General features: G+C 70.5%; 53 protein-coding genes, 1 tRNA gene and 1 other RNA gene. 19 read left to right on the forward strand and 36 right to left on the reverse strand.

Annotated features, from left to right (window positions below; genetic code table 11):
- Nucleotides 1-62: 62 nt before the first annotated feature.
- From VGO10_RS01955 to dnaX, 4 genes are read right to left on the reverse strand one after another with little or no spacing between them, the layout of a single operon-like run.
- Complete coding sequence (locus tag VGO10_RS01955) at nt 63-485, reverse strand: cupin domain-containing protein (protein ID WP_327464597.1); 423 nt, start codon at nt 483-485, stop codon at nt 63-65.
- Between the two features lie 28 nt (nt 486-513).
- Nucleotides 514-1,122, reverse strand: a complete 609-nt coding sequence (gene recR / locus VGO10_RS01960; protein WP_327464599.1) for a recombination mediator RecR — start codon at nt 1,120-1,122, stop codon at nt 514-516.
- Nucleotides 1,123-1,572, reverse strand: coding sequence for a YbaB/EbfC family nucleoid-associated protein (locus VGO10_RS21715; RefSeq protein ID WP_349258910.1), 450 nt, complete (start codon nt 1,570-1,572; stop codon nt 1,123-1,125).
- Nucleotides 1,572-3,458, reverse strand: a complete 1,887-nt coding sequence (dnaX, locus tag VGO10_RS01970) for a DNA polymerase III subunit gamma/tau (RefSeq protein ID WP_327464601.1) — start codon at nt 3,456-3,458, stop codon at nt 1,572-1,574. Before dnaX ends, VGO10_RS21715 begins: the two co-directional genes overlap by 1 nt.
- Before the next feature lie 51 nt (nt 3,459-3,509).
- On the opposite strand from dnaX, the gene VGO10_RS01975 reads away from it, so the two are divergent.
- From VGO10_RS01975 to VGO10_RS01990, 4 genes are all read left to right on the forward strand, one after another.
- A complete protein-coding gene (locus VGO10_RS01975) occupies nt 3,510-4,835 on the forward strand; it encodes a M20/M25/M40 family metallo-hydrolase (RefSeq protein WP_327464603.1) in 1,326 nt (441 codons plus the stop codon).
- Between the two features lie 47 nt (nt 4,836-4,882).
- Nucleotides 4,883-6,262, forward strand: a complete 1,380-nt coding sequence (locus tag VGO10_RS01980; RefSeq protein WP_327464605.1) for a hypothetical protein — start codon at nt 4,883-4,885, stop codon at nt 6,260-6,262.
- Nucleotides 6,263-6,311: 49 nt separating this feature from the next.
- Entirely contained in the window at nt 6,312-6,872 is a 561-nt protein-coding gene (locus VGO10_RS01985; RefSeq protein WP_327464607.1) for a TetR/AcrR family transcriptional regulator, read from the forward strand.
- Nucleotides 6,873-6,952: 80 nt separating this feature from the next.
- The gene (locus VGO10_RS01990) at nt 6,953-8,395 is read left to right on the forward strand and encodes a DHA2 family efflux MFS transporter permease subunit (RefSeq protein ID WP_327464609.1); all 1,443 of its coding nucleotides are present in this window, start codon (nt 6,953-6,955) and stop codon (nt 8,393-8,395) included.
- A 106-nt stretch (nt 8,396-8,501) separates the two neighbouring features.
- Here VGO10_RS01990 and ffs read toward each other — a convergent pair.
- An RNA gene (ffs, locus tag VGO10_RS01995) (signal recognition particle sRNA large type) lies at nt 8,502-8,771 on the reverse strand.
- A gap of 13 nt (nt 8,772-8,784) precedes the next feature.
- A complete protein-coding gene (locus tag VGO10_RS02000) occupies nt 8,785-8,910 on the reverse strand; it encodes a hypothetical protein (protein ID WP_327464611.1) in 126 nt (41 codons plus the stop codon).
- A 130-nt stretch (nt 8,911-9,040) separates the two neighbouring features.
- Here VGO10_RS02000 and VGO10_RS02005 point away from each other — a divergent pair, with 130 nt between their 5' ends.
- Nucleotides 9,041-9,337 (forward strand): hypothetical protein, encoded by a 297-nt coding sequence (locus VGO10_RS02005; RefSeq protein ID WP_327464613.1) that lies wholly within the window; start codon nt 9,041-9,043, stop codon nt 9,335-9,337.
- A gap of 532 nt (nt 9,338-9,869) precedes the next feature.
- A tRNA-Val gene (locus tag VGO10_RS02010) sits at nt 9,870-9,941 on the forward strand.
- 38 nt (nt 9,942-9,979) lie between these two features.
- On the opposite strand, the gene VGO10_RS02015 is transcribed toward VGO10_RS02010, so the two are convergent.
- The gene (locus VGO10_RS02015) at nt 9,980-11,248 is read right to left on the reverse strand and encodes a tyrosine-type recombinase/integrase (RefSeq protein WP_327464615.1); all 1,269 of its coding nucleotides are present in this window, start codon (nt 11,246-11,248) and stop codon (nt 9,980-9,982) included.
- Between the two features lie 231 nt (nt 11,249-11,479).
- Between VGO10_RS02015 and VGO10_RS02020 the strand changes: the two genes are divergently transcribed.
- On the forward strand, nt 11,480-11,680 hold the full coding sequence (locus VGO10_RS02020; RefSeq protein WP_327464617.1) for a hypothetical protein: 201 nt from the start codon (nt 11,480-11,482) through the stop codon (nt 11,678-11,680).
- 182 nt (nt 11,681-11,862) lie between these two features.
- Here the strand turns inward: VGO10_RS02020 and VGO10_RS02025 are convergent, their stop codons facing one another.
- From VGO10_RS02025 to VGO10_RS02080, 12 genes are all read right to left on the reverse strand, one after another.
- Complete coding sequence (locus tag VGO10_RS02025; RefSeq protein WP_327464619.1) at nt 11,863-12,054, reverse strand: hypothetical protein; 192 nt, start codon at nt 12,052-12,054, stop codon at nt 11,863-11,865.
- Nucleotides 12,054-12,323, reverse strand: a complete 270-nt coding sequence (locus VGO10_RS02030) for a hypothetical protein (protein WP_327464621.1) — start codon at nt 12,321-12,323, stop codon at nt 12,054-12,056. Before VGO10_RS02030 ends, VGO10_RS02025 begins: the two co-directional genes overlap by 1 nt.
- Nucleotides 12,323-12,709: a hypothetical protein gene (locus VGO10_RS02035; RefSeq protein WP_327464623.1), complete on the reverse strand. Its 387-nt coding sequence runs from the start codon at nt 12,707-12,709 to the stop codon at nt 12,323-12,325. The genes VGO10_RS02030 and VGO10_RS02035 overlap by 1 nt, the downstream gene beginning before the upstream one ends.
- Nucleotides 12,710-12,855: 146 nt before the next feature.
- Nucleotides 12,856-13,602: a hypothetical protein gene (locus tag VGO10_RS02040; protein ID WP_327464625.1), complete on the reverse strand. Its 747-nt coding sequence runs from the start codon at nt 13,600-13,602 to the stop codon at nt 12,856-12,858.
- Nucleotides 13,599-13,877 (reverse strand): hypothetical protein, encoded by a 279-nt coding sequence (locus tag VGO10_RS02045; protein WP_327464627.1) that lies wholly within the window; start codon nt 13,875-13,877, stop codon nt 13,599-13,601. The genes VGO10_RS02040 and VGO10_RS02045 overlap by 4 nt, the downstream gene beginning before the upstream one ends.
- A gap of 9 nt (nt 13,878-13,886) precedes the next feature.
- A complete protein-coding gene (locus VGO10_RS02050; protein ID WP_327464629.1) occupies nt 13,887-14,429 on the reverse strand; it encodes a hypothetical protein in 543 nt (180 codons plus the stop codon).
- 172 nt (nt 14,430-14,601) lie between these two features.
- Nucleotides 14,602-15,054, reverse strand: coding sequence for a hypothetical protein (locus VGO10_RS02055; protein WP_327464631.1), 453 nt, complete (start codon nt 15,052-15,054; stop codon nt 14,602-14,604).
- Entirely contained in the window at nt 15,051-15,719 is a 669-nt protein-coding gene (locus VGO10_RS02060) for a helix-turn-helix domain-containing protein (protein WP_327464633.1), read from the reverse strand. Before VGO10_RS02060 ends, VGO10_RS02055 begins: the two co-directional genes overlap by 4 nt.
- Before the next feature lie 280 nt (nt 15,720-15,999).
- Complete coding sequence (locus tag VGO10_RS02065; RefSeq protein ID WP_327464635.1) at nt 16,000-16,275, reverse strand: hypothetical protein; 276 nt, start codon at nt 16,273-16,275, stop codon at nt 16,000-16,002.
- On the reverse strand, nt 16,262-16,471 hold the full coding sequence (locus VGO10_RS02070; protein WP_327464637.1) for a ribbon-helix-helix protein, CopG family: 210 nt from the start codon (nt 16,469-16,471) through the stop codon (nt 16,262-16,264). The genes VGO10_RS02065 and VGO10_RS02070 overlap by 14 nt, the downstream gene beginning before the upstream one ends.
- Nucleotides 16,472-16,659: 188 nt before the next feature.
- The gene (locus VGO10_RS02075; protein ID WP_327464639.1) at nt 16,660-17,244 is read right to left on the reverse strand and encodes a hypothetical protein; all 585 of its coding nucleotides are present in this window, start codon (nt 17,242-17,244) and stop codon (nt 16,660-16,662) included.
- A 328-nt stretch (nt 17,245-17,572) separates the two neighbouring features.
- Nucleotides 17,573-17,989, reverse strand: coding sequence for a hypothetical protein (locus VGO10_RS02080; protein ID WP_327464641.1), 417 nt, complete (start codon nt 17,987-17,989; stop codon nt 17,573-17,575).
- A gap of 315 nt (nt 17,990-18,304) precedes the next feature.
- Here VGO10_RS02080 and VGO10_RS02085 point away from each other — a divergent pair, with 315 nt between their 5' ends.
- From VGO10_RS02085 to VGO10_RS02100, 4 genes are all read left to right on the forward strand, one after another.
- Entirely contained in the window at nt 18,305-18,775 is a 471-nt protein-coding gene (locus VGO10_RS02085) for a VOC family protein (RefSeq protein ID WP_327464643.1), read from the forward strand.
- A 90-nt stretch (nt 18,776-18,865) separates the two neighbouring features.
- On the forward strand, nt 18,866-19,663 hold the full coding sequence (locus VGO10_RS02090; RefSeq protein ID WP_327464645.1) for a hypothetical protein: 798 nt from the start codon (nt 18,866-18,868) through the stop codon (nt 19,661-19,663).
- An 89-nt stretch (nt 19,664-19,752) separates the two neighbouring features.
- The gene (locus tag VGO10_RS02095; RefSeq protein ID WP_327464647.1) at nt 19,753-20,151 is read left to right on the forward strand and encodes a DUF1801 domain-containing protein; all 399 of its coding nucleotides are present in this window, start codon (nt 19,753-19,755) and stop codon (nt 20,149-20,151) included.
- A 94-nt stretch (nt 20,152-20,245) separates the two neighbouring features.
- Nucleotides 20,246-20,833, forward strand: coding sequence for a hypothetical protein (locus tag VGO10_RS02100; protein ID WP_327464649.1), 588 nt, complete (start codon nt 20,246-20,248; stop codon nt 20,831-20,833).
- On the opposite strand, the gene VGO10_RS02105 is transcribed toward VGO10_RS02100, so the two are convergent.
- The 6 genes from VGO10_RS02105 to VGO10_RS02130 all read right to left on the reverse strand — a co-directional run bounded on the left by VGO10_RS02105 (nt 20,820) and on the right by VGO10_RS02130 (nt 28,369).
- Complete coding sequence (locus tag VGO10_RS02105; RefSeq protein ID WP_327464651.1) at nt 20,820-22,154, reverse strand: NAD(P)/FAD-dependent oxidoreductase; 1,335 nt, start codon at nt 22,152-22,154, stop codon at nt 20,820-20,822. The genes VGO10_RS02100 and VGO10_RS02105 overlap by 14 nt on opposite strands.
- Nucleotides 22,151-22,765, reverse strand: coding sequence for a VOC family protein (locus VGO10_RS02110; RefSeq protein ID WP_327464653.1), 615 nt, complete (start codon nt 22,763-22,765; stop codon nt 22,151-22,153). Before VGO10_RS02110 ends, VGO10_RS02105 begins: the two co-directional genes overlap by 4 nt.
- Nucleotides 22,766-22,852: 87 nt before the next feature.
- Nucleotides 22,853-24,382 carry a carboxyl transferase domain-containing protein gene (locus VGO10_RS02115; RefSeq protein ID WP_327464655.1) on the reverse strand — a complete coding sequence of 510 codons (1,530 nt, stop codon included), beginning with the start codon at nt 24,380-24,382 and terminating at the stop codon, nt 22,853-22,855.
- Nucleotides 24,379-26,310 (reverse strand): acetyl/propionyl/methylcrotonyl-CoA carboxylase subunit alpha, encoded by a 1,932-nt coding sequence (locus VGO10_RS02120; RefSeq protein WP_327464657.1) that lies wholly within the window; start codon nt 26,308-26,310, stop codon nt 24,379-24,381. The genes VGO10_RS02115 and VGO10_RS02120 overlap by 4 nt, the downstream gene beginning before the upstream one ends.
- Nucleotides 26,303-27,229, reverse strand: coding sequence for a hydroxymethylglutaryl-CoA lyase (locus tag VGO10_RS02125; RefSeq protein ID WP_327464658.1), 927 nt, complete (start codon nt 27,227-27,229; stop codon nt 26,303-26,305). Before VGO10_RS02125 ends, VGO10_RS02120 begins: the two co-directional genes overlap by 8 nt.
- A gap of 6 nt (nt 27,230-27,235) precedes the next feature.
- Entirely contained in the window at nt 27,236-28,369 is a 1,134-nt protein-coding gene (locus tag VGO10_RS02130; protein ID WP_327464660.1) for an acyl-CoA dehydrogenase family protein, read from the reverse strand.
- Nucleotides 28,370-28,441: 72 nt separating this feature from the next.
- Here VGO10_RS02130 and VGO10_RS02135 point away from each other — a divergent pair, with 72 nt between their 5' ends.
- Nucleotides 28,442-29,041 carry a TetR/AcrR family transcriptional regulator gene (locus tag VGO10_RS02135; protein WP_327464662.1) on the forward strand — a complete coding sequence of 200 codons (600 nt, stop codon included), beginning with the start codon at nt 28,442-28,444 and terminating at the stop codon, nt 29,039-29,041.
- Here the strand turns inward: VGO10_RS02135 and VGO10_RS02140 are convergent.
- Nucleotides 29,014-30,945, reverse strand: coding sequence for a Na+/H+ antiporter NhaA (locus VGO10_RS02140; RefSeq protein WP_327464664.1), 1,932 nt, complete (start codon nt 30,943-30,945; stop codon nt 29,014-29,016). The two genes, VGO10_RS02135 and VGO10_RS02140, sit on opposite strands and share 28 nt — an antisense overlap.
- Before the next feature lie 66 nt (nt 30,946-31,011).
- On the opposite strand from VGO10_RS02140, the gene VGO10_RS02145 reads away from it, so the two are divergent.
- The gene (locus tag VGO10_RS02145) at nt 31,012-33,282 is read left to right on the forward strand and encodes an FdhF/YdeP family oxidoreductase (protein ID WP_327464667.1); all 2,271 of its coding nucleotides are present in this window, start codon (nt 31,012-31,014) and stop codon (nt 33,280-33,282) included.
- A 1-nt stretch (nt 33,283) separates the two neighbouring features.
- Here the strand turns inward: VGO10_RS02145 and VGO10_RS02150 are convergent, their stop codons facing one another.
- The 5 genes from VGO10_RS02150 to VGO10_RS02175 are packed head-to-tail and all read right to left on the reverse strand — an operon-like array spanning nt 33,284 to nt 40,228.
- Nucleotides 33,284-33,790, reverse strand: coding sequence for an adenylate/guanylate cyclase domain-containing protein (locus VGO10_RS02150; RefSeq protein ID WP_327464669.1), 507 nt, complete (start codon nt 33,788-33,790; stop codon nt 33,284-33,286).
- 3 nt (nt 33,791-33,793) lie between these two features.
- The gene (gene lpdA / locus VGO10_RS02155; RefSeq protein ID WP_349258911.1) at nt 33,794-35,623 is read right to left on the reverse strand and encodes a dihydrolipoyl dehydrogenase; all 1,830 of its coding nucleotides are present in this window, start codon (nt 35,621-35,623) and stop codon (nt 33,794-33,796) included.
- A complete protein-coding gene (gene aceF, locus VGO10_RS02165) occupies nt 35,620-36,909 on the reverse strand; it encodes a dihydrolipoyllysine-residue acetyltransferase (protein ID WP_327464671.1) in 1,290 nt (429 codons plus the stop codon). Before aceF ends, lpdA begins: the two co-directional genes overlap by 4 nt.
- Nucleotides 36,897-39,536: a pyruvate dehydrogenase (acetyl-transferring), homodimeric type gene (gene aceE, locus VGO10_RS02170; protein WP_327464673.1), complete on the reverse strand. Its 2,640-nt coding sequence runs from the start codon at nt 39,534-39,536 to the stop codon at nt 36,897-36,899. The genes aceF and aceE overlap by 13 nt, the downstream gene beginning before the upstream one ends.
- Nucleotides 39,537-39,538: 2 nt before the next feature.
- On the reverse strand, nt 39,539-40,228 hold the full coding sequence (locus VGO10_RS02175) for a GntR family transcriptional regulator (protein WP_327464675.1): 690 nt from the start codon (nt 40,226-40,228) through the stop codon (nt 39,539-39,541).
- A gap of 73 nt (nt 40,229-40,301) precedes the next feature.
- Between VGO10_RS02175 and VGO10_RS02180 the strand changes: the two genes are divergently transcribed.
- Nucleotides 40,302-41,507 (forward strand): acyl-CoA dehydrogenase family protein, encoded by a 1,206-nt coding sequence (locus VGO10_RS02180; protein ID WP_327464677.1) that lies wholly within the window; start codon nt 40,302-40,304, stop codon nt 41,505-41,507.
- On the opposite strand, the gene VGO10_RS02185 is transcribed toward VGO10_RS02180, so the two are convergent.
- Nucleotides 41,504-42,457: a metal ABC transporter substrate-binding protein gene (locus VGO10_RS02185; protein WP_327464679.1), complete on the reverse strand. Its 954-nt coding sequence runs from the start codon at nt 42,455-42,457 to the stop codon at nt 41,504-41,506. The genes VGO10_RS02180 and VGO10_RS02185 overlap by 4 nt on opposite strands.
- Before the next feature lie 186 nt (nt 42,458-42,643).
- On the opposite strand from VGO10_RS02185, the gene VGO10_RS02190 reads away from it, so the two are divergent.
- On the forward strand, nt 42,644-43,810 hold the full coding sequence (locus VGO10_RS02190) for a patatin-like phospholipase family protein (protein WP_327464681.1): 1,167 nt from the start codon (nt 42,644-42,646) through the stop codon (nt 43,808-43,810).
- Here the strand turns inward: VGO10_RS02190 and VGO10_RS02195 are convergent.
- The 4 genes from VGO10_RS02195 to VGO10_RS02210 all read right to left on the reverse strand — a co-directional run bounded on the left by VGO10_RS02195 (nt 43,807) and on the right by VGO10_RS02210 (nt 48,479).
- Nucleotides 43,807-44,808 carry an acyl-CoA desaturase gene (locus VGO10_RS02195; protein WP_327464683.1) on the reverse strand — a complete coding sequence of 334 codons (1,002 nt, stop codon included), beginning with the start codon at nt 44,806-44,808 and terminating at the stop codon, nt 43,807-43,809. The genes VGO10_RS02190 and VGO10_RS02195 overlap by 4 nt on opposite strands.
- 88 nt (nt 44,809-44,896) lie before the next feature.
- Entirely contained in the window at nt 44,897-45,607 is a 711-nt protein-coding gene (locus tag VGO10_RS02200; RefSeq protein WP_327464685.1) for a hypothetical protein, read from the reverse strand.
- A 78-nt stretch (nt 45,608-45,685) separates the two neighbouring features.
- A complete protein-coding gene (locus tag VGO10_RS02205; protein ID WP_327464687.1) occupies nt 45,686-47,755 on the reverse strand; it encodes an MMPL family transporter in 2,070 nt (689 codons plus the stop codon).
- A 13-nt stretch (nt 47,756-47,768) separates the two neighbouring features.
- The gene (locus VGO10_RS02210) at nt 47,769-48,479 is read right to left on the reverse strand and encodes a hypothetical protein (RefSeq protein WP_327464689.1); all 711 of its coding nucleotides are present in this window, start codon (nt 48,477-48,479) and stop codon (nt 47,769-47,771) included.
- A 94-nt stretch (nt 48,480-48,573) separates the two neighbouring features.
- On the opposite strand from VGO10_RS02210, the gene VGO10_RS02215 reads away from it, so the two are divergent.
- From VGO10_RS02215 to VGO10_RS02230, 4 genes are all read left to right on the forward strand, one after another.
- Nucleotides 48,574-48,900, forward strand: coding sequence for a multidrug efflux SMR transporter (locus VGO10_RS02215; protein WP_327464691.1), 327 nt, complete (start codon nt 48,574-48,576; stop codon nt 48,898-48,900).
- Nucleotides 48,901-49,455 carry a TetR/AcrR family transcriptional regulator gene (locus VGO10_RS02220; protein WP_327464693.1) on the forward strand — a complete coding sequence of 185 codons (555 nt, stop codon included), beginning with the start codon at nt 48,901-48,903 and terminating at the stop codon, nt 49,453-49,455.
- 96 nt (nt 49,456-49,551) lie between these two features.
- Nucleotides 49,552-51,756, forward strand: a complete 2,205-nt coding sequence (locus VGO10_RS02225; protein ID WP_327464695.1) for an MMPL family transporter — start codon at nt 49,552-49,554, stop codon at nt 51,754-51,756.
- The coding region (locus VGO10_RS02230; RefSeq protein WP_327464697.1) for a hypothetical protein at nt 51,737-51,996 on the forward strand (260 nt) is incomplete at its 3' end. The genes VGO10_RS02225 and VGO10_RS02230, both read left to right, overlap by 20 nt.

Consider the following 51,996-nt stretch of genomic DNA (forward strand, 5'->3'; position numbering starts at 1 on the left):
CGCGCGCTCCCGCCGCCGACCGCGCCCGAGCGCCTCGGCGCCGGCGACGCGGTCGCGTCCGCCTAAACCGGCAGGTCCGCCGGCAGCGCGACGTCCTGCGGCGCGCGGCCGTCGCCATCCTCGTCCCAGGACTCCCACGCCTTCCCGTCGCGACCGACGTGCTCGCCGGCGCCGCCGAGGGCGAGCAGCTGGAGCGCCGTCGTCCCGCGGTTGACGAGCTGGCGGCGGACGCCCGGCGCCACGCGCACGAGCCCGCCGCGGGCGACCGTGTGCTCGACGCCCTCGACGCCGAGCGTCAGCTCGCCCTCGAGCACGAGGTAGACCTCCTCCTGGTGCTCGTGGGCGTGGATCCGCCCGCGCTGGCGCGGGGCGAGGATCGCGAGGTTCATCCCGAAGCTCGTGACGCCGAGCTCCCGGCGCAGCGACTGGAAGCGCTCGCTGCCGTTGGTGTTGAGGGTCGTGAACGCGATGTCGGGCTCAGCCATCGGCGGAGCCTACGAGGAGGTCGACCGCTCAGGCGATCTCACGACGGCCGGCGAACGCGCGGCCGAGCGTCACCTCGTCGGCGTACTCCAGGTCGCCGCCGACCGGCAGGCCGGAGGCCAGGCGCGTCACCGCGACGTCGGGCGTGCGCTCGTGCAGCGCCGCGGCGATGTGATGCGCGGTCGCCTCGCCGGTCGTCGTCGGGTTGGTGGCGATGACGACCTCGCGGACGGGCGGGTGGGATTCGCTCACCCGGCGGTAGAGCTCGGCGACCTTGAGGTCCTCCGGGTCGACGCCGTCGATCGGCGACAGGGCGCCGCCCAGCACGTGGTAGCGCCCGCGGAACTCGTGGGTGCGCTCGATCGGGACGATGTCCCCCGGGCCCTCGACGACGCAGATGATCGCGGGGTCGCGGCGCTCGTCCTGGCAGATCCGGCAGCGCGCCTCGTCGGCCAGGTTGAAGCAGACCTCGCACGGGCGGATCTTCTCCTTGACCTCGCGGATCGCCGCGGCCAGGGCGTTGGCGTCCTCGGGGTCGGTGCCGAGGATGTGGAACGCCAGCCGCTGCGCCGTGCGCTGGCCGATGCCGGGCAGCTTGCCCAGCTCGGTGACCAGGCGCTGGACGGGCGGGGCGAACACCTAGCGGTTCTTCTTCGCCGCGGCGCGGCGCGCCGCGCGGTTCATGCCCGGCGCGCCGGGGCCGGGCCCGATTCCGCCACCGCCACCGCCACCGAGGCCGCCGAGCGCGTCGCCCAGGCCGAGGCCCTCGAGCGCGGACATCGGGTCAAAGCCGCCGGCGCCCGACGCGCCCTGCATCGCCTTCTCCTGCAGCTCGACGGCTTGGCGCAGCGCCTCGTTGGTCGCGGCCAGGACGAGGTCCTGGAGCATCTCGACGTCTTCGGGATCGACCGCGTCGGGGTCGATCGTCAGCGACTCCAGGCGCAGATCACCGGACACGACGACCTTGACCATCCCGCCGCCGGCCGAGGCCTCGACCTTCTGCTCCTTGAGCGCCTCTTGGGCCTCCTGCTGGGCGGCCATGACCTCTTGGGCTTGCTTGAGCATGTTCTGGATGTTGGGCTGCGGCATCAGGCCTGCTCCTGGTCTTCCTGGTCGGGCTGGTGGTCGACAGCATCGAATTCTGCCCGCAACCGGGCGATGAAGTCATCCTCGCCGAGGACTTCGGGCTCGGCGCCGAGCTCCTCGGTGTCGCGGGTCTCGAGCAGCAGCCGCGGCGCGATGCCGGTGAGCTCCTTGAACGCGGCGGTCAGCAACTGGCGCTCGGCCGCGCCCTCGGCCTTCTTCTTCTGAAAGCCGCACTCGGGCGTGAACGCCAGGGTGATCTCGCGGCCCGAGACGGCCATCGGGCGCGCTTCCGCTAGGCAGCCGGCCAAGAGCTGATTGGACTCGGCGAGGTTCTGCAAGACCGCGGGCCAGAGCTCCTGGACCATCGCGAGGTCGAGCTCGCCGATCGGCGCCGGCGGCTCGGCGACCGCGACGGCGGTGGGCTCGCGGACGAGCTCAGGCACAGCGGCCTCCGCGACGGGCGCCCGTGCCGGCTCGGGTGGGCCCGTTGGGCGCGATGAGCTCACGGCGTCCGAGCGCGCCGGCGCCGACGGCTGCTCCTCAGCGAGCGGTGGGCCTGTCGGATCCGACAGATCCGCGCCCGACGGGCCCACCGGCGCGGGCGCCGGCGCGGCGGGCGGCGACGAAGACGGAGGCGCCGGGACTGCAGGCGCAGCAGCCACAGGCGCAGGCACCGACTGTGCGGCAGGCGCAGCCGGCGGCTGTGCGCCAGCGGGCGCAGCGGCCACCGGCGCCCCGCCGCGAAGCGCCGCCTCCATCCGCTCCATCCGCGCCAGCAAGGCGCGCGTCGACGGGTCGACCTCCGGCGCGGCCGCCTTCACCAACGCGACTTCCAGTTGCGTCTGCGCATCCGCCCCATCCTTGGCCAGCCGCATGCCCGCGGCCAGCAGGTCGAGCAGCCGAACCGAATCGGCACCCGACATTCGCGCGGCCTGATCGGCCAGCCGCGCATCGCGCTCGGCGGTGATCGCCAGCTGCGGCGGGACCTCGCCGAGCGTCTGCGTGACGAGCACGTCGCGCGCGTGCGTCTCCAAGTCCTTCAGGAACTGCGCGGGCTCGCGGCCGGAGTCGGCCAGGCGCGCTGCCACCTGCCACGCCGCGCGCGCATCGTGGGCGGCGATGGCGTCCAGCGCGCCGAAGAGCAGGTCGTCGTCGGCGACGCCGAGCACCGCCAGCACGTCCTCGGTCGCGATCGCCGCGCCCGAGTAGGTCACCAGCTGCTCGAGCGTGCCGAGCGCGTCGCGGTAGGAGCCCGTCGCGTTGCGGGCGACCAGCGCGACCGCCTCAGGCGCGATCTCGATCGACTCCTTGCCCGCCACCCGCTGCACCACCGTCGCGAGCTGCTCGACGGTCGGCCGGCGGAAGTCGAAGCGGTGGCAGCGGTCGACGACCGTGTCCATGATCTTGTGCGCCTCGGTCGTCGCCAGCACGAAGATCGTCGACGGCGGCGGCTCTTCCAAGGTCTTCAGGAACGCGTTCCACGCGGCCGAGGAAAGCATGTGGGCCTCGTCCAAGATGTACACCTTGTAGCGGCCGGTGACCGGGGCGTACTGGACCGAGTCGCGCAGCTCGCGGATGTCGTCGACCGAGTTGTTGGACGCGGCATCCATCTCGATGACGTCCATCGACGTGGCGCTCGCAATCGACACGCACGACTCGCAGACGCCGCACGGCTCGACCGTCGGACCGTCGACGCAGTTCAGGCACGCGGCGAGCATCTTGGCCATCGACGTCTTGCCCGTTCCGCGCGAGCCGACGAACAGGTACGCGTGATGCACCGCGTCCTGCCCGATGGCGTTGCGGAGCGTGCGCACGACGTGCTCCTGGCCGATGACGTCGGCGAACGTCCGCGGGCGATGGCGGCGGTAGAGCGATGGTCCGGCAGACACGGACTGATGAGTGTAGAGCCGGGAGAGGCGGCGGCTCCCTAGGCTGGCGGGATGGCCGATCCCCTCCTCGACGAGCTCTTCGACTGGCTGCGCATCCCCAGCATCTCCACGGGCGGCGGCGACCCGGCGGACCTGGCGCGCGCCGCCGAATGGGCCGCCGCGAAGGTTCGCGACGCGGGCGGCGAAGCCGAGCTGGTCACCATCGACGGCGGCAATCCGCTGGTCGTCGGCGAGCTGCGCGCGTCGACCGGCGACGACGCGCCGACCGTCCTGATCTACGGCCACTACGACGTCCAGGGCGCCGAGCCGCTCGACCTCTGGACCAGCCCGCCGTTTGAGCCCGAGGTCCGCGACGGCCGCGTCTTCGCGCGCGGTGCCGCCGACGACAAGGGCAACTTCCTGCCGCTCCTGCACGCCGCCTGCGAGCTGGCCAAGGCGGGCGAGCTGCCCGTCCACGTGCGCGTCGCGGTCGAGGGCGAGGAGGAGGCCGGCGGCGAGTCGATCTCCGCCTGGCTGGCTGCCGACGAGCGCGGCGCCGACGCGGCGATCGTCTACGACAGCGGCATGGCCGGGCCCGACCTGCCCGCGATCACCGTCGGCCTGCGCGGCGTCGTCCTGCTGACCTTCGACGTCCGCGCGGCCCAGCGCGACCTGCACTCCGGCATGTACGGCGGCAGCGCGCTGAACTCGCTGCACGCCCTGCACCGCGCGCTGGCGCAGGTCCTCCCCGACGACGCCGGGCGCGTCCGCGACGAGCTGCGCGTCGGAATCGCACCGGTCGCCGACGCCGAGCGCGAGTCCTGGAAGGCCCTGCCGTCGGGCGACGAGGCGCTGGCCGCCGCCGGCGCGCGCCCTGCTTACCCGGGCGCGGGCGCCGAGTACGTGGCGCGCAACGGGAGCGAGACCGCGGTCGACGTCGACCAGATCGTCGCGGGCGACGCGCGCACGGTGATTCCGGCGGTCACGCGCTGCACGGTGTCGATCCGCCTCGCGCCCGGCCAGGACCCGCAGGCGATGGGCGACGAGCTGGTTCGTCTGCTGCGTGCCGGTCTGCCTGATGGCGCCGAGCTGGACGTCGTCTCTTCCCACAGCGCGCAGCCGGCGCTCTTCGGAGTCGACACGCCGGCGATTGCGCTGGCGGCCGCCGCGCTGGAGCGCGCCTGCGGCGTGGCGCCCGCGTTCGTGCGGAGCGGAGGCTCGATCCCGATCGTCGCCGACTTCGGCGCCAAGGGCATCCCGACGATCGTCACCGGCTTCGTCCTGCCCGACGACCCGTTCCACGCGCCCAACGAGTCGTTCTCGCTGCGCGGGCTGGAGCTGGGGTACCACAGCGCGCGCGAGCTGCTGATCGGCCTGGCCGACCTGAAGTCCCAGTAGTTTCCGCGCCGCCCATGCGGCCGCGCCCCTTGTACATCCCTGCTGCCGTGTCGGTCGCCCTCGCGGCGCTCGTCGCGCTGGCTGCGGCGCCGGCGCGCTTCCTCAACTACGACACCGAGTACGCGCTGCTGTGGGGCCACGACCTCGTCCACGGCCGCACCCCCGACTACACGGTGGCCTTCGCCCCGACGCCGCATCCGCTGGCGACGCTGGTGGGCGCACTCGGCTCGCTGGTCAGCGTCGGCTTCGGCGAGGGCCTCTTCGAGATCCTCGCGTTCCTCGCGCTGGGCATCTTGGGGTGGTTGGTCTACGCGCTCGGGCGGGCGTGGTTCAACGGCGCGACGGGCATCGTCGCCGCGCTGATCGTCCTCACCCGCGAACCCGTCCTCAGCTACGGCGTGCGCGCCTACGTCGACATCCCCTACATCTGCCTGTTGTTGGGGGCGTTGCTCGTCGAGACGCGGCGCCCGCGCGCCGGGACGCCCGTCTTGATGTTGATGGCCTTGGCCGGCCTGCTCAGACCCGAAGCGTGGCTCTTCGCCTTCGCCTACGTGATCTGGCTCTGGCGCGGTGGTGCGCTCACCCGGACCCACATCGCCCTGCTCGTCGGCGCACCCGTTCTCTGGGCGCTCAGCGACCTCGCCGTCACCGGCGACCCCTTGCACTCGCTCACCGGTACCCGCTCGACGGCCGAGGATCTCGGACGCGTGACAGGTCTCCAACGCGTCCCGACCACGCTGCCGCGACGCCTCGGCGAGATCCTGCGCGAGCCGGTGCTTTTCGGCGCCGCGGTCGGCGGCGTGCTGTCGCTGTGGCGGCTACGCACGCGCGGCCCGCTGCTGGGCGCGGCCGCCGGCGTCCTGGCGGTCGCGGCCTTCTGCGTCCTGGCGACCGCGGGCCTCTCGATCCTCACCCGCTACCTGCTGCTGCCCGCGACGATCTTGGCGATCTTCGCCGCGGCTGCGATCTGCGGCTGGACGCTGCTGCCACGCGCAGACCCGTGGCGGATGCGCTGGGCCGTGCTGGGCATCATCACCGCGCTGGGCTGCGTCGCGTTCATCCCGTCACAGGTCGACCGCCTGCGCAACACCCGCAGTGCGCTGGTGACCCAGACCCACATCCTCGACGAGCTGCACACGCTCGTCGGCGACTACCCGCTGGCCGACTGCCCGCCGACCGTCCCCAACCGCCGCGCCGTCCCCCAGGTCGCCTTGTGGACCGGCATCCGTCCCCGCAAGATCCGCAGCGCGCAGGAGACCGGCCGCTGGATCGACCCGTCGATCATCCCGACCTCGCAGGCCGTCGCTGACGAGTTCATCCTGGACGCGCGCGACAAGGACCGCGCGCTGCCGCCGCCCCCGCCCACCACCGACGGCTACGACGACGTGCTGCGCTACTGGCGCATCGTCGGCGCCTGCGGGAAGTAGCCGCGCGGCCCTTGACACGATGTGTGAGTGAGTGCATACTCACACCTGCATGACGCCCACCGCCTCCCCCACCAAGCGCACCCTCTCCACCGCCGACGTGCGGCGCGAGACCGTGCTCGAGGTCGGCATGTCCGCCTTCGCCGAGCGCGGCTTCCTCGGCACGCCGACCACCGAGATCGCCAAGGCGGCGGGCATCTCGCAGGCCTACCTCTTCCGCCTCTTCCCCACCAAGAGCGACCTCGTCCTCGCGGTGATCGACCGCTCCAACGAGCGCATCAAGGAGGCCTTCGTCGCAGCCGCCGCCCGGGCGCGCGCCGCCGGCGAGGATCCCAAGGAGGCCATGGGCGAGGCCTACGGCGAGCTGCTCGAGGACCGCTCGATGCTGATGACGCAGATCCACCAGCACGCGGCCGCCGCGTCGATGCCCGAGGTCGCTGCCGTGTCGCGCGCCTGGTTCGCCGAGCTCTACGCGCTCGTCGAGCGCGAGACCGAGCTGACGCCCGAAGAGATCCACCAGTTCTTCGCCACCGGGATGCTGCTGAACGTCATGGCCGCCATCGGCGCCACCGACGAGCACGGCCCATGGGCCGCAACCCTGCGGGTCTGCTGATCAACCATGTCCCACCTCCCTTTTTTTACCCATCGAGTGAGTGAGCGCTCACTCTTGCACCTACGGTCCAGGAGGCCGAGATGACCCTCTCCCCCGCACCGCCGTCCCGCCGCCCACGTGCCGGCTGGACGTTCGCGATCGTCAGCGTGGCGCTCTTCATGGTCACGCTCGACAACCTCGTCGTCAGCACCGCGCTGCCGACCATCCGCGTCGACCTCGGCGCCTCGCTGGAGTCGCTGGAGTGGACGGTCAACGCCTACACCTTGGCGTTTGCCGTCTTGCTGCTCACCGGTGCCGCGCTCGGCGACCGCTTCGGGCGGCGGCGCATGTTCGGCATCGGCATCGGGCTGTTCACGCTGTCGAGCGCGGCGGCCGCGCTGGCGCCGTCGACCGATGCGCTCGTCGCCGCCCGCGCCGCCCAGGGCCTCGGCGCGGCGATCGTCCTGCCGCTCACGCTGACGCTGCTCAGCGCGGCCGTGCCGCTCGAGAAGCGCGGCCTCGCCCTCGGCGCCTGGTCGGGGATCTCGGGCCTCGGCGTCGCGCTGGGCCCGGTTGTCGGCGGCGCGGTCGTGGACGGCATCTCCTGGCACTGGGTCTTCTGGATCAACGTGCCGATCGGCCTCGTGCTGGTGCCGCTCTCGCGTCGCTTCTTGAGCGAGTCCTACGGCCCCGCGGGCCGCCTCGACCTCCCCGGCATCGGACTCGCCGGCGCCGGCCTGCTCGGCGTCGTCTACGGGATCGTGCGCGGCGAGGCGCTGGGCTGGACCTCGACGACGATCGTCGCCTCGATCGCCGCCGGCCTCGTGTTGTTGGTGGCCTTCCTGGCGTGGGAGCACCGCGCCCCGGCGCCGATGCTGCCGCTGCGCTTCTTCCGCTCGCGGGCCTTCAGCGCGACCAACGGCACGTCGCTGGCGATGTTCTTCGGCGTCTTCGGCTCGATCTTCCTGCTGTCGCAGTTCTTCCAGACGACGCAGGGCCTGTCGCCGCTGCAGTCCGGGCTGCGGGTGCTGCCGTGGACGATCATGCCGATCTTCGTCGCGCCGATCGCCGGCATCCTGAGCGACCGGATCGGCGCGCGGCCGCTGATGGCCAGCGGGCTTGCGCTGCAGGCGATCGCGATCGGCTGGCTGGCGTCGGTGACGACGCCGACGGTGGCCTACAGCGCGCTGCTGGTGCCGTTCGTCCTCGCGGGCGCCGGGATGGCGCTGGTCTTCGCGCCGGCCGCCAACGCGGTCCTGGGGTCGGTCAAGGAAGAGGAGGCCGGCCTGGCCTCGGGGGCGACCAACGCGATCCGTGAGCTCGGCGGCGTCCTCGGCGTCGCGATCCTCGCGAGCGTCTTCACCGCCCACGGCGGCTACGGGTCGCCGCAGGCGTACGTGGACGGGATGAACGCGGCGCTGCCGATCGGTGCGGCGGTCCTGGCCGCGGGCGCGCTGCTGGCGCTGTTGATCCCGGGCACCGCGGCGCGCAAGACCGCGCGCATCGACGCACCCACGCAGGTCCTCGCCGCCGAAGCCGCCTGACCGAACGACCAGAGGGGTCAGACCCTCAACGGCAGCTCAATGTTGGTGTGACGAAACAGCGAAGGCCCCGCCGGAACCGGCGGGGCCTTCGTGCTGAAGAAGTGGACCGTGCACCCGAACTTGTGATGCGGCCCACGGGCGCCACACCGGAGGACGGCTCCGGCACCGGGAACTCCCGCTGCGCCCGCCGGTGATCGCTTAAGGCTGCTTCCTTCCGGACCTGACCTGGTTCACGAGCCGTCGTCGCGCGGGACCCGGGCCATCAGCGCCGCCACGGCGCGCAGACCCCGTTGACCATCACCCCTCGATCGGGGATTCGGCCTCGCTAGAGCGGATTGCGAGCGACAGGGCACCGCTACCTCCCCGCCTAGCACGGTCCGCGAGCGAGTTTAGCGCTGCGCGGCGGCGAGGGCCGCGGCGAACCGGAACAGCGAGCTGGCCAGCGACGGGCCGACGTAGACGTTGCCGCCAGGGGCGGTGGTCGTCGGAACAGACGGAGCGGGAGTCGCGGACATACCCGCCAGTATTCCTGACGGGGGCGTCATTTTGTGTCGATGACGTCACAGACCACCCGAAAGGCTGGGGCCGCCGGGCGCGATGGCATGGGTTGCCGTGACTGTCGGATGATGCTCTATGATGCGTTCCATGGAGCAGCGGCGTCGAGCACCGCAGCGCGCAGGTCACCGCACGACCCTCAAGGTGCCCGACGAGGTCCTCGAGGCGGCGCGCACGCTCGCGGCCGAGTTGGGCACCACGCCCAACGACGCGATCGTGCGGTTGGCCGAGGAAGGTGCCTCAGCGCGCCAGCGTCGCCTGGAAGCCCAACGTCTCGCCCAGCAACGGCGGGCCGCCGTGGCCCGCGAAGGCCGCGACGTCGACCCCGATTACCCGCCAGACGAAGCGCTGCGCTCAGCGATGCTCGGCGGCCGCGAAGCGTCCTGACTGAGATCTGGGATACGACGGTCGCGTCGCGGGTGGCGCCCGGCAACGAACATGAGCTGCATCTGCTCGAACGCGCGGCGGCCGGCGACCCAGTCACCGTCACCGCTCCGACGGTCATGGAGATCTCCCACGGCTTGGCCAAAGCCGCCCAGCGCGACGATGCGTTTCGGCCAGCACGGGCATGGTTCACACGGCTGATCACCAGCGACCTCGTCGCCGTCCACCACCTTGGCCGCTACGGCGCGCTGGTCGCCGGCCGCCTGCGCGACGCGCACCCACTTCCCCCGACCGGCGGGCCGGCCAGGAAGGCCACCAAGCCCGATCAGCGCGCCGCCTGGGTATTGGACATCCAGATCGCGGCATGCGCGTGGTCGGCAGGCGCGTGGCTGCGCCCGACAACCGCCACGACTTCGAGGTGCTCTCCCGGCTGCTGTCGGAGCTCTACCCCGACACCACCCCGTTGCGCGTCGAGGCCGCCCCCGACATCAGGCCCGGCTAGGTCCCGCCCTACCGCTAAACTGCCCGCCCACGAGGGCGCGTAGCTCAGTGGGAGAGCGCTCGCTTCACACGCGAGAGGTCGCAGGTTCGAAACCCGCCGCGCCCATCACCCGAGAGCCCTTGTCCTGCAAGGGCTCTCGTCGTTCAGGCCGCCCGAGCTACCTCGACCGCATCTGGCACTGGGAGCGGCGTAGACGTCTCCAGTGCCAATCCTGTGCCCTGCACGAGCGCGCGGAGGCGCTCGGGCTCGCCGTCGCGGCGGTCCATCTCGCGGGCGTAGATCGCCAGCGTGAGCGCCGGCGTGGTGTGCCCCATCTGGCCCATGACGCGCGGCGGCGGCTCCCCGATGGCGAACAGCAGCGACGCGAACGTCCGACGTAGGCCGTGCGGCGTCAGGCGCTCGGGCAGCGGGTCCAGCTCGCGCTCCAACAGCGAGGCGTTGGCCAGCTCGACAGCGCGCGCCAGGACGCGCCGGCGGACGTTGCTGCTGCCCTGCCGCTTCCCGGTCCGCGTGCCGAACACCAGCGCGTCGCGGCCGACGTCGCCGAGCCCCGCGCGGTAGCTCAGCAGCTCGTCACGCAGCACCGGCAGCAGGTCGACCGTCCGCACGCCGGCGTCGGTCTTCGCCGCGCGAACGGCGATCGTGCCCCGGGCCAGGTTGACGTCCCGCCACCGGAGCGAGAGAGCCTCACCGATCCGCAGACCGGCGAAGACCAGCGTGGCCAGGAGCGCCCGCCGCTCACCCTTCTGCACGCGGGCGGCGGCGTCCAGCTCGCCGGCGGCGTCGAGCATCGCGGTGATGTGCTCCGCGCGGTCGAGATAGGTCCGCCGCGGCGAGCTGACAGGGAGGCGCCGGCGGCGACCCCGAGCCGGGTTCTTGGCGATGAGGTCGTACTCGACCGCCAGCTCCAGGACGGCGGCCATCGTCGCCAGCACCTTGTTGATGGACGTCGCGCCGATCTCGCCCTCGCGGACCTTCAGCCGTCGGAACTGGTCGACGTCCTCAACGGTGATCTGGTCGAGCGGGACGCGGGCGAAGTGCGGCAGCAGGTGCTTGCGCAGCCGCCACGTCAGGTCCGCGGCGCCGGCCTCGGTGAGCCCGGAGCCGCGGCGGCCGCCCTCGATCTTCTGGGCGTCGAGCCACTGCCGGGCGAACTCGCCGAACGTCGGCATCTGCCGCGTCTCGGCTGCGGCCGCGTCGGGCGTCGCGCGCCTGGGCGGCCGCCACACGCCGCGCTGAACCTGCGCGATGACGTAGGACAACTCCTCGTCGGCGCGCTCGCGGGTCCAGCCGTCGCGCTCGCGGCCGAGCGTCACGTACTGGCGGCCGTGCTCGCCGGCGCTGAAGCGCAGCGCGTACACGGTCCCCTTGGTTGTGGCGCGCTCCAGGACCGCGCCCTTGACCTTGCTCATCGGGTCTCCTTCTGGTGGTGGAGGAAGCGCCGATGGCGAGCAGCCCTCATCCGTCGCACACGGATACGGTCTGACTCGTAGCAGGAGCGCTCCTCCTGTTGCCGGGGGCGGGCCGTTGTCGCGGTGCCGCCCCACTTGATGTCCGGGCCGACGATACCTCGCAGAACGTCTCTGCGCGAGCCGCACCATGGCCCGCCGCGCGTCGCCTGTGCGCTTTCTAGGGCTCTCGTGGTGCCAGCGGGCGCGTGGGCACCGCCGCGAGCGCAGAGCGGCGTCCTCGCGGCGACCGGGCCACCAACCCCGATCGCCGCGACGATGCCGCCCTGCGCGCTGCTCTCCTTCCCCAAGGCCATCATGTTGCGGTTCCTTCCCAAGGTGGTGGTGTTGGTTCTCGGCGCCGGCGGCGCCTTCGAGGTGGGCGGGGACCCTTGAAACCCGCCCACCACGGAGACGTCGCCGGCGCGTCACAGCGCGCGCCCTACCGCTTCACGCGGCCGCCTGCAGCTGGCACCCCGAGCGGCGTAGTGCCGGCGCGGCACGCCTGCAGCTCGCCGCATGTGCGGCGGGTGCAGGCGCTTCGCGGTCGGACGACCGCTCGCGGTGGCCGCAGGCGATCACGGCGCCGGCTGGTTGGGCGGGTAGTCGGGCGGCCCGATCGGCTCGCCGTTGGGACCGCGGACGGTGACGTCGATCTTCACCCCGGCCTGGATGCGCTCGCCGTAGGGCATCCGCGACGAGCCGTCCGGGTTGCGCGGCCAGTACGGGTAGTCGCCATTGGGGCCGGGATCCAGCGCGTCGTTGGCCATCAGCTCAGCACCACTGAGTGCCAGCCGCTGTTGAGGTACAACCAGAGGCGCGGCCCGCCCGCGCCGGACTGGCCGTACGGCGTGCCCTCTCGGGCGCTCGGCGCGCTCGGCGCGCTCGGCGCGCTCGGCGCGCTGGCTCCGGTCTGGATCGTCGGCTGGCGGGTCATGCCTTCGAGTCGACGCTCCAAGTCGCGGACGCGGGCGGTCAGGTTGGCGACGGGGTCTTGTGCGGCGCCCAGGACAGCGTCCGCGGTCGGGTCAAGCGCCATCAGGCGGTCCCGTTGTCGGCGCGGAGCTGCTCGGCGACCTGCTGGGCGATGCGGGCGTTGATCGCGGCGACGGGCTCGCGGATCGCCTCCTTGACTTGGCCGCCGCAGGTGATGCACCGGACGATCGTCACCGCCTCGGCGGGGGCGGTCGCGGTCGCCGGCCGTGTGGAGCCGATCGCCTCCACGCGCGGCTGGTCCTGCGCGAGTGCCGGGCAGCTGCGCAGGTGGTCGCGCGGGTCCATCAGGCCGGCCAAGGCGCGCTGGCGCATCCGGGCGCGCTCCTCGGCGTTGATGTCGACGTGCTCGCCGTCGAGCTGGCGGCGGAGCTGGTCGCGCTCCTCCGCGGTGAGCTGGTCGACGTCGATGGGCTTCTTGGGCTGGGGCATGGTGGGGTTGTGGTCCTCTCGTGTGGTGGGGTGAAGCGGCACTGCGGTGGCGTCGGTGCCACCCGTGCCGGAGTTGTTGGTGGTGGGATCGGGGCTGGTTGCAGGGGCTTTGCCGGCAGCGGAGCTCTTTCTGTTCGGGCGGGCGGTCAGGCGGTCGCCGGCGCCTCCAGCTGCCCGGTGACCGGGTCGACGCGCGGCCCGCCAGCGCTGGCGGCCTCGGCCTCGGCGGCGAGCCCGGCCTCGGCCTCGGCGCGGCGCTGAGCCTCGCGGCGCTGGTCCTGGATCCGCTCGTGCTTGCCGCGCGCCTCTCGCGTCCGCTCCTCGGGCCGCTGCAGGGCGAACGGCATCGGCGGCGACAGCTCCGAGAACCGACCATGGACGGCGGGGCTCTCGGGCATGTCGTCGCCGGTGAGCCCGAGCGGTTCGAGCAGCGGGTGCCAGATGGCCACCAGCGCGGCGAACTCGCGTTCGAGCTTCTGGACCTCGGCCGCGACGGGCCGGTAGCGGTCGATGAGGTCGCGCGCCTGGTCGCGCAGCTCGGCGGCTGCGTCCTCGGCGCGCGTCCAGCGCCACGTCTCGACCGCGGCCTCCGCGTCGACCAGCGCTTGCGCGGCATCGGTGTAGCGCGCGTCAGCCGCGACGTCTCGAACCGATGCCCGAGCGCCACTGCCCTCGCCGAGCAAGACCTCCTGGACCTCGGCCTGGACGCGCGCCAGCTCGGTGGTGAGCTGCGCCATCCGGTCGGCGTCGGCAGGATCGCAGTCCCGCACCGCCGCTCGCGCCGATGAGAGCCGACGCCCGGCCCGCGACTGGTCAGCTTGGGCGGCTTCGACGCTGCGCCGCGCCTGCTCGACGCGGCCGCGCAGCTCGACCAGCTCGGCGAGCGCGCTCACGACTTGGCGCCCTCGGCGTACGCCGCTGCGATGCGGTCGACGCCCGTGGCCTCCGTGCCGTCGGCCTTCACGTCGTCGTCGTGGGGACGCGCCGGCGGCTCGGCCGACTGTGCCACCTGGGCCTGGATCTCCTCCCAGCGCTGCTGCGCCTGCTCCGGCGTAAGCGCCCGGATCTCGGCCGGGGTCAACGGTCGAGCGTCGCCGCCGCGCAGCTCTTCGATCTGCGCGTGCAGCTCGGCGATCTGCTCGGCCTTCGTCTTCTCGGTGTCGCTCATGGTGGTGCTCTACTCCTCGTTGTTGGGGTTGTTGGCGGGATCGGAGTCCAGGAGCCGGTCCAGTGGCGTCGCGCCACTGCGCCGGCGCAGAGGCACGCCGTGGTGTCCGCCTCCGCCAGACGGCGTGCTGGCGGCCTCTCGGGCGGCTTCGCGGTCTCGCCGGCGATCGCGTGCGGCGCCCAGCTCGTCCACGACGCCAAGACGGGCGTCCAGCTCGTCGTCGGTCATCCGGGCAGCCGCCGCGGCGGCGTCGTCGCGGGCGGTCGGCTCGCCCGGCTGCTCGGTCGTCATCCCGAGCGCCAAGCGCTCGGCAACGATCGCCCGGTGATGGGACCGGGCGCCGATCAGCGCCAGCTTGAGCAGGTCCAACGGCGAGAGCGAGTCGAGCAGCTCGGGCTGATCCGCAAGGCGACGGAAGAGCGCCTGCGCCGGCATCGTCGCGGCGCTGGCGTTGATCCTGGCCTCCTTCGCCTGGCGCTCGCCGATGCGGCGCAGCTCGTCGCGGCGCCCGGCGTCCGCCGCGGTGGCCTCGGCGCTCTCGATCTCCCTCACGCGCTCGACCCAACGCCACCGAGACGACCACTTTTCGGCCTGGCGCGATGAGCGGTGCCCGTACTCCACCCCACCAGTGCCGTACTGCGGCGCGGGCCGAGATCGACGTAGGTGCGGAAGGCGGCGAACGCCTTAGCGCTCTCGCCGTGCTGGCGCTCGCCGGGGCCTGGGGTCATCGCCATGACGGCATCCCGGTGCCTTGAGTGGCGTCGAAGGCGAGGTCGTCGCCGAGATCGGGCACTGCGCACAGCCTGGGTGCCAACGGCGCCGAAGCGAGAGCATCGGGCGTGTGGTCCTGTCCAGGGGTTTCGTGGTCGGGCGAGCGCTCGCCTGCGCAGCGAGCGGCCACGACGTCGGCGATCCGCTGCGGGTCGAAGCCGAGCCGCGGCCGCGCACCGTCGCTCAGGCGGACGGCGCCGAGCTGGTCGGCGTGGCGACGGACCCAGACAGCACTCCGGCCGAGCAGGCGTCCGGCCTCGTGGGCGTCAATCAGCGCAGAGGAGCTGGTCGACGTGTCGGTGTGGGAGACCAGCTCGGCGACGCGGCGGGCGATGCGCTCCTCGCTGGCGCGGAGCTGCTCCTCCACGACGGCGGTGAAGACGTCGCGCAGCTCGGCGGGCGTCATGCGGCACCCCGAGCGCGGCCGACTTCCGAGGGCGCATCGTCCTCGCAGTGAAGGGTGTGCAGCTCAGCGATGCGCTCGCTCAGCGAGTCGGTCCTCTTGAGCCCCTTATCCGTGTCGTCGCGGCTCGCCTCGCCCGCGACGTCGGTCCTGCCGCGAGTGCTCAAGGACAGGGTCTCAGAGGGAGCTGCGCCCTCAGCGGCGCTTGGCAGTTCGGACGTGTCTGGACCTGTAAGGGACGTGTTGTCGGCGCCCGTTGGCCGGACCGAGCGGCGCCCGTTGGCCGGACCGGACGGCGCCCGTTGGCCGGACCGGATCTCGTTGGTGGTCCGGCCAACGTCGGCCGGATCGGTTCGGCCACCGTTGGCCGGATCGTCGGTCCGGCCACTGTTGGCCGGACCGGCCAGGCCCACGATGCGCCAACGGACCGTGCCGCCGCCCGGCCGGTGGCCGTCGCGTTCGATCTCGCCGTCAGCCTCCAGCGCGGCGACGATGCGGCGTAGGCTTCGTTCGCCCATGCCCGCCTTGCTGGCCCAGGTCTCCTGCGACGGGAAGGCGTCCTCACCGTTGTTGTCGGCGTGCCAGGCGAGGGCGACCAAGACGGCGCGCTTTGCGCCTCCGTGGCGTGGCGCGTGCTTGAGGACCCACTCGACGGCCCGGAGGCTCATCGGCCCGCCTCCCGCTGTGAGAGGACGACGCGGACGGCGCGGCACGCGCGACCGCCCGTGGTGGCGTGATGCCCGGCTGGTCCGGGCTCGCCTTCGTCGCTTGGACCAGCTCGACCGCTGGAGGCGCTACGACGACCGCGGCGACGTGTCGAGCGGTGCTCACGCCGGCGGGCACGGGGAAGCGCGCTGTGGGCGCGGCTCTCGCACCGGGTGGTCTGCGCGCCGGCCCAGAGGTCGTAGACCGCCCGGTCGTCGGGCTTGAGCGTCTCGCGCAGGGGATTCACGGCGTGCGGTACTGGTCGATCATGCGGACGTTGGGCGCGCGGCGGCGCAGCTCCGCGTCGAGCTGGTCGCTCACTGCGGCGGCGGCTTGGCGCGCATCCTGCGCCAGGCGGACGACTTCGTCGGGCTCCAGGACGAGCAGGGCAGCGCGCAGCGAGAGATCGACGCCGTCCACCGAGTCGATCAAGAGCTGCAACAACTCGGCGTCGCTCGCGCGGCGTACTCGGCGCTGCAGCCGGGCGTCGTGACTGAGTGGGCGTCTACGCTGGCGCACGGCTCGCGTCCTGCACACGCGGGTCCTCGACGTCGGGCCGCCCGCCAGCGGCCCGCGTCGCTTCGGTCAGGTGGCCGCGCAGGATGTCGCGGATCTCTTCTGCCGTCGAACGCCCGTGCTGGCGGGCGAGTAGCGCGACCTTCTCCAGGTCGCGGCCGTCGAGGCGGACGGTGATCCGTTGGTCCTTGGCTGCCATGGCGGCCAGTATCGACCGACCGTCGGACGGACTTGTTATAGCGCTAGTCACTGGCGGTCAATCACTGCCCGCCACTGGCAGTGACAGCGGCTGGTGCCACAAGCTCTCGGTCACGAGGCCATCGCCCTGCTGGAGCCGCACCACATGGCGCTGCCTTTGACCCCCTGCGTTGGAGGCGAGCAGTCGAACTAAGATCGGCGCGCGGGTAACCACGCCACGATGCTGGAGCGCAGTCGGCGGATCCGCCCTGCTGGGGCGAGACCCGCGACGTCGCGCGTTGCGTCAACGAACCGCTTCTGCTCGCGCACCAGGTCTCTCACGCCGACCAGCCAATCCGCGTCGTCCTGCGCGGTGGGTCCGGCCTGAGCGGTGCCGTGGCGACTGTAGACCTCAAACAGGTCTTCAGCGGCCGAGACGAGAGCATCGAAGGCCGTTGCGGCGACCGAGTGATGGCCAAAGCGAATGCGCACGCGGTTCTCGGCCAGCCAAATCTCCTCGATGCACTCGGTGATGGCCTTGTCGTTCTCGAACACCCGCAGGTCGAGCTTCGTGGCGCCGTGGCGCCACATGCTGTAGCCCACATGGAGAAGTCGCCGTTCCCGGCTGATGGCGTTAAGGCCCTCTTCGAGCAGGGCCAGCTGATGGTCTCGCTCGGTACGGCGATCCTGGCGCTTCTGAGTACGCAGCGAATACCACGCGACGATCGACGGGGTGACGATGCCCGACGTGATGATGGCGACGATCGGGACCGTGGTGTCGGCGGCGGCCAGCATGGGTGAGCGATCCTCGCCAACTGTTCGGACATGTCCGCGGTTGGCCTGTCACCGCTGGCCGCCGGCGACGCAACGCGCGTCGACCGGCACTGGTGCCGTCGATCGCTGTCGATCGCGGCCGAAACGGAGCGATCAGGCCCGCCGGAGCGGGGTAGCCACCGGCGCGTGAACCTGCCCAATTACAGGCATTTCGTGGTTCACGCGCCGGTTCGGCATGGCGCTTCACACGCGAGAGGTCGCAGGTTCGAAACCCGCCGCGCCCATATATCGAGAGCCCTTGCGATGCAAGGGCTCTCGGCGTTTCAGGGTTGGACTATCGCGGTCGCAGTCAGGCCTGCATCGCAGAGCGCAGGGCGCCCAGGACGGAGGTTCGACAGGCGTCGGCCTGCTCGATCGTTCGCGTTGGACCGGCGGGGCTGAAGTCGATCTGCGCGACCTTGCCGCCGCCTTGCCCGATCAACACCAGCTTCCGGGAGTGCGGACCCGACCGCTGCTCGTGCACGGACGCGACGGACGAGTACGGGATCAGATCGTCGACTTCGATGCGCTTTGAACACACCGCGCAGGTTCGCTCGGAAGACGCCGGTCCTGCAGATCGCCCAGAGGCGAAATCCTGCGTGACGGCCAAGACGTCGGACAGCTCGAGACGGTGGTGTTCGAGCCCCGACCTGAGCACCGCCGGATAGCGGCCACGGTCGTAAGCGTCGAAGTTCGAGTCCTCGAACAGGTGGTAGGCAGCGTCCATGATCTCGACCCGGTGTGGGCTGTCGTCAGGAACATCCGCCGAGGGTTGAGCAGTTATGCCGCGACGTCGGAATGTTGTGAGCCTCGGCCTCCTTGCACCAGGCGCACTTGGACTTCCCTGCCTTGACACATGCACAAGCCATGGTGATCTCCTATCGGTCGCTGAGGCGGGGACCCTAGACCGATCCATCAGCAAACATCAACGATGAGCAGATGTTGAGCCACGATCCTCTACGTTCGTAGAGTCGTTCGCGAGTTTCCAGCCTCTGACTCGCCGGACCGATGAGTTCCGCCGGCCGGGCCGGTCTACCTCACCATGACCACTCCCGCGCACCCCGGCCGCATGCTGTTCGTGAACATCCCCGTAGCCGACCTCGACCGCAGCAAGGCGTTCTTCGCCAAGCTCGGGTTCAGCTTCAACCCGCTGTTCTCCGACGAGACCGGCGCCTGCATGCTGGTCGGCGAGCACGCCTTCGTCATGCTGCTCAACCACGAGAGATTCGCGGAGTTCTCCAAGCTGCCGATGGCCGATCCCACCACGCACGCGCTGGCGCTCTACTGCTTCAGCGTGTCAAGCCGCGACGAGGTCGACACGGTCACCGACGCCGCGCTCGCCGCGGGCGCCACCGACCACGACGACACCGAGGACCACGGCTTCATGTACTCACGCAGCTTCTTCGACCTCGACGGCCACGGCTGGCAGGTCATGTGGATGGATCCGGCGGCGGCGCAGCAGGGCCCCGGGGAGTTCGCAGCCTCCACGCAGGACGCCGACGCCCCGGCCTGACCCTCAGCCTCGTCTGAACGAGCTAGGACTCCCAGCCAGCCCTCAGCCCAGCCCCGGGGCCAACTCAGGTCCGCCGTCGATGCTGCGGCCATGTCCAACATCAAGTCCCGCACCGCCATCGTCGCCTCGGCGATCGGCCTGTCCCTTGGCGGCGCCGCGTATGCGACCGCAGCCTCCCAGTCCAGCTCGTCCGCGCCGTCCGGCAACGCCAACGAGCAGGCGCTCACCGGCGATACCGCCGACAAGGTGAAGGCCGCCGCGCTCGCGAAGCTGCCCGGCGCGACGGTCCTGCGCGTCGAGACCGACGAGGGCGGCGTCTACGAGGCGCATGTCCGCAAGTCCGACGGCACCGAAGCCGAGGTCCATGTCGACAAGGACTTCGCGGTCACCTCCGTGGACACGCAAGCGGCCGGCGGGCCGGGTAGCCGCGGCCATGGCGGCCCGGGCGGCACGCACATCGACACCGCCGCGCTGGCCAAGACGCTCGGGGTCACCGAGGCCAAGCTGCAGGCCGCACTCGACGCAACGCGCCCGACCGACGCCAACGGCAACCGCGACAACAAGCAGACGGAGTGGACCGCCGCCATCGCCAAGGCGCTCGGCCAGTCGACCGCCGACGTGCAGGCCGTCCTCGACGCCAACCGCCCCGCCCCGCCGGCGGCCGGCGGCACCACGCCTCAGCAGCGCCCCGCCAAGCCGGATGACTCGGCGCTTGCCAAGGCGCTCGCTGCGAAGTTCGGGATCTCCCAGGACAAGGCGCAAGCTGCGCTCGACGCCGTGCACGGCGACAAGAGCGATGAGCTGGCCGCCGCGCTCGCCAAGGAGCTCGGCCTCGACACCGCCAAGGTCAAGTCAGCACTGGAGGCGCAGCAACCGGCCCGCCCCTGAACACCTGGAGCCGAGCTACCATCCCGGGAGGCCCCGCACAGCGGGGCCTCCCGTGTTCCACGGCTCCGGCACCAAGAAAGAGAACGGGCATGGCGAAGAGCGAACCGCAGGGCAACACGTCTCCTTCTCAGCTGATCGACGCCAGAATCAAGGAGCTGGGCGACTGGCGGGGCGAGCTGCTGAGCAGGCTCCGGACCTTGGTCAAAGAAGCCGATCCCGACGTCGTCGAGGAGTGGAAGTGGAGAGGCGTTCCGGTGTGGTACCACGACGGGATGCTCTGCACCGGCGAGACCTACAAGAACGTCGTGAAGATGACCTTTGCCAAGGGGGCGGCGCTGGAGGATCCCGCGGGCCTCTTCAACTCCAGTCTTGAGGGCAACACGCGGCGTGCCATCGACTTCCACGATGACGAGAAGATTGATGAGCAGGCGTTGAAGACGCTCGTTCGCGCCGCCGTGGCGCTGAACGAGTCCAAAGCCAAACGCTGATCCACCGCAGCCTGAACCGCCGGCCAGCGCGACATGACGCATTGGCAAGGACTGACGCTTTACAGCGACGAGCACGTGCGCCTAGGCTCGCGCCGTGCCTCGAATCCTGGTTGTCCTCTCTGTCCTTGCCGTCCTCGTCGCCGCAGCCCTGACCGCTTGCGGCTCAGACGATTCCGGAACGTCCAGCACCGCCGACCAGGCCGCTGCGACCAGCGCCGCGACGGCCGCCGCGCCGGCCTCGACGGCAGCCCCGGCTCCCGCGGCGACGACCGCGGCTCCGGCGGCAACGACGCCAGCGCCGGCGCCGAAGCTGTCAAAGACCCAGGTCGTGGCGACCTGTCACAAGACCTTCGATCCGTACATCTCGGCGCTGCGCAAGATCAACAAGGATGTCGCCGGCGACCCGAACTACAAGCAGTACAGCGCCAGGACGAAGGCGCTGGGGGCTCGCTATCGCACGCTGAAGACCGCCGGCATCCCCAGCTCCACCTGCCAGCACGAGGTCAACGTGACGATCGTCACGGCCTATCTGACCCATGTGGGCGCGGTCAAGACCTGGACCGCGTGCCGCAAGCGCGACGACTGCGATCGGACTACGACGACGCTCAAGCAGTCCTGGCGCGCCGCCGACAAGGCCACCGACGCCGCCGCCAAGGGGTTCAGCCACGTCACGCCATCCTGATCTCCGCACGGAGCGCCTTCAGCGCATCGAGGTAGAGCTCCGAGAAGGTCGGAAACGGTTGGATGGTGTCGCGCAGGATGTCAAGTGACACTCCTGCGCGAATAGCGAGCGTCGCCTGCTGCAGCCACTCGCCGGCCTCGGGGCCGAGGGCGTAGGCGCCGGTCAACCGCTCACCGTCGCTGAGCAAGGTCAGGAAGCCGTTGGACTCGGCGTACGCGCGCGAGTAGGTCTCCATCTTGGGCAGCTCGGACAGCCGCGCGGTCCCGCTGAACCGGGCCTCGGTCGCGCCGACCGCGGCCGCCTGAGGATCGGTGAAGACGACGCGCGGCATGGCGTCGTAGTTGGCCTCGCGCGGTTCGCCGAGGACGTTGGCGGCCACCACATCGCCCTGGTACTTGCCGACATAGGTCAGCGGCCAGATGGCGGTGACGTCCCCGATCGCCCACAGGCCGTCGGCCACGCGCAGATGGGCGTCGACCGGGATCCCGCCGCCATCGGCAACCTCGACGCCCACCGTCTCCAGACCGATCCCCGCGGTCCGCGGGCGCCGGCCGGTGGCGACGAGCAGCCGGTCGCCGCGCACCTCGCGGCGCTCATCGAGCTCCAAGATGTAGTCCTCGCCGTCGCGCCGGACCGCCGTGGCCCCCGCGCCAAGGGCCAATTCAATCCCGTCGCGGTGCAGAACCTCGCCAAGCGCCTCCCCCAACGGCGCCGACTCGCGGTCGAGCACGCGCTCGGCCCGCTCGACCAGGACGACTTCGCCACCGAGCCGGCGCACAGCTTGCGCCAGCTCCACGCCCACCGGTCCGCCACCTAGGACGAGCAGGCGGCGCGGAACGGCCTTCATGCCGGTCGCCTCGCGATTGGTCCAGATGCCCTCGAGGTCGCGCAGGCCCGGGATCGGCGGGATGGTCGGTTCAGAGCCGGTCGCGACGACGATGTGGTCGGCGGTGTGGCGTACGCCGTCGACCTCGACCGCACCCGGCCCGGCGAGTCGACCGTTGCCACGCAGCAAGTCGATGCCCTGTCCCGCCAGCCAGCGCTCCTGCCCGGCGTCGGAGTAGTTGGACACCATGAAGTCGCGCCAGGCCAGGGCCGCGTCGACATCGATGTCTGCGCGGCTCGCCGCGTCGCGGGCTCCGTGCACCGCCTCGCCCGGCCGCAGCAGCGTCTTGGACGGGATGCAGGCCCAGTAGGAGCACTCGCCCCCAGCCAGCTCGCGCTCGACCACCGCCACGCGCAGGCCACCCTCGGCCAGCGCACCGGCGCAGTGCTCCCCTGGCGAGCCGGCGCCGAGCACGATGGCGTCGTAATCGCTCACAACGGCAGCTCTTCTCCGGCCTGCTCGCGCACCATGTACTCCGCATACCAGGCCGGCCAGTTCTCATCCGCCTCACCGGTCCGCGCCTCGTGCTCACCGTGCGCGGCCGCCGCGCGCCGCAACGCATCGGCCAGATCGCCGGCCGAGCCGTACGTCGTCGGCCCGGTCACCCGTCCGGGAAGGCGGGTCGTGACCTCTTGGAGGACCCAGCCGTTGCCGTCCGGATCGCTGAAGGAGGCAAACGACCCGTAGCTGCCGTGCTCGGGCTCAGGGCCCGGCACCCGACCTTCGGTGCCGCCGTGGTGGAACACGCCACCCACGTCGTGGAACACCTCGCTGACCTCGACACCGCGGCCGGTGAGCTCAGCGCGCGCCGCCTCGATGTCGGCCACGACGAGCTGCAGGCCCTCGGTCGAGCCCGGCGCTGCCGTCGTCACACCGTCGCCGATGATGATCGATGCATCTGACCCGGGCGGCGTCAGCTGCACCACACGAAAGTCGTCACCAACCGGAAAGTCCGCATCTAACCGAAAGCCCGCCGCCACATAGAAGTCCCTGGCTCGGTCGACGTCAGAGACTGGCACCTGCACCACTTCCAGCTTCAAGTCCATGATCTTCCGCTTCTCTAGGGGCGATCGTTCGGGTCCGACCCTATTCCTGCCGAGCGCGCGTTGGCAACCCTTGCGCCAGCTTCGCGTTTACATGCGGAAGATCCCGTTGCTCACGTCCTCCAGCGGCGCGTTCGCACAGGCCGCGAGACATTGAGCGAGGACCGCGCGCGTCTCGCGCGGGTCGATGATGCCGTCGTCCCATAGCCGCGCCGTCGAATAGGTCGGGCGCCCCTGGCGCTCGTACTGCTCACGCAGCGCCGCGCCGGTCTCGGGCTGGCCGACCTCGGTCATGACCGTCGCAGCCTGCTCACCGCCCATCACCGAGATACGCGCGTTGGGCCACATGAACAAGAACCGCGGTGAGTAGGCGCGGCCGCACATGCCGTAGTTGCCGGCACCGAAGGAGCCGCCGACGATGACGGTGAGCTTGGGGACGCGCGCACACGAGACCGCGGTGACGAACTTCGCGCCGTCCTTGGCGATGCCGCCGGCCTCGTAGTCCTTGCCGACCATGAAGCCCGAGATGTTCTGCAAGAACAACAGCGGGATCCCACGGCGATCGCAGAGCTCGACGAAGTGCGCGGCCTTCAGCGAGGACTCGCTGAACAGGATCCCGTTGTTGCCGATGATGCCGATCGGATGGCCGTCGAGATGCCCGAAGGCGCAGACGACCGTGGTCCCGTAGAGCTCCTTGAACTCCTGCAGCTCGCCGCCGTCGACCAAGCGCTTCATGATCTCGCGGACGTCATACGGTGTGCGGCTGTCGGTCGGGACGACGTCGAGGATCGTCGCCGGATCCTCCAGCGACGGACGTGGCGCACGCCGCTCCCAAGGAGCCGAAGGCTCTGCGGGCAGCGTGTCGACGATCCGTCGCACGATCTCCAGCGCGTGCTCGTCGTCGTCGGCCAGGTGGTCGACGACGCCAGAAGTCCGGGCGTGCACATCGCCGCCGCCGAGCTCTTCGGCGGTGACGATCTCCCCGGTTGCCGCCTTCACCAGCGGCGGGCCTCCGAGAAAGATCGTGCCCTGCTCGCGGACGATGACCGTCTCGTCGCTCATCGCCGGCACGTACGCGCCGCCCGCGGTGCAGGAGCCCATGACGCAGGCGACCTGCGGGATCGCGCGCGCTGACATCTGGGCCTGGTTGTAGAAGATCCGCCCGAAGTGCTCGCGGTCAGGGAAGACCTCGTCTTGCATCGGTAGGAACGCACCGCCGGAGTCGACCAGGTAGACGCACGGCAACCGATTGGTCAACGCAATCTCTTGCGCACGCAGGTGCTTCTTGACCGTCATGGGGTAGTAGGTCCCGCCCTTGACGGTCGCGTCGTTGGCAACCACGACAACATGTCGCCCGCAGACCGTGCCGATGCCCGTGACGATCCCCGCGCCGGGCGCGTCGCCGTCATAGAGCTCCTCGGCGGCCAACGCCGACAGCTCGAGGAACGGCGCGCCCGGATCGCAGACCCGCTCGACGCGGTCACGCGGCAGCAGCTTGCCGCGCGAGAGGTGCCGCTCGCGCGACCGCTCGCCACCGCCGGCGCGCACGCGCTCCAAGCGCTCTTGGAGGTCGGCGAGCAGCGTGAGGTGGCCGTCGCGGTAGGTGGTGGTGTCGGTCATGCCGACGCCTCCTGTGCCACAACCGCCACGAGCGGCTGCTTGAGCGCGACGCGATCGCCGGGCGTGAGCGCCAGGCCCGCGACGGTGCCCGCGTGCGGCGCGGTGATTGACAGCTCCATCTTCATCGACTCCAGGACGAGCAGGACATCGCCCTCGGCAACGGTGTCACCGTCGGCGACATGGACGAGCAGGACGGTGCCGGGCATCGGCGCCTCCAGCGAGCCGGCCGCGGCGCCGGCGCCACCGCGCACGTGGCGCTCGGTGCGGACCTCAAGATGATGACCATCGCGGGCAACCCAGACGGCGTCGTCGGAGACGGCGAGGGCGTAGCGGCGCTGGACGCCGTCCAAGACGATGAAGTACTCGCCGACGAAGCCGTCGCCGGCTGCGGCGCCTGCGTCGGTCGCCCCAGCGGCGCTCGCTGCGCGCGCTCCGGCATCGACCGGCTCGGCAGCCATGACCGCCCGCGGTCCAGCCGCCGCCCACGAGTGGTCGCCGACGCTCACGCGACCGTCGCCGACGCGTGCCTCGCCGTGCCCGTCGAGCGCGCGCCGCCACGGTCCTGCCGGCCGGGCGCTTCCCGCCGCCGCGACCATCGCGGCAGCCGCCAGATCCTCCGGCGGCGCCACCGCCAGCTCGGCCAGGACACGCTCCAGCAGCCCCGTGTCCTGCTCTCCGGCGCGGACGTCCTCCCGCGCCAGCAGCGCCCGTGAGAACGCAGCGTTGGTGGTCACGCCGGCGATCACGTAGCTCGCCAGCGCACGGTCGAGGCGGGCCAGCGCGGTCGCGCGGTCGGGCCCGTGGGCGATCACCTTGGCCAGCATCGGGTCATACGACGTGCCGACCACGCTGCCGGCGCGGATGCCGGAGTCCACGCGCACGCCGTTCCCGTCCGGCTCGCGATAGACGCGTACCGTGCCGACCGCGGGCAGGAAGCCGGCGGCCGGATCCTCGGCGTACAGCCGTGCCTCGATGGCATGACCGCTGGGTTGCAACGAGCCCTGGTCCAGCGCCAGCGGCTCACCCGCCGCGACGCGCAGTTGCTGCTCGACGAGGTCGACGCCGTAGACCAGCTCGGTCACCGGATGCTCGACCTGCAACCGCGTGTTCATCTCCAAGAACGCGAAATCGCTCGGATCGTCTCCGGCGGCGATGAACTCGACGGTGCCGGCCCCGACGTACCCGCACGCCTGCGCGAGGGCGACCGCCGCCTCTCCCATCCGCGCACGCAGCGCCGCGTCGACGACCGGCGACGGCGCCTCCTCGACCACCTTCTGATGGCGCCGCTGCAAGGAGCACTCGCGCTCGCCGAGATGGACGCACGCGCCGTGAGCGTCGGCGAGCACCTGGATCTCGATGTGCCGCGGCCGCTCGAGGTAACGCTCGACGATCACGCGATCGTCGCCGAACGCGGCCAGCGCCTCGCGCTGCGCGGCGGCCGTCGCCTCGACCAACTCGCCGGCGAAGCGCACCACCCTCATGCCCTTGCCGCCACCGCCCGCCACCGCCTTGACGACCACGGGAAAGCCACCGTCGTCGCCGGCAGGCACCACCGGGACGCCCGCGGCCACCGCCGCATCCTTGGCCGCGCCCTTGTCACCCATCAGCTCGATCGCCTCCGGGGGCGGGCCGATCCACACCAGCCCCGCCGCGACCACAGCCCGCGCAAAGGCTGCATTCTCGCTCAAGAAGCCGAAGCCAGGGTGCACCGAGCGTGCGCCGCTGAGCCGCGCGGCACGTAGCAACTCCTCCGGATCGAGGTAGGAGGCGATCGACACCACCATGTCGCACGCGTCGGCATGAGCAGACCCGTTATCAGCTTCGGTGACCACCCCCACACTCGTCAGGCCCAGCGCGTGGACCGTCCGCGCAACCCGCATCGCGATCTCGCCACGGTTGGCGATCAGGACCGGGCTCAGCTCATGCATGCGCGTCATGCCAATCCACGGGACCAGCCACGAGCGTGTGGCTGCCCAACGGCCGGCCGAGGACATCGCGCGCCGCACGTGCCGCCTCCAGCAACAACCCCAAGTCGATCCCCGTCGCGATCCCCATCTCGTGCAGCATCGACACGAGGTCCTCGGTCGCGATGTTGCCCGTCGCGCCCGCGGGCACCGGGCAGCCGCCCAGCTCGCCGAAGCTCGACTCGAACGACGCGCAGCCGGCCTCCAGCGCCGCGTACACGTTGGCCAGCCCCTGGCCGCGCGTGTTGTGGAAGTGGGCGGTCAACTCGACGTCATCGCCCAACGCTTCCCGCGCGTCTGAGAAGAACGACCGCACCTGCACCGGGTTGGCCATGCCGGTCGTGTCACCGAACGCGATCTCCGCCGCGCCCGCCGCGATCAGCCGCTCGGCGATCGCGAAGACACGCTCCGGCGGCACATGCCCCTCATACGGGCAGCCGAACGCCACGCTGATGACACCTTCGGCCCGCAGCCCTTCAGCCACGGCCCGGCCGATCACCCGCTCCAGCCCGCGCAACGACTCCTCGATCGAGCGGTTCACGTTGGCCTTGTTATGGGACTCGCTCGCGCTCAAAAAGCAGTTGACCTCCTGGAAGCGATCGCGCAAGGCCAGCGCGTTGTCAAAGCCGCGCTCGTTGGGCACGAGCACGGTGACATCGACCTCATCGGGAACGTCCATGCGCGAGAGCACCTCAACGCCGTCGGCCAACTGCGGGATGACGTCGGCACGTACGAACGATGTCACCTCCAGCCGCGGCACACCGGTGCGCGCCAGCAGATCGACCAGCCGCACCTTGTCCGCCGTCCCGATCACCTCGGGCTCGTTCTGGAACCCGTCACGCGGCCCCACCTCGCGGATCTTGACCGACGCCGGCAGCGACATGATGTCCTACGCGCCGAGCGCGCGGGCGATGACCATCTGCTGGACCTCGTCGGTGCCCTCGCCGATCGTGAGGATCTTGGCGTCACGGTAGAACCGACACACCGGGTACTCCTCGATGAAGCCGTAGCCGCCGTGGATCTGCACGGCCTCCTCGGTGCACCGCACCGCCAACCGTCCCGTCTTCAGCTTGGCCTGCGCGGCGGTCAACGAGAAGTTCCGGCCCTGGTCCTTGAGCCACGCGGCCTTGTAGGTCAGCAGCCGCGCCGCCTCGATCTCGGTCGCCATGTCGGACAACTTGCCCTGGATCGCCTGGAACTTGCTGATCGACTGGCCGAACGCCTTACGCTCCTTGGCGTACTTCAGCGCCTCGTCCAGCGCACCCTGCGCCAGGCCCACGCCCATCGCCGCGACCCCGATGCGGCCGATGTCCAAGATATGGAGGAACTGCTTGAAGCCGGCGCCGCGCGGGCCGAGCAGGTTGTCCTCGGGAACGCGGCAACCCTCGAAGACCAGCGGTCGCGTGTCCGACGCGTTCCACCCCATCTTGCGGTACGGCGTGCCCTGTTCGTAGCCGGCGGTGCCGTTCTCGACGATGATGTTGGAGATCTCGTTCTCGCCGGTCTTCGCCGTGATCGCGACGTGGCCGGAGATCTCGGTGCCCGCGTTGGTGATGAACTGCTTGGCGCCGTCGACCACCCACTCGTCGCCGTCCAGCGCGGCCCGCGTCTTGACGTTGCCGGCATCGGACCCCGCCTCAGGCTCGGTCAGCCCGAAGGCGCCGAGCTTGCGCCCCGCGCAGAGGTCGGGCAGCAGCCGCGCCTTCTGCTCGTCGGAGCCGAAGAGGTAGATCGGCTGCGTGCCCAACGAGGTGTGCGCGCACATCGTGATGGCGACCGACGAGTCGATGCGCGTCAACTCCTCGACGGCGATCGCGTACTGCAGCGATGTGCCGCCCGCGCCCCCGACCTCCTCGGGGAACGGAATGCCCATCCAACCCAAGGCCCCCATCTTGCTCACCAACTCATAGGGGAACGCCTTGGTCCGGTCGAGCTCCTCGGCCACCGGCGCCACCTCCCCCACCGCGAAGTCGCGGACCGTGCGTTGGAGCAGCTGGGTGTCATCGTCGAGATCGAACAGCATGCTCGCGAGCATACCGAATGATCATTCAGATTTCGAATGCTCGTTCGACACGGTCGCTATCATCGGGCACCGATGCCGCCGAAGCCCGACCGCACCGCCCTGCGGGAGCGCTACGACCGCCGTCAGGCCCAGGTCGTGCTCGACGCCGCGCGCGTCTTCGCCCTCCACGGCTACGACCAGACCTCGGTGCCCCAGCTCGCCGACGAGCTCGGCCTCGCCGCCGGCAGCCTGTACCACTACTTCGGGTCCAAGGAGCAGCTGCTGATCGCGATCTGCGACCAGCTGATGGACCCGCTGCTCGACGACGCCCGGGCCATCACGGCAAGCGACGACGCCGGGGCAACGCAACTGCAAGCCCTCCTGCACCTCTGGGTCACCCACGTCATCGAGCGCCGCAACCACATGCTCGTCTTCCAGCAGGAGCGCCACGTGATCGACCACGGCGACCAGTGGCGCCAGGTCCGCGACCGTCGCAAGCAGTTCGAGCGGCTCATGGAATCCGTCCTGGAGCGCGTGCACGCCGACGGCAACGCCCGCCTCGCCGACGCGCGCCTCTCGCTCGCCGCCCTGCTCGGGATGGTCAACCACACCGCCCAGTGGTACCGACCCCGCGGCCGCCTGAGCGCCGCCGAGATCGCCGACGGCTACGTCGCGCTCATCGTCGCCGCCTGAGCGCGGCCGGCCCGCGCCGCCGTCTTGAGCTCGCGCGTGAGCGTGTCGACGTCATAGACGCCCTGGTGGCGGCGGCCGTTGATGAAGAACGTGGGCGTGCCGGAGACGCCGCTGGCGTCGGCGCTCTGGACATCTTCGGCGACGCGCCGCGCATGGCGACGGTGGTTGAGGTCGTCAGAGAACTGCGCGATGTCCAGCTCCAGCGACGAGGCATGGCGGTAGATGTCGCTGATCGCGAGGGTCCCCTCGTCACCGAGCAGCAGGTCGTGCAGCTCCCAAAACCGACCCTGAGCGCTCGCCGCCTCAGCCGCCTCGGCGGCCACCTGCGCCGCGGGATGGACGTCGGTCAGCGGCAGGTGGCGCCACACGTAGCGCAGTTCGTCACCGAAGTGATCGAGCAGCTTGGCGATCAGCGGCGCAGCGGCCGCGCAGTACGGGCACTGGAAGTCGCCGTACTCGACAAGCGTGACCGGCGCATCGACCGCGCCGCGGAGGTGGTCGCGCTCGGGATCGACGTCCTCGGCGAGGTCGATGATCTGCTCGGCGGTCGCGCCGAGCTGGCGGGCGCGGGTCTCGGCCGGCAGCCGCGCCATCACCTTGAAGGCCAGCCAGGCCAGCCCCGGGGACAGCACCGCCGCCGCCATCACGCCGAACTTGGCCTGGTCGAGCAACCCACCGCTGAACGCCAACGACGCCACCAACAACGAGACCGTGAAGCCGATGCCCGCCGAGGCCGCGGTCCCGACCAGCGCCGGCCACGTGACCGTCAGCCGGCCGCCGCCGAACCACCACGTGCGCGTGCCGAGCCACGCGGCGCCGAGGATCCCGACCGGCTTGCCGATCACGTAGGCCGCGACGATGCCGAGCGTGACCGGCGAGGAGACCGCGTCCGACAGCAGCGCCGAGGTGAAGTGGATCCCCGCGTTGGCCAGCGCGAAGAGCGGCACGACGACCTTGCTCGTCCACGGCAGCAGCCGATACTGCAGGCGCTCGTTGAGCGAGATCGCCGAGGTCAGGCTCGCGCGCGCGGAGTAGGCGAGCTCCGGCGTCGGCTGCTCGCGGAAGGAGCGCGTCAGCTCGGTGCTGCGCTCGAGATCGTCGCGCGAGGGCGGGTAGGCGCTGGTCACCAGGCCGACGACGAGCCCGGAGATGACCGGATCGATCCCCGACTCCAGCAGCGCGACCCACATCCCGATGCCGACCGCGGCCGCAACCGGTGTGCGCCACGGGCCCGCCCAGCGCAGGCCGAAGAGCGCCGCGAAGAAGCCGAGCGCGACCGCGAGCGCCACGACATCGATGGTGTCCGTGTAGACCACCGCGATCACCAGCAGCGCCACGAGGTCGTCGATGACCACAACCGTCAGCAGGAAGACGCGCAGCCGGATCGCGCGCCCGCGCGTGACCAGCGCCAGCGCGCCCAGCGCCAGCGCCGTGTCGGTCGAGATCGCCGCGCCCCAGCCGCCGGCACCCTCGCCACCCGCGTTGATCGCCAGGTAGACGGCCGCAGCCGCAGCCATCCCGCCGAGCCCGGCCATGACCGGGATCGCCAGCCGCTGGCGCTCGCGCAGCTCGCCGAGGTCGAGCTCGCGCTTGGCCTCCAGCCCGACGACGAGGAAGAAGAGCGTCATCAATCCCTGGTTGACCCACTCGCGCAGGTCCAACGCGATCCCGTGATGGCCGAGCTCGACCGCCAGGCGCGTCTCCCAGACCGAGGTGTAGGAGTCGCTCCACGGCGAGTTGGACCACAGCAGCGCCGCGATCGCCGCGACGACGAGCGCGATCGCGCCACCCGTCTCAGCGTGCAGGAAGCCGCGGATCGGCGCGGCGAGATTGCGCGCCCACGCGGTCCGCCCCGCGCTCAGCTCGCTGACGCCCGTGGCCTGCGCTGCCGCACCGTCGCTCACGCCGCGGACCCTACGCCGCGACGCTCCACACGCCTAGCAAGGCGGCGATACCCTGGAGCAGATCGCATGAGCAGCCACGATGTCGCGCCTGCCGGCGACGAGCCGGAGCTGGAGGTCGAGGCGCCCGAGCGCACCGCCGCCGGAGTGCCGGCGGTCGCCTACGCCGCGAAGCTCGCGCTGCAGCAGATGGGCCCGGTCCGCACCGCCCAGACGCTGCGCCGGCTCAACCAGCCCCAGGGTTTCGACTGCCCCGGCTGCGCCTGGCCCGAGCCCGGCCATCCGCACATCGCCGAGTTCTGCGAGAACGGCGCGAAGGCCGTCGCCGAGGAGGCGACCAAGGCGCGCTGCACGCCCGACTTCTTCGCCCGCCACAGCGTCGCCGAGCTGGCCGGGCAGCCGGACTTCTGGCTTGGGCGCCAGGGCCGCTTGACCGAGCCGATGCTGCTCGACGCCGGCGCGACCCACTACCGGCCGATCAGTTGGGACGATGCGCTCGACCTCGTCGCCGAAGAGCTGCACGCGCTCGACGCGCCCGACGAGGCCGTCTTCTACACCTCGGGGCGCACGAGCAACGAGGCCGCGTTCCTGTACCAGTTGCTCGTCCGCACGTTCGGCACCAACAACCTGCCGGACTGCTCGAACATGTGCCACGAGTCCTCGGGCTCGGCGCTGACCGAGACGATCGGCATCGGCAAGGGCAGTGTCACGCTCGAGGACGTCCACGCGGCCGACCTGATCTTCGTCGTCGGGCAGAACCCGGGGACCAACCACCCCAGGATGCTCTCCGCGCTGGAGGAGGCCAAGCGCCACGGCGCGAAGATCGTGGCGGTCAACCCGCTGCCCGAGGCGGGACTGCTGCGCTTCAAGAACCCGCAGCTGCCGCGCGGCATCGTCGGCCGCGGGACCGCGCTGGCCGACCACTTCCTGCAGATCCGCGTCAACGGCGACCTCGCGCTGTTCAAGGCGATGAACAAGTCGCTGCTGGAGCGTGACGCGCTCGACCACGCGTTCATCGACGCCTCGTGCGAGGGCTTCGAGGAGTGGGCGGCGGAGATCGCCGGGCTCGACGGTGACCTCGTCGCCGAGGCCACCGGCCTGGACGCCGCCGAGATCGAGGCGGTCGTCGACCTCGCCGCGATCTCGGAGCGCACGATCGTCTGCTGGGCCATGGGGTTGACCCAGCACAAGAACTCGGTCGCGACGATCCGCGAGATCGTCAACTTCCTGCTGCTGCGCGGCAACATCGGCCGCGAGGGCGCCGGCGTCTGCCCGGTCCGCGGCCACAGCAACGTCCAGGGCGACCGCACGATGGGCATCTACGAGCAGCCCTCACCCGCGTTTCTCCAGGCGCTCGGGGACGAGTTCTCGTTCACGCCGCCGGCCGAGCACGGACTCGACGTCGTCGACGCGATCCGCGCCATGCGCGCCGGTCAGACGCACGTCTTCTTCGCGCTAGGCGGCAACTTCCTCACCGCCGCGCCCGACACGCACGCGACCGCCGAGGGGCTGCGCGCCCAGCGACTGACGGTGCAGATCTCCACCAAGCTCAACCGCTCGCATCTCGTGACCGGTCGCCGGGCGCTGATCCTCCCGACGCTTGGGCGCACCGAGCGCGACGAGCAGGCCACCGGCCTGCAGCGCGTCTCGGTCGAGGACTCGATGGGCGTCGTGCACGCCTCGGCCGGCACGCTCGCACCAGGCTCGCCGCAGCTGCTCTCCGAGGTCGCGATCGTCGCGCGGCTCGGCGCGCGCCTGCGCACCGCGGCCGCGCGGCAGATCCCGTGGGCCGCCTTTGCCGGCGACTACCGGTTGATCCGTGCCGCCATCTCCCGCACCATCCCCGGCTTCGAGGACTTCGAGACGCGTCTCGATCACGATGGCGGCTTCGCGCTCCCGCACCCGCCGCGCGACGAGCGCCGCTTCACCACCCCGACCGGCCGCGCGCGGCTGACAGCCAACACGCTCGAGGTCGTGCGCACGCCGCCGGGGCGCCTGCTGCTGCAGTCGATCCGCTCCCACGACCAGTACAACACCACCATCTACGGCCTCAACGACCGCTACCGCGGCATCAAGTCCGGCCGCCGCGTGGTGCTGGTGCATCCGGAGGACCTCGCCGCGCTCGGCCTCGCCGACGGCCAGACGGTCGACCTCGTCTCCGAGTGGCGCGAGGAGGAGCGCCGCGCCGAGCGCTTCCGCATCGTCGCCTACCCGACGGCGCGCGGCTGCGCGGCTGCCTACTACCCCGAGACCAATCCGCTCGTTCCGCTGGAATCGACAGCGGACGTCAGCAACACGCCGACCTCCAAGTCGGTGGTCGTCCGGCTGGAGCCGGTGTGAGCTACTCGGCGGCGGCGACGGCGTCCGGATCCAGCGCGTAGACGTCGATCGACTGCGAGACGCCCGGCACGGTGATCGCACCCAGCGCGACCGGTGAGAGATGGGCGGGCACCGAAGTCGCGGCGCCGCCGTTGACCAGCAGCTGCCCCGGGCCCGCCTCGGTGCACAACCGCGCCGCGACGTTGACGGCCGCGCCGATGTAGTCGTCACCCTCGAACATGATGACCTTGCCCTCGCAGATGCCGCCGCGCAGCGCGAGCCGGCCATCGGTCAGCAGGACGTCGCGGACGCTCGCCGCGCAGGCGATCACCGCGGTCGCGTCGACGCCCGACAGCATCGCGCCGTCGCCCAGCCACTTGGTCACGCGCACGCCAGCGTCCTCGGCCTCGGCCCGCAGGACCGCCCGCAGGTGGCCGAGCACCGCGACCGCCTCCTGATCACCGAACTCGTCGGTGAACGCCGTGAAGCCACAGAGGTCGAGGAAGCAGAAGGTGCGGTTGACGCGCATGTCCTAGGACTTGGTTTTGGCCTTCGCCGCGCGGATCGCGGCTTTGTTCGGGAGATCGGTGATCGTACCGTCGGCGATCTCGGCCGCCAACATGATGGTCTCGCTCAGCGTCGGGTGCGCGTGGATCGTCAGGCCGAGATCGGCGACGTCGGCGCCCATTTCCAGCGCAAAGCCCGGCTCGGCGATCAGGTCGCCTGCGTGGGGACCGACGATGCCGGCCCCCAGAACGCGGCCTGTCTCCGGGTCACGCAGCAGCTTGGTTAGGCCGTCGGCGCCGTCGATCGCCAGCGCGCGGCCGGAGGCCGACCACGGGAAGACCGACTTCTCGTAGGCGATGGACCGCTCGGCAGCCTCGGTCTCGGTCAGCCCGACCCACGCGACCTCCGGGTCGGTGTAGGCGACCGACGGGATCCCGCGCGGCTCGAAGGCCGCTGCGTGGCCGGCGATCACCTCGGCGGCAACGTGGCCCTCGGCCGTCGCCTTGTGGGCGAGCATCGGGCCGCCGGCGACATCGCCGATCGCAAAGATGTGCTGGATGTTGGTCCGCTGCTGGGCGTCGACCGGAAGGAAGCCCCGGTCGTCGACGTGCACGCCCGCGTGCTCCAGGCCCAGCGAGGCGCCGTTCGGGATCCGGCCAACCGCGACGAGCACGCGATCGAAGACGGCGTCCTCGACCTCACCGGAGAACGTGGCGTGGAGACCGTCGTCCCGCGCCTCGATCTTGTCCACCTTGGTCTCCAGGTGGATCGCCGCGTAACGCGCGCCGATGCGCTTGGCCAGCGGCTTGACGAGGTCGCGATCGGCGCCCGGGATCAGCCCGTCGGCCAGCTCGACCACGGTCACCTGCGAGCCCAGCGCGTCATAGACCGTCGCCATCTCCAGCCCGATGATCCCGCCGCCGACGACGAGCAGCTGCTCCGGAATGTCGTCGAGCTCCAGCGCGCCGGTGGAGTCCATGACGCGCGGATCGTCGTGCGGGACGCCGTCGAGCTGGACCGAGCGCGAGCCGGCGGCGACGATGGCGCTGTCGAACGACACCGTCGTCGTCTCGCCGTCGGCACCGAGCACTGCCAGCATGTTGGGACCGGTGAAGCGCGCCTCGCCGGTGACGACCTGCACCTTGCGGCCCTTGGCCATCTGCTTGAGGCCGCCGGTCAGCTTGGCGACGACGCCCTCCTTCCAGGTGCGCAGCGCGTCGAGGTCGATCTCGGGCTTGGTGAAGGTGACGCCATGCGTACCGGCGGTCTCGGCCTCGGCGATGACCTTTGCGACATGCAGCAGCGCCTTGGACGGGATGCAGCCGACGTTGAGGCAGACGCCGCCCAGGATCGGGTAGCGCTCGACCATCACGACGTCGAGGCCAAGGTCGGCGGCGCGGAACGCCGCCGCATAGCCACCAGGCCCCGAGCCCAGCACAAGCACACCGGCATGCACATCACCGCGCTCCACCTCCGCCACCCCACCAGCGTCGAGAGACGACTGAACCGGCAGATGACCGGTTGCGTCGTCCCTCGATGGCGGTGTGGCGGGTTCGGCTGGCGATTCCACGGCTTCGGCCGGCGCGCCGGCGCCGTCAGATGCCGTCGGCGCAGCCGCCTCGACCTCCAGCACGACCAGCGCGCTGCCCTCCGAGACCGCGTCGCCGACGCCGACCTTCAGCTCCTTGACCGTCCCCGCCTGCGGGGCCGGGATCTCCATCGAGGACTTGTCGGACTCCAGGACGACGAGCGGATCCTCGGCGGCAACGGCTTCGCCAACGGCCACGAGGATCTCGGCGACGGGGACGTCGGTGAAGTCGCCAATGTCAGGAACGAGGACGTCGAGCGTACTCACAACAGGACCCTCCGCAGATCGGTCAACACGCCGGACAGATGCGCGATGAACCGCGCGGCCGCCGCGCCGTCAATCACTCGGTGGTCATAGGACAGTGACAACGGCAGCATCAGCCGCGGCACGAACTCCTTGCCATCCCAAACCGGCTTCATCGCCGAGCGCACCACGCCGAGAATCGCCACCTCGGGCGCATTGACGATTGGGGTAAACGACGTGCCGCCGATACCGCCCAGCGAGGAGATCGTGAACGTCGCACCCGCCATCTCGGCCGGGCCGAGCTTGCCCGCACGGGCCTTGCCCGACAGCTCGGTCAGCTCACCGGCGATCTCGAGCAGCCCCTTCTTGTCGACGTCCTTGACGACCGGCACGACAAGCCCGTTCGGCGTGTCGGCCGCAAAACCCAAGTGGTAGTACTTCTTGCGCACCAGCGCATCGCCGTCCAGCGACGCGTTGACGTCGGGGAAGGCCTTCAACGACGAGACGACCGCCTTGAGCAGTAGCGCAACCATCGTCACCTTGACGTCGGTCTGTTCGCTGTTGAGCTGCTTGCGGAAGGCCTCGAGGTCGGTGACGTCGGCCTCGTCGTTGTGGGTCACATGCGGGATCCGGACCCAGTTGCGCGACAGGTTGGCCGCCGAGATCTTGCGGATCTTTGACAGCTCCACGCGCTCGATCTCGCCGTACTTGGCGAAGTCGACCTTGGGCCAGGGCAGGAGGTCGAGGCCGCCGTCACCGCCCGACGGACTCCCAGCCGCGGCGCCGACCGACGCCCCGCCCTCGGCCACCGCGCGCACGTCCTCGACGACGATCCGCCCCTTGCGCCCGCTGCCCTCCACACGCTCCAGGCCCACGCCCAGTTCGCGCGCCAGCCGGCGCACCGACGGGCTCGCGTAGACGGGATCCCCACCGTTGCCCGAGGACGCCGCCGGGGCCTTGGGCGCCGGCGGCTCCTTCTCGGCGGGCGCTGGCCGCGCCGACGCCTCGGCTGCCACCGCGGTGCGCACAGCGCTGGGCGCCGCGGCCTCCGCGGTCGCGGCCGCCTCGGCGCTCGGGCTCAGCGTCACCACCACCGTCCCCTCCGAGGCGACGTCGCCCACCTTCAGCAGCACCTCGGCGACGACACCTCCGTACGGCGCCGGCACATCCATCGTCGCCTTGTCGGTCTCCAGCGTGACGAGCGGGTCGTTCTCGGCGACCTCATCGCCCTGGGCGACATGGACTTCAACAACGGCAACGTCGGAGAAGTCGCCAATATCGGGGACCGTCACCTGCTTCAGATCCGCCATGGTGCCTCCGTCTCGGGGTCGATGCCGTACTTCTCGATCGCGGCCTTCGCATCCTCCTCGCGGCCGAGCGCGTGCAGCGCGGCGACGGCGACGTGGTGGCGGTCGACCTCGAAGAACCGGCGCAAGGCCTTGCGGTAGTCGCTGCGGCCGAAGCCGTCGGTCCCGAGCACGGTGAAGGGAGCGTCTACCCACGGCCGGATGGCGTCCGGCAGCGCGCGAATGTAGTCGGTGGCGGCGACGACCGGCCCGGCCCGGCCACCGAGCGACTCCTCCACGAACGAGCGCCGCGGCTCGGCGGTCGGATGGAGGCGGTTGTAGCGCTCGGCCTCCATCCCATCGCGACGGAGCTCGGTATAGGACGTGACCGACCAGACGTCCGACTCCACGCCGAAGTCCTCGCGCAGCAGCGCGGCGCCCGCCAGCACCTCACGCAGGATCGTCCCGGAGCCGAGCAGCTGCACCTTCGCCTCGGCGCTCTCGGCGACCGCATGCATCCCACGCAGGATCCCCGCCTCCGCCCCATCGGGCATCGCCGGCATCGCGTAGTTCTCGTTCATCACCGTCAGGTAGTAGAAGACGTCCTCGTGCTCGGTGAGCATCCGGCGCATGCCGTCGTGGATGATCACGGCCAGCTCGTAGGCATAGGCCGGGTCGTAGGCAATGCAATTGGGAATGAGCCCGGCCTGGATGTGACTGTGACCATCCTCGTGCTGCAGCCCCTCGCCGTTGAGCGTCGTGCGCCCTGCGGTACCTCCGAGCAGGAACCCGCGCGCGCGTGAGTCTCCTGCGGCCCACGCCAGGTCGCCCACGCGCTGGAAGCCGAACATCGAGTAGTAGATGTAGAACGGCAGCATCGAGACGTTGTGGTTGGCATACGACGTCGCCGCGGCGATCCACGAGGAGAACGCGCCCGGCTCGTTGATCCCCTCCTGCAGGATCTGGCCGGACTTGTCCTCGCGGTAGGACATCAACTGGTCGGCATCCTGGGGCGTGTAGAGCTGGCCGACCTGGCTGAAGATCCCCAGCTGGCGGAACATCCCCTCCATGCCGAAGGTGCGCGACTCGTCGGGGACGATCGGCACGACGTGCGGGCCCAGCTGCTTGTCGCGGACCAAGGTGGACAAGATCCGCACGAAGGCCATCGTCGTGGAGATCTCACGCTCGCCGGTGCCGTCGAGCTGGGCCTTGAAGGCACTCAGCTCCGGGACCGGCAGCGGCGGCGCCTCGGTGCGGCGCTGGGGCAGCGAGCCGCCCAGCTGCGCGCGGCGCTCGCGCAAGTACGCCATCTCGGGCGCGTCGTCGGGCGGCTTGTGGAAGCTGACGTCGCGGACTTCATCATCTGACAAGTCCAGGCCAAAACGGTCGCGGAAGGCAAACAGCGCCTTCTCGTTCATCTTCTTGGCCTGGTGGGTGATGTTCTGGCCCTCGCCGGACTCCCCCATCCCATAGCCCTTGATCGTCTTGGCGAGGATCACGGTCGGCTGCCCGGTATGCGCGACCGCCTGGGCGTAGGCGTTGTAGACCTTCTGCGGGTCGTGGCCACCGCGGTTGAGCGAGAAGATCTCGGCGTCGCTCCAGTCCTCGACCATGCGGGCCAACTCGGGGTCGGCGCCGAAGAAGTGCTCGCGGACGTACGCGCCGTCGCGCGACTTGAACACCTGGTACTCGCCGTCGACGGCCTCCTCCATCCGCTTGACGAGGCGGCCCTCGGTGTCGGCGGCCAGCAGCGGATCCCAGCGGCGACCCCAAATCGTCTTGATGACGTTCCAGCCGGCGCCGCGGAAGTTGGTTTCCAGCTCCTGGATGATCTTGCCGTTGCCGCGAACCGGGCCGTCGAGGCGCTGCAGGTTGCAGTTGACGACGAAGACGAGGTTGTCGAGGTGCTCGCGGCCGGCTAGCGAGATCGCGCCCATCGACTCCGGCTCGTCCATCTCGCCGTCGCCCATGAAGGCCCAGACCTTGCGCCCGGTCGTGTCGCTCATCCCGCGGCCGGTCAAGTACTTCATGAACCGCGCCTGGTAGATCGCCATCAACGGGCCGAGGCCCATCGAGACGGTGGGGAACTGCCAGAAGTCCGGCATCAGCCAGGGGTGCGGGTAGGAGGAGAGGCCGGGCGCGCGCACGTCGGTCTCGGTCCGGAAGCGCTGCATCTGCTCCTCGGAGATGCGGCCCTCGAGGAACGCGCGGGCGTAGATGCCAGGAGACGAGTGGCCCTGAATGAACACCAGGTCGCCGCCGTGCTCGGCCGACGGCGCGTGCCAGAAGTGGTTGAAGCCGATCTCATACAGCGTCGCCGCCGACTGGAAGCTTGCGATGTGGCCGCCGAGCTCCGAGGACTCCTTGTTGGCGCCGAGCACCGTCGCGATCGCGTTCCAGCGCACGAGCGACCGCACCCGGTGCTCGAGGTCGTGATCGCCCGGTACCGGCACCTCGGCGTCGGCCGGGATCGTGTTGACGTAGGGCGTGCTCAGATCCTCGGCCGGATGCAGGCCGCGCAGGCGCGCGTCGGCGAAGACCTCCTCGAGGAGCTGCCGGGCGCGGTCGGGACCGTCGTTGCGAATCACGGCCTCCAGCGCGTCGACCCACTCGGCGGTCTCGATCGGATCGATGTCTGGGTGGAGCGCCATCTCTAGTCCTCCTGGAAGTACTCGGGGTGAGCCTCGCGGATCGCAGGCAGGCTCGACAAGACCATCCGCAGGTGCTTGCGCAACTCGCGCTCGGCGGCGACCGCGTCGTGATCGACGACCGCGCCGACGACGGCCCGGTGCTCGGCGAGCATCTGGCCGCGGTAGCCGGCCTCGGGCAGGCTGAGCAGCCGCACGCGATCGAGCTGCCCGCGCGTGCGCTCGCTTAACCGCCACGCGACCTCGCGACCCGACAGGTCGCAGAGCAAGCGGTGTAAGTCATCGTCGAGGCGGGCGAAGGTCGCGGCGTCATCGTCGGCGACCGCACGCTCCTGGGCCTCGAGGTTGCGATGCAGGTCGGCGAGCTGCTCGGGCCGCGCGTCGCGCGCCGCGAGCCGGATCGCGCCGACCTCCAGCGCCTCGCGGACGAAGTGCGCATCGGCGATCGCCTGCTCGTCGATGTAGGTGACGAAGGTGCCGAGCTGCGGAACGATCGCGACGAGCCGCTCGTCGCGCAGGCGCGACAGCGCGTCGCGGACCGGCGTGCGGCTGACGCCGATCAGCTCGGCGAGCTGGTTCTCCGACAATCGCCGCCCGGGCTCCAGCTCCGCGCCGACGATCGCCTTGCGCAGGGTGACATACGCCTGGTCGCGCGCAGACGTTCCGAGCGAGCGCTCACGGAAGCTGGATCGCATGTCGCGTACTAGTATACAAGTACGCAAGCGCCTGCAACGCGCGGTGCGCCGGCTTCGTGATCTCCTCCCTCCCATGGACTTCGAGCTGACCGATCGCTGCAAGGAGCACGTCGAGCGGGTGGAGGCGTTCATGGACGAGCGCATCTATCCGGCCGAGGCCGTCTACGAGCGGCAGATGCGCGAGGCGGGCGACCCGCACTTCCATCCGCCGATCCTCGAGGAGCTCAAGGCAGATGCGCACGCACGGGGCCTCTGGAACTTGTTCCACCCCCATGAAGCGTGGGGACCAGGCCTGACCAACGCCGAGTACGCGCCGCTCGCCGAGATCATGGGCCGCTCGGCCCACCTCGCGCCCGAGGCCATGAACTGCAGCGCGCCCGACACGGGCAACATGGAGGTCTTGACGCTCTTCGGGACCGAGGAGCACAAGGAGCGGTGGCTGCGGCCGCTGCTGGACGGCGAGATCCGCTCGGCCTTCGCGATGACCGAGCCCGACGTCGCCTCCTCCGACGCCACCAACATCGAGACGCGCATCGAGCGCGACGGCGACTCCTACATCATCAACGGCCGCAAGTGGTGGACCTCCAACGCGCTGCATCGCAACTGTCGCGTGCTGATCGTCATGGGCAAGACCAACCCGGAGGGTCCCAAGCATCAGCAGCAGTCGATGCTCGTCGTCCCGATCGACGCGCCCGGCGTCACGATCGTCCGCGGCCTGCCGGTCTTCGGCTACCAGGACCGCGAGGGCCACGCCGAGGTGCGCTTTGAGAACGTGCGCGTCCCGACCAGCGCGCTGCTGGCCGGCGAGGGCGAGGGCTTCATGATCTCCCAGGCGCGCCTCGGCCCCGGCCGCATCCACCACTGCATGCGCTCGATCGGCATGGCCGAGCGCGCGCTGGAGCTGCTGTGCCAGCGGGCGCTGTCGCGGGTCACGTTCGGCAAGCCGGTGGCCGAGAACGCCAACATCCAGGACTGGATCGCCGAGTCGCGGATCGAGCTAGAGATGATCCGCCTGCTGACGATGAAGACCGCGTGGCTGATGGACACGGTCGGCAACCGTCACGCGCGCGTGGAGATCGCGGCGATCAAGGTCGCTGCGCCGCAGGTCGCGCTGAAGATCATCGACCGCGCGATCCAGGTCCACGGCGGCGGTGGCGTCTCCGACGACTTCCCGCTGGCGTCGATGTACGCCCATCAGCGCACGCTGCGCCTCGCCGACGGGCCCGACGAGGTCCACAAGCGCACGATCGCCCAGCGCGAGCTGCGGCGCTGGAGCTAGAGCCCGGCCACGGAGCAGCCCTGCGCGCCACCGGTGAAGCCGTGGACCATCGCGTCGGCGTTGGCGACCATCATGGAGAGGTAGGTCGCGCCCCGTGAGTCCGCGGGACCGAGCGTGTCGCCGTAGAGCGTGTGGTCGGCCGTCGCGCCGGTCTCGCGCGCGATCGCCTTGGCCAACTTGGGGTTGATGGAGCTCTCGGGGAAGATCGCCTTGACGCCTTCACGACGGATGACCGTCGTGAGCTTGGCGAGATCGCCTGCCGACGGCTGGGCCTGCGTGGTCTGCGACGGGATCACGGCACCGACGACGTCGATGTCATAACGCTTGGCGAAGTAGCCGAAGGCGTCGTGGTCGGTGACGAGCTTGCGCTGGGCGACGGGGACCGTGGCCATGCACTTGGCGATGCCGGTGTCGAGCGTGCGCAGCTTGGCGAGGTAGGCCTCGGCGCCGGCGTCGATGGCCGCTGTCGCGTGCGGGTCGGCCTCGGCAAGCGCGTCGCGGATGCGCGCCGTCGCGTACTCCACGTTGACCGGGTCGTGCCACCAGTGCGGATCAAACCGCGAGGCCTCAGGCCCCGTGTCCTCCCCGGGCAGCGTGACCGGTCGCCCAACGCCCGCGTCGAGCACGGCCGGGTGACCGCCGGCGTTGTCGAGGACGTCGCCCATCCACCGGTCGAGGTTGTCGCCGCTGACGACGACGAGCCTGGCCCCGGCCGTCGCCTGGATGTCCTTCGGCCGCGGCTCGTAGTCGTGCGGGTCGGTATTCGGCTTGAGGATCTGATGAACGTCCACCGCATCGCCACCGACAGCGCGCACGATGTCGCCGAGCTGGGTGGTCGTGACCACCACGTCGATGGCGCCCGGCCTGGCAGACGAGGAGTCGCCTGTCCCGCACCCGGCCACGAAGGCAGCGGCGAGCAGCACGGGGGCAAGCAGGAGGGCGCGTCGCATAAGATGAGACTCATTCTTATCACATCGTCGTCGCAGGCCGTGTTGACTTGACGCGAGCAAAAGGCATAGGGTCAGGCGAAGAGCGATGCTGAGTGATCACTGCCGATCAGGAACACCGCCGTGCGACCTCTCACTGCGCATCGACCTCGGCGATCCGCTGTACGGCCCCTGAGAAAAGAGACGAACGTGCCTGACGGCGAGCTCTACGACCTGCGGGCCATCGAGCCCGTCACCGAACCCGAACCCGAAGGCCTGCGCGACGGCATCGCGCTCTGCCTGTCGGGCGGTGGGTATCGCGCGATGCTCTTCCACGTCGGCGCCCTGTGGCGCCTGAACGAGCTCGGCTACCTGCCGCGGCTGGACCGGGTCTCGAGCGTCTCGGGCGGGTCGATCACCGCGGCCACCCTCGGTCTGCGCTGGGGCTTGCTGGCCTTTGACGCCGCCGCGGTCGCCTCCCCGGCGTCCTTCGACGCCGCCGTCGTCACGCCGCTGCGCGGATTGGCGCGACAGACCGTCGACAAGGGCTCGGTGATCAGCGGTCTCCTCAGGCCGCGCCGCAGCATCGCCGACGAGGTCGTCCGCGCCTACCGCAAGCACCTGTTCGGTGACGCCACGCTGCAGCAGCTCGTCGATCGTCCGCGCTTCGTCATCAACGCCACCAACCTGCAGACCGGCGCGCTCTGGCGGTTCTCCAAGCCCTACATGGCGGACTACACGATCGGGAAGATCGACGCTCCCGACATCGCGCTCGCCATCGCCGTCGCCGCGTCCTCGGCCTTTCCCCCGTTCCTCTCGCCGCTGCGACTCGCCGTCGATCCCGGCGCGTGGGCGCCGATATGGCGGGGCGAGAACTTCCGGGCCCCGTTCACCAGCGGCGCCGTGCTCTCCGACGGCGGCGTCTACGACAACCTCGGGCTCGAAGCGGCCTGGAAGAGCTACCGCACGATCCTGGTCAGCGACGGCGGCGGCAAGATGCAGGCCCAGGACGCGGTGCCCTGGGACTGGGGCCGGCAGAGCTACCGCGTCAACGAGGTCATCGACAACCAGGTCCGCAACCTCCGCAAACGTCAGACGATCGCGGGCTTCCAGCGGAGTGATCGCACCGGCACCTACTGGGGGATCCGCAGCGACGCTGACGCCTTCGGCCCGCCGCCCGGCAGCCTGCCGACCCCGGTGGAGCAGACCCGCACCCTCGCCGAGACCAAGACGCGCCTGGCAGCGATGGACGAGCTGCTGCAGGAGCGGCTGATCAACTGGGGGTATGCGGCCTGTGATGTCGCGGTGCGGCGTTGGGTCGCCCCGGACGCCGATGCGCCCGGCGGCTTCCCCTACCCCGGCGCGCGCGTCGGCTAAGCGGCGCGCTCGCCGGCGTCGTCCGGCGCGAGCTTGCGCGCCTGACGCTCCGGCGAGATCTCCACCACGTCCCAGACCAGACCCGCGCGGCGCAGCCCGCGGATGACGAGCGACGACACGTCGAACTCGTACCAGCGCAGGCCGTGATGGGCCGAGGTCGGGAAGGCATGGTGATTGTGATGCCAGGACTCGCCCAGCGAGAAGAGCGACAGCCATGCGAGGTTGCGCGACTCGTCGTCGACATCGAAGCGCGTGCGCCCGAAGAAGTGGCAGAGCGAGTTGATGGAGTAGGTCACGTGGTGCAGGACGAGCATCCGCACCGCGCCGCCCCACAGCAAGCCGGTGAGCGCCGTGTCGATCGAACCGCCGATCAGCCAGCCGAGGCCGAACGGGAACGCGAGGCCCGCGAGGACCCAGAGCAGGAACGTGCGGTCGACGTAGGCGATGAACGGGTCCTTGAGCAGATCCGGCGTGTAGCGCTCGCGGTTGGCGCGCTGGGTGTGGATGAACAGCCAGCCGACGTGGGCGTGCAGGAGACCGCGCAGCGGGCCGTCGTGGCCGTGCGGGCTGTGCGGGTCGCCCTCCTTGTCGGAGAAGGCATGGTGTTTGCGATGGTCGGCGACCCAGGAGATGATCGGCCCCTCGATCGCGGCAGAGCCGAAGATCGCCAACATCCCCCGCACCCACGGCTTGGCCTTGAAGCTGCGATGGGTGAAGTGTCGATGGAAGCCAACGGTGATCCCGATCGCGCACAAGGCATAGGTGATCCCGAAGACCGCGATGTCTGACCAGTGCAGCAGGCTGTTCCACAGCTGCCAGCAGACGACGCCGAGGGCCAGGAACGGCAGGACGGTGATGGTGCCGGTGAGGAACCGATCCAGCTTCTCGTTGGCGGTCGGCTGGACGTCGTCGGCGGTCGGCCCGATCGCCGACGCGCCGGGCGCGGGCGGCTCGGATGCAGGCGGACGCGCGGGCGCAACGGTGCCAGACGGGCTCATTCCAGCAGCCTCCCTCGCGCGAGCGCCCGTGTCCCTATGGCACGCGGGCGACCTCTACGGGGGTTAACCCCCGAGTCGCGAGCCCTTCCTAGCTGCGACAGGCGACGCTGCCGCTGACGCCCACGACCTGCCCGGAGGCGTAGTGCCCCTCGGCGTGCCAGCGCCACTTGTGGTCCGGCGGGCAGTACGTGCTGGCGAGCCAGTCCTCACGACCGAAGAAGCCGTGGAAACGCTCCACCCGCAGCGGAATGCCGGCGACGATCTGCAGGTTGCGCGGGACCGCGAGGTGCAGCTTGTACCCCCAGCGTGGCGAGTTGAGCTTGGTGATCGTCGTGACCACCGTCTGCCGGACGCGGGCCGGCGTGGACAGCCTGACGTAGCTGTAGATCTTGGTGGCGCCGCCGTTGACGGCGGTGAACCTCGCGACGCTCGTGACGCCGTCGGCGTCGGCGGTGACCGTCCCGTGACCCATGATCGAGCGCGCGGGGCAGGTCTTCAGCCCGGTGCGCTCCATCGCCGCGAAGCTGCAGGTCGGGAACTTGGCGCCGTTGTACAGCGCGCCCTTGGGGATCCAGATGTCCACGTACTCCACGAGCGGCGGGTCGTAGTCATGCGGGATGTCGACCGTGCCGAGGACCTCGACCTTCACCCCCTGCGGGTGCGCGGGCGTGCCGGCCTTGTTCGGCGTCACCTTGACCACCGCCGCGACCTTGATCGGCACGATGTCCTGCCCAAACGCCAGCGCGGCGACGCCAAGGAGTGCCGCAGCGGCGAGAACCGCGATTCCGACCCGGAGCATGAAGCGGACGCTAGGGCAGTGAGCGCCGCTTTGCAAACGATTTTGCTGCCTAACGCTGTCAGCGAGCGATGCTAGACATCAGCCCCGCCCCACCGCCTGTGCCTCCCGCGTTCGGCCCGAGCCGCCGAACTTCGGCCTCCACCAACACCGCTCCCCCAACAACACCATCGCCGCAGGCACCAGAATCAACCGGACGAGCGTCGCGTCGATCGCGATCGCCACCGCCGCTCCGAACCCGAGCTCGGCGATCACCGGTACGCCCGTCACCGCGAAGCAGGCGAAGACGGCGACCATGACCAGCGCCGCCGCGCTGATCGTCCGACCGCTCGTCGCGATGCCGTCGATGACCGCCGTGCGCGTGTCGTTGCCCGCCTCACGCCGCTCGCGGATGCGGCTGAGCAGGAAGACCTCGTAGTCCATCGACAACCCGAAGACCACGGCCAAGATGATGGGGATGGTCACCGTGTCGATGTAGCCGTCGGGCTTGCCCCACGTCTGCCACGCGGTGAGGATCCCGAAGCTCGCCCCCACGCTGAGCACGTTCGCCGCCACCGCCTGCAGCGCCAGCGGAATCGCGCGCAGCATCAGCAACAACAACACGAACGTCGCCAACAGGGTCCACAAGGCGATCTTCCACAGCGACCCCGTGATCGCATGGTTGAAGTCGACCTGTGCCGCGCTGTTGCCGCCGACCAGGCTGCCGGCCGGCAGCTTCGCGCGCAGCCGCTTGATCAGGTCCTTGACCTGCGGCGCATCGGCGTTGTGGCGCGTCTGCACCACGATGAAGATCCAGCGTTTGTCGTCGGTGAGCGTGCGCACACCGGTCTTGATGACCTCCGGGTCGGCGCGCAGCACCGTGACCGACCGGCTCAACGCCTTGCTGCGCACCAGGATCTTCAGCGGTGAGCCGTCGCCGTCGCCGCGCACCGAAACGGCCGCCTCGAAGCCCTGCCGCGTCTCGTTGTCCTTGGGGAACTGGCGCAGAGCGCCATCGCCGGTGCGCAACCCCAACACCGGCGAGGCAAGGGCGAGCAGCACGAGGATCACCCCGACAAGCGACAACGCCGGCCGTGCCGTCACCCACAGGCTCCAGCGCCGGAACAGCCCCGAGTCGGGCTTGGCCGGCCCGATCCGTGGGCCCAGGACCGCCAGCAGCGCCGGCAGCAACAACGTGCACGAGAGCATCGCGACCAGCACCACCACGATGGCGCCAAAGGCCATCGAGCGAATCGCCGGCGTCGGGACGAGCAGCAGCCCGGCCAGCGCGATGACCACGCCGGCGCCGCTGAACAGCACGGCCACGCCGGAGGTCGCCATCGCCGACGCGCGCGCGGCAGCCTGCGTCGCGCCATCGCGCAGCTCCTCGCGGAAGCGCACGACGACAAAGAGCGAGTAGTCGACCGCGACGCCGATCCCGATCATCGACGCCATGTTGGGCACGTAGAAGCTCATCGTCGTATGGCGCGCGAGCAGCCCGATCAGCGCGCCGGTGATGAGCACCGAGACACCGCCGATCGCCAGCGGCAGCACGGCCGCGGCCAAGGACCCGAACATCGCCAGCAGGATCAGCGCGACGACCGGGAAGCCAACGCGCTCGGCACCCTTGAGGTCGTCCTTGGTCAGGTCGACCATCCCGGCCCACAGCGCGCCGGCGCCGACGAGGTGCAGTCGCACGGCCCCGTAGTGGCGGCCGTCGGCCAACCCGAGCTTCTTGCGCAGCACCTTGGCGACATCTGGCGCGTGGAACTCGTCGGCGTTGAGCCGCAGCGCCACAACGACAGGGCGTCCCGGGCGCGTGCGGGCGAGGTAGATCGCCGTCTCGGCGACCGGCTCCTGCAGGTCGACCCGTGGCGTCTCGCGCGCCGCCTTGCGCAGCGCGGCGATCGCCGCGCGGTAGTCGCTCAGCGGCGTGCCCTTGGGCGCGACGAGCACGGCGGCCAACTCGGTCGGCCGGTAGTCGATCGGGACGCTGGACTGCACCTCGGTCTCGACGCGTTCAGACGCCGAGCCGGGAACCTGGAAGCCGCCGCCCGTCAGATGGTCGGACTGCCCGAGCGCGGCCGGGACCGCCGCGGCGATGAGCAACGCCCAGGCAACGAGGACGGCGATGCGGTGGCGGCCGATCCAGTCGTGAACTGCGCTGAGCACCGGCCGAGCCTAGCTAGCTACGACAGGCGATGGTGCCGTTAGCGGGCACGACCTGCCCGGAGCTGTAGCGCCCCTCGGCGTGCCAGCGCCACTTGTGATCCGGCGGGCAGTACGTGCTCGCGATCCAGTCCTCGCGGCCGAAGGTGGCATGGAACGCCTCCGCTCTCAGGGGGATGCCGGCGACGATCTGCAGGTTGCGCGGGACCTTGAAGTCCAGCCGGTACTGCCAGGGCCCGGAGGTGAGCTTGGTGATCGTCGCGGCGATCGGCTGCTGGACGCGCGCGGGCGTGGACAGCACGACGTAGAAGTAGATGTAGTGGGCGCCCCCGTTGACGATCGTGACCTTCGGATAGCTGTTGACGCCATCAGCGTCGGCCTTGACCGTCGCGTGCCCCATGATCGAGCGCGCGGGGCAGGTCCTCAGCCCGGAGTGCTCCATCGCCCTGAAGCTGCAGGTCGGGAACTTCGCGCCGTTGTAGACGCCGGCCTTGGAGGTCCAGATGGTCACGGACTGCACGAGCGGCGGGTCGTAGTCGTGCGGGATGTCGATCTTCGCCCGCACGTCGACATGGACGCCCTGCGGATGGCTTGGCGTCCCAGCCTTGTTGGGCGTCACCTTGACGACCGCCGTGACCTTGATCGGCACGACGTCCTGGCCGAACGCGAGCGCGGCGATGCCGAGCAACGCGGTGGCGATGAGGACAGCGACTCCGACCCGGAACATGAACCGACGCTAGGGCAGTGAGGTGTGCTTTGCAAACGAGAACATGTCTTAACGCACCTTGTTACTATACCGTCCAGACGGTATAGTAACGCTCATGCCCGCCTTCCTCCTCCTCTCTCTGGCCATCCTCTCCGAGGTTGGCGCCACCCTTGCTCTGCGCGTCTCCGACGGGTTCTCCAGACCCATGCCGTCGGCGATCGTCGTCGTCGGCTACGGCATCTCGTTCTGGCTGCTGGCGCTTGCGCTGAAGGACATCCCCGTCTCGCTGACCTACGCGATCTGGTCCGGCGTCGGCACCGCGCTGGTCGCCGTCGCCGGCGTCGTTGCCTTCGGTGAGACCATGAACGTCATGAAGCTCGCCAGCCTCGCGATCATCGTCCTCGGCGTCGCCGGCCTCAGCGCGGCCGGCGGAGCGCACTAGGTGCCGCGGCGCCCCGCGGGCGAGACCCGCGACAAGCTGCTGGATGCCGCCGCGCGCCTCCTCCTGCGCGACCCTTCGAAGCTCACGCTCGACGCCGTCGCGCAGGAGGCGGGCGTCTCCAAGGGCGGCCTGCTCTACCACTTCTCCTCCAAGGCCCAGCTGCTAGACGCGGTCGTCGACCGCTGGGAGGCGTCGTTTCAGGCCGACATCGACGCGGCCGCCAACGCCGACGGCGAGCCCGGCGGCTGGACGCGCGCCTACGCCGACGTCTCCGCGCGCGACCTCACCGACGCGCACACGCGCGAGATCGACAGCGGCATCCTCGCCGTCCTCGCGCTGCAGCCCGAGCGGCTAGAGGCCGTCCGGTCCCGATACCAGGGCTGGCAGGAGCGGATCGTCGAGGACGGCATCGATCCCGTCGACGCCACGATCGTCCGGCTGGCCGCCGAGGGCCTGTGGTTTGGCGAGCTCCTGGGGCTTGCCCCGCCGACCGGCGAGCTGCGCGAGCAGGTGCTCGAGCGGCTGCGCAGCCTCACGCTCGCTGACCCGAGATGAGTTTTCGAGGCTGACTCGGTCTAAGGTTTCCGGAAGCGATGCTCGCCGTGAGCATCCTGCTCCCTCTCCCCAACCCCACCGGAGCCTCTTTCCCCCATGCGCACACTTGCCCGTTGGTGCTTTCGCCACCGCTGGATCGTCCTCATCGGCTGGGCCGTCGCCCTCGTCGGCCTCTCCGCGATCCACGCCGCCGCCGGCAGCAACTACAAGGACGAGTTCAAGCTGAGCGGCACCGACAGCTTCGACGCACTGCACCTGCTGCAGAAGTCCGCCCCCAAGGCCTCCGGCGACCAGGAGCAGCTCGTCGTCGCCGTCAAGGACGGCAAGATCACCGATCCCCAGACCAAGGCGCGCGTGCAGACGGCGCTGGACGCCGTGGGCAAGATGCCGCACGTCGCGTCGGTCGCGTCGCCGTTTGACACCGGCAACGAGGCCCAGGTCTCCAAGGACGGCAGGATCGCGTTCGCAACCGTCACGCTGGACGACGACGTCGTCGGCGTGCCGATCGACGCCTCCAAGGACATCGTCTCCAAGGTCCAGAGCTTCAGCAAGGACGGGCTGCAGGTCGAGATCGGCGGCCAGGCGATCGAGCAGGCGCGCCAGCAGGGCGGCGGCGGTGTCGGCATCGGCTTCATCGCCGCGCTGGTCATCTTGATGGTGGTCTTCGGATCCTTCCTGGCGGCGATCCTGCCGCTCCTGACCGCCGCGTTCGCGCTGGGCGTCGGCGTCGCGGTCATCGGGTTGCTGTCGCACGCGCTCACGATGGCGTCGTTCAGCTCCGAGCTCTCGCTGCTGATCGGCCTCGGTGTCGGCGTCGACTACGCGCTGTTCATCGTGACCCGGTACCGCCAGGAGATCATGCGCGGTGCGACACCCGAGGACGCCGCGGTCAACTCGCTCGACACCTCGGGGCGCGCGGTCCTGTTCGCCGGCATCACGGTCTGCATCGCGCTGCTGGGCATGTTCGCGTTGGGCGTGTCGTTCCTCTACGGGGTCGCGACCGCCGCATCGATCGTCGTCGCCTTCACCGTGCTCGCCGCGCTGACGCTGCTGCCCGCGTTCCTGGCGCTGTTCGGCAAGCGGGTGCTGACCGGCAAGCAGCGCCGTGCGGTCGCCGCCGGCGAGCTGACGACCACCGATGAATCGCCCGCCTGGGCGCGGTGGGCCGACATCCTGCAGAAGCGGCCGGTCGTCCTCGCCGTCTCGGCAACGGTCATCATGCTGCTGCTCGCCGCGCCCGCGCTGTCGATGCGCCTGGGCTCCTCAGACGCCGGCAACGACCCCGCCAGCTCGACGACGCGCAAGGCCTATGACCTGCTCGCCCAGGGCTTCGGGCCCGGCTTCAACGGGCCGCTGCAGCTCGTCGCCGAGGTCAAGGGCGACGAGGGCAAGGCGGCGTTCACGCGCGTGGTCGACGCCGTGCGAAAGACCGACGGCGTCGTCGCGGCGACCAAGCCGGTGATCGTCGGCAAGAACATCGCCTTGGCGCAGGTCTACCCGCAGCACTCACCGCAGGACGCGGCGACCAGCGACCTGGTCAAGCATCTGCGCACCAGCGTGGTGCCACCGGCCGAACAGGGCCAGGTCAACGTGCTGGTCGGCGGCTCGACCGCGATCGGGATCGACTTCTCCAAGGTCCTGGGCGACAAGCTGCCGTTGTTCATCGGGATCGTCGTGCTGCTGTCGTTCCTGTTGTTGATGGCCGTCTTCCGCAGCCTGGTGATCCCCGCGATGGCGGCGGTCATGAACCTGCTGTCGGTCGCCGCTGCCTTCGGCGTCGTGGTGGCCGTCTTCCAGCACGGTTGGGGCGCTGAACTGATCGGTGTCGACCGCACCGGGCCGATCGAGGCGTTCCTGCCCGTGATGGTGTTCGCGATCCTCTTCGGGTTGTCGATGGACTACGAGATGTTCCTGCTCAGCCGCATCAAGGAGGAGTACGACAAGACGGGGGACAACGGACTCGCGGTAGCCGACGGACTGTCCGCCACGGCGCGGGTGATCACTGCGGCCGCACTGATCATGGTGACGGTGTTCGGGTCCTTCGTGTTCGGCGACGAGCGCGTGATCAAAGAGTTCGGACTCGGGCTGGCCGTGGCGATCCTCGTCGACGCCACCATCGTCCGCATGTTGCTCGTGCCCGCAACGATGGAGTTGCTCGGTGACGCCAACTGGTGGCTGCCGAAGTGGCTCGATCGCATCCTCCCGAACGTGCACATCGAGGGAGAGCCTGATCTCGATCAGGAGATCGAGGAGTTGCTCGAAGCGTCTCCGGTGGTAGTAGATGAGGGTGCCCCTCGCTGATTGGCCGGTCATCCGCCAACTACTGGCGGGTGACGTCCATGGCTTGGGTGCATCCGCGCGGTCAGCGCAGACCGAGCAGCTCCACGCTCGGACGGTCGACGCCGACGAGCACGTGCGGTCGGTGTGCCCCTACTGCGCGGTCGGGTGCGGGCAGATCGTGTCGGTACGCGACGGACGCATCACCAACATCGAGGGCGACCCGGACTCGCCCATCTCGCGGGGACGGTTGTGCCCGAAGGG

It is taken from the genome of Baekduia sp., assembly GCF_035996765.1.
In the GTDB taxonomy this organism is placed as follows: domain Bacteria; phylum Actinomycetota; class Thermoleophilia; order Solirubrobacterales; family Solirubrobacteraceae; genus Baekduia.

Coding starts and splice junctions, on each gene's coding strand:
- VGO10_RS02215 (WP_327464691.1), top strand. CDS start 48,574: ATGCCCGCCTTCCTCCTCCTCTCTCTGGCCATCCTCTCCGAGGTTGGC.
- VGO10_RS02085 (WP_327464643.1), top strand. CDS start 18,305: ATGACCACTCCCGCGCACCCCGGCCGCATGCTGTTCGTGAACATCCCC.
- VGO10_RS02095 (WP_327464647.1), top strand. CDS start 19,753: ATGGCGAAGAGCGAACCGCAGGGCAACACGTCTCCTTCTCAGCTGATC.
- aceE (WP_327464673.1), bottom strand. CDS start 39,536: ATGGCGCTCCACCCAGACATCGATCCGATCGAGACCGCCGAGTGGGTC.
- VGO10_RS02115 (WP_327464655.1), bottom strand. CDS start 24,382: ATGACCGACACCACCACCTACCGCGACGGCCACCTCACGCTGCTCGCC.
- VGO10_RS02000 (WP_327464611.1), bottom strand. CDS start 8,910: ATGTCCGCGACTCCCGCTCCGTCTGTTCCGACGACCACCGCCCCTGGC.
- VGO10_RS02055 (WP_327464631.1), bottom strand. CDS start 15,054: ATGACGCCCGCCGAGCTGCGCGACGTCTTCACCGCCGTCGTGGAGGAG.
- VGO10_RS02150 (WP_327464669.1), bottom strand. CDS start 33,790: ATGCGCGTCAACCGCACCTTCTGCTTCCTCGACCTCTGTGGCTTCACG.
- VGO10_RS21715 (WP_349258910.1), bottom strand. CDS start 1,572: ATGCCGCAGCCCAACATCCAGAACATGCTCAAGCAAGCCCAAGAGGTC.
- VGO10_RS01985 (WP_327464607.1), top strand. CDS start 6,312: ATGACGCCCACCGCCTCCCCCACCAAGCGCACCCTCTCCACCGCCGAC.
- VGO10_RS02145 (WP_327464667.1), top strand. CDS start 31,012: ATGAGCAGCCACGATGTCGCGCCTGCCGGCGACGAGCCGGAGCTGGAG.
- VGO10_RS02210 (WP_327464689.1), bottom strand. CDS start 48,479: ATGTTCCGGGTCGGAGTCGCTGTCCTCATCGCCACCGCGTTGCTCGGC.
- VGO10_RS02070 (WP_327464637.1), bottom strand. CDS start 16,471: ATGGCAGCCAAGGACCAACGGATCACCGTCCGCCTCGACGGCCGCGAC.
- aceF (WP_327464671.1), bottom strand. CDS start 36,909: ATGGCGGATCTGAAGCAGGTGACGGTCCCCGATATTGGCGACTTCTCC.
- VGO10_RS02035 (WP_327464623.1), bottom strand. CDS start 12,709: ATGCCCCAGCCCAAGAAGCCCATCGACGTCGACCAGCTCACCGCGGAG.
- VGO10_RS02125 (WP_327464658.1), bottom strand. CDS start 27,229: ATGTCGCTGCCGGCGTCGGTCAAGATCCGCGAGGTGGGGCCGCGTGAC.
- VGO10_RS02025 (WP_327464619.1), bottom strand. CDS start 12,054: ATGGCCAACGACGCGCTGGATCCCGGCCCCAATGGCGACTACCCGTAC.
- VGO10_RS02225 (WP_327464695.1), top strand. CDS start 49,552: ATGCGCACACTTGCCCGTTGGTGCTTTCGCCACCGCTGGATCGTCCTC.
- VGO10_RS02185 (WP_327464679.1), bottom strand. CDS start 42,457: ATGCGACGCGCCCTCCTGCTTGCCCCCGTGCTGCTCGCCGCTGCCTTC.
- VGO10_RS02180 (WP_327464677.1), top strand. CDS start 40,302: ATGGACTTCGAGCTGACCGATCGCTGCAAGGAGCACGTCGAGCGGGTG.
- VGO10_RS01955 (WP_327464597.1), bottom strand. CDS start 485: ATGGCTGAGCCCGACATCGCGTTCACGACCCTCAACACCAACGGCAGC.
- VGO10_RS02030 (WP_327464621.1), bottom strand. CDS start 12,323: ATGGCGCTTGACCCGACCGCGGACGCTGTCCTGGGCGCCGCACAAGAC.
- VGO10_RS02090 (WP_327464645.1), top strand. CDS start 18,866: ATGTCCAACATCAAGTCCCGCACCGCCATCGTCGCCTCGGCGATCGGC.
- VGO10_RS02195 (WP_327464683.1), bottom strand. CDS start 44,808: ATGAGCCCGTCTGGCACCGTTGCGCCCGCGCGTCCGCCTGCATCCGAG.
- VGO10_RS02175 (WP_327464675.1), bottom strand. CDS start 40,228: ATGCGATCCAGCTTCCGTGAGCGCTCGCTCGGAACGTCTGCGCGCGAC.
- VGO10_RS02045 (WP_327464627.1), bottom strand. CDS start 13,877: ATGAGCGACACCGAGAAGACGAAGGCCGAGCAGATCGCCGAGCTGCAC.
- VGO10_RS02110 (WP_327464653.1), bottom strand. CDS start 22,765: ATGGACTTGAAGCTGGAAGTGGTGCAGGTGCCAGTCTCTGACGTCGAC.
- VGO10_RS02135 (WP_327464662.1), top strand. CDS start 28,442: ATGCCGCCGAAGCCCGACCGCACCGCCCTGCGGGAGCGCTACGACCGC.
- VGO10_RS01990 (WP_327464609.1), top strand. CDS start 6,953: ATGACCCTCTCCCCCGCACCGCCGTCCCGCCGCCCACGTGCCGGCTGG.
- VGO10_RS01975 (WP_327464603.1), top strand. CDS start 3,510: ATGGCCGATCCCCTCCTCGACGAGCTCTTCGACTGGCTGCGCATCCCC.
- VGO10_RS02015 (WP_327464615.1), bottom strand. CDS start 11,248: ATGAGCAAGGTCAAGGGCGCGGTCCTGGAGCGCGCCACAACCAAGGGG.
- VGO10_RS02200 (WP_327464685.1), bottom strand. CDS start 45,607: ATGCTCCGGGTCGGAATCGCGGTTCTCGCCGCTGCGGCACTCCTTGGC.
- VGO10_RS02130 (WP_327464660.1), bottom strand. CDS start 28,369: ATGCTGTTCGATCTCGACGATGACACCCAGCTGCTCCAACGCACGGTC.
- VGO10_RS02120 (WP_327464657.1), bottom strand. CDS start 26,310: ATGCATGAGCTGAGCCCGGTCCTGATCGCCAACCGTGGCGAGATCGCG.
- VGO10_RS02075 (WP_327464639.1), bottom strand. CDS start 17,244: ATGCTGGCCGCCGCCGACACCACGGTCCCGATCGTCGCCATCATCACG.
- VGO10_RS02005 (WP_327464613.1), top strand. CDS start 9,041: ATGGAGCAGCGGCGTCGAGCACCGCAGCGCGCAGGTCACCGCACGACC.
- VGO10_RS02080 (WP_327464641.1), bottom strand. CDS start 17,989: ATGGACGCTGCCTACCACCTGTTCGAGGACTCGAACTTCGACGCTTAC.
- VGO10_RS02060 (WP_327464633.1), bottom strand. CDS start 15,719: ATGAGCCTCCGGGCCGTCGAGTGGGTCCTCAAGCACGCGCCACGCCAC.